At 59.5% G+C, this 55665-nt stretch carries 58 protein-coding genes and 1 pseudogene (2 of these 59 only partly in view); 26 read left to right on the top strand and 33 right to left on the bottom strand.

Annotation, left to right across the window (positions count from 1 at the left end; all coding sequences use genetic code 11):
• The 5 genes from folE to ACYZT6_RS02265 form a co-directional block, all read left to right on the top strand.
• Positions 1 to 110: the 3' portion of a GTP cyclohydrolase I FolE gene (gene folE, locus ACYZT6_RS02285; RefSeq protein ID WP_462025537.1), read on the top strand. The gene continues 466 nt to the left of window position 1, outside the view; 110 of the gene's 576 nt are visible here — the last part of the coding sequence; its start codon lies beyond the left edge, outside the window; the stop codon is at positions 108 to 110.
• Between the two features lie 2 nt (positions 111 to 112).
• Positions 113 to 484, top strand: a complete 372-nt coding sequence (folX, locus tag ACYZT6_RS02280) for a dihydroneopterin triphosphate 2'-epimerase (protein ID WP_007970304.1) — start codon at positions 113 to 115, stop codon at positions 482 to 484.
• 97 nt (positions 485 to 581) lie between these two features.
• Positions 582 to 878 carry a DUF1244 domain-containing protein gene (locus tag ACYZT6_RS02275; RefSeq protein ID WP_095129425.1) on the top strand — a complete coding sequence of 99 codons (297 nt, stop codon included), beginning with the start codon at positions 582 to 584 and terminating at the stop codon, positions 876 to 878.
• The gene (locus tag ACYZT6_RS02270; protein WP_462025536.1) at positions 871 to 1209 is read left to right on the top strand and encodes a HopJ type III effector protein; all 339 of its coding nucleotides are present in this window, start codon (positions 871 to 873) and stop codon (positions 1207 to 1209) included. The genes ACYZT6_RS02275 and ACYZT6_RS02270 overlap by 8 nt, the downstream gene beginning before the upstream one ends.
• 243 nt (positions 1210 to 1452) lie before the next feature.
• Entirely contained in the window at positions 1453 to 2703 is a 1251-nt protein-coding gene (locus ACYZT6_RS02265) for a 2-aminoadipate transaminase (protein WP_462025535.1), read from the top strand.
• A gap of 176 nt (positions 2704 to 2879) precedes the next feature.
• On the opposite strand, the gene trxB is transcribed toward ACYZT6_RS02265, so the two are convergent.
• Entirely contained in the window at positions 2880 to 3842 is a 963-nt protein-coding gene (gene trxB, locus ACYZT6_RS02260; protein ID WP_462025534.1) for a thioredoxin-disulfide reductase, read from the bottom strand.
• 314 nt (positions 3843 to 4156) lie between these two features.
• Here trxB and cysZ point away from each other — a divergent pair, with 314 nt between their 5' ends.
• Positions 4157 to 4912: a sulfate transporter CysZ gene (cysZ, locus tag ACYZT6_RS02255; protein WP_462025533.1), complete on the top strand. Its 756-nt coding sequence runs from the start codon at positions 4157 to 4159 to the stop codon at positions 4910 to 4912.
• A gap of 27 nt (positions 4913 to 4939) precedes the next feature.
• On the opposite strand, the gene ACYZT6_RS02250 is transcribed toward cysZ, so the two are convergent.
• On the bottom strand, positions 4940 to 5515 hold the full coding sequence (locus ACYZT6_RS02250) for a hypothetical protein (protein ID WP_462025532.1): 576 nt from the start codon (positions 5513 to 5515) through the stop codon (positions 4940 to 4942).
• Positions 5516 to 5632: 117 nt separating this feature from the next.
• Between ACYZT6_RS02250 and ACYZT6_RS02245 the strand changes: the two genes are divergently transcribed.
• Positions 5633 to 6838, top strand: a complete 1206-nt coding sequence (locus ACYZT6_RS02245) for a glycosyltransferase family 4 protein (RefSeq protein ID WP_462029901.1) — start codon at positions 5633 to 5635, stop codon at positions 6836 to 6838.
• A 110-nt stretch (positions 6839 to 6948) separates the two neighbouring features.
• Here the strand turns inward: ACYZT6_RS02245 and ACYZT6_RS02240 are convergent, their stop codons facing one another.
• From ACYZT6_RS02240 to ACYZT6_RS02230, 3 genes are all read right to left on the bottom strand, one after another.
• Positions 6949 to 8052 carry an NADH:flavin oxidoreductase gene (locus tag ACYZT6_RS02240; protein WP_462025531.1) on the bottom strand — a complete coding sequence of 368 codons (1104 nt, stop codon included), beginning with the start codon at positions 8050 to 8052 and terminating at the stop codon, positions 6949 to 6951.
• 209 nt (positions 8053 to 8261) lie between these two features.
• Positions 8262 to 8744, bottom strand: a complete 483-nt coding sequence (locus ACYZT6_RS02235; RefSeq protein ID WP_462025530.1) for a glutathione peroxidase — start codon at positions 8742 to 8744, stop codon at positions 8262 to 8264.
• Positions 8745 to 8867: 123 nt separating this feature from the next.
• Positions 8868 to 9353 carry an FKBP-type peptidyl-prolyl cis-trans isomerase gene (locus ACYZT6_RS02230; protein WP_045061434.1) on the bottom strand — a complete coding sequence of 162 codons (486 nt, stop codon included), beginning with the start codon at positions 9351 to 9353 and terminating at the stop codon, positions 8868 to 8870.
• On the opposite strand from ACYZT6_RS02230, the gene ACYZT6_RS02225 reads away from it, so the two are divergent.
• Genes ACYZT6_RS02225 through ACYZT6_RS02215 form a run of 3 tightly spaced genes read left to right on the top strand, consistent with a single transcriptional unit; the run spans position 9322 to position 12726 of the window.
• Positions 9322 to 9660 carry a DUF3565 domain-containing protein gene (locus ACYZT6_RS02225; RefSeq protein WP_462025529.1) on the top strand — a complete coding sequence of 113 codons (339 nt, stop codon included), beginning with the start codon at positions 9322 to 9324 and terminating at the stop codon, positions 9658 to 9660. The genes ACYZT6_RS02230 and ACYZT6_RS02225 overlap by 32 nt on opposite strands.
• A gap of 60 nt (positions 9661 to 9720) precedes the next feature.
• Positions 9721 to 11820, top strand: coding sequence for a phosphate acetyltransferase (pta, locus tag ACYZT6_RS02220; RefSeq protein WP_438658248.1), 2100 nt, complete (start codon positions 9721 to 9723; stop codon positions 11818 to 11820).
• Positions 11821 to 12726: an acyltransferase gene (locus ACYZT6_RS02215; RefSeq protein WP_462025528.1), complete on the top strand. Its 906-nt coding sequence runs from the start codon at positions 11821 to 11823 to the stop codon at positions 12724 to 12726. It abuts the gene before it with no gap.
• 178 nt (positions 12727 to 12904) lie between these two features.
• Here ACYZT6_RS02215 and cysN read toward each other — a convergent pair whose 3' ends face one another.
• From cysN to ACYZT6_RS02195, 4 genes and pseudogenes are all read right to left on the bottom strand, one after another.
• Positions 12905 to 14803, bottom strand: coding sequence for a sulfate adenylyltransferase subunit CysN (gene cysN / locus ACYZT6_RS02210; RefSeq protein WP_462025527.1), 1899 nt, complete (start codon positions 14801 to 14803; stop codon positions 12905 to 12907).
• A 53-nt stretch (positions 14804 to 14856) separates the two neighbouring features.
• Positions 14857 to 15198 (bottom strand): annotated as a pseudogene (locus ACYZT6_RS02205) (four helix bundle protein).
• A 104-nt stretch (positions 15199 to 15302) separates the two neighbouring features.
• Positions 15303 to 16220 carry a sulfate adenylyltransferase subunit CysD gene (gene cysD / locus ACYZT6_RS02200; RefSeq protein ID WP_090175435.1) on the bottom strand — a complete coding sequence of 306 codons (918 nt, stop codon included), beginning with the start codon at positions 16218 to 16220 and terminating at the stop codon, positions 15303 to 15305.
• 266 nt (positions 16221 to 16486) lie between these two features.
• Positions 16487 to 17245, bottom strand: a complete 759-nt coding sequence (locus ACYZT6_RS02195) for a Nif3-like dinuclear metal center hexameric protein (RefSeq protein WP_462025526.1) — start codon at positions 17243 to 17245, stop codon at positions 16487 to 16489.
• A gap of 102 nt (positions 17246 to 17347) precedes the next feature.
• Here ACYZT6_RS02195 and algW point away from each other — a divergent pair, with 102 nt between their 5' ends.
• The 4 genes from algW to ACYZT6_RS02175 all read left to right on the top strand — a co-directional run bounded on the left by algW (position 17348) and on the right by ACYZT6_RS02175 (position 22075).
• On the top strand, positions 17348 to 18508 hold the full coding sequence (gene algW / locus ACYZT6_RS02190; protein WP_131061192.1) for a Do family serine endopeptidase AlgW: 1161 nt from the start codon (positions 17348 to 17350) through the stop codon (positions 18506 to 18508).
• An 86-nt stretch (positions 18509 to 18594) separates the two neighbouring features.
• The gene (locus ACYZT6_RS02185) at positions 18595 to 20700 is read left to right on the top strand and encodes a TonB-dependent siderophore receptor (protein ID WP_462025525.1); all 2106 of its coding nucleotides are present in this window, start codon (positions 18595 to 18597) and stop codon (positions 20698 to 20700) included.
• A gap of 12 nt (positions 20701 to 20712) precedes the next feature.
• A complete protein-coding gene (locus ACYZT6_RS02180; RefSeq protein ID WP_462025524.1) occupies positions 20713 to 21441 on the top strand; it encodes a DUF4198 domain-containing protein in 729 nt (242 codons plus the stop codon).
• A gap of 223 nt (positions 21442 to 21664) precedes the next feature.
• Positions 21665 to 22075, top strand: coding sequence for a hypothetical protein (locus ACYZT6_RS02175; RefSeq protein WP_462025523.1), 411 nt, complete (start codon positions 21665 to 21667; stop codon positions 22073 to 22075).
• A gap of 169 nt (positions 22076 to 22244) precedes the next feature.
• On the opposite strand, the gene hisC is transcribed toward ACYZT6_RS02175, so the two are convergent.
• The 10 genes from hisC to ACYZT6_RS02125 form a co-directional block, all read right to left on the bottom strand.
• A complete protein-coding gene (gene hisC, locus ACYZT6_RS02170) occupies positions 22245 to 23297 on the bottom strand; it encodes a histidinol-phosphate transaminase (RefSeq protein ID WP_462025522.1) in 1053 nt (350 codons plus the stop codon).
• 2 nt (positions 23298 to 23299) lie between these two features.
• Positions 23300 to 24637, bottom strand: a complete 1338-nt coding sequence (hisD, locus tag ACYZT6_RS02165; protein WP_462025521.1) for a histidinol dehydrogenase — start codon at positions 24635 to 24637, stop codon at positions 23300 to 23302.
• Positions 24638 to 24763: 126 nt separating this feature from the next.
• Positions 24764 to 25399 (bottom strand): ATP phosphoribosyltransferase, encoded by a 636-nt coding sequence (gene hisG, locus ACYZT6_RS02160; protein ID WP_007901570.1) that lies wholly within the window; start codon positions 25397 to 25399, stop codon positions 24764 to 24766.
• Positions 25400 to 25527: 128 nt separating this feature from the next.
• Entirely contained in the window at positions 25528 to 26793 is a 1266-nt protein-coding gene (gene murA, locus ACYZT6_RS02155) for a UDP-N-acetylglucosamine 1-carboxyvinyltransferase (protein WP_131061197.1), read from the bottom strand.
• Positions 26794 to 26815: 22 nt separating this feature from the next.
• Positions 26816 to 27055: a BolA family protein gene (locus tag ACYZT6_RS02150; protein WP_007912386.1), complete on the bottom strand. Its 240-nt coding sequence runs from the start codon at positions 27053 to 27055 to the stop codon at positions 26816 to 26818.
• Positions 27056 to 27168: 113 nt separating this feature from the next.
• On the bottom strand, positions 27169 to 27474 hold the full coding sequence (locus tag ACYZT6_RS02145; protein WP_462025520.1) for an STAS domain-containing protein: 306 nt from the start codon (positions 27472 to 27474) through the stop codon (positions 27169 to 27171).
• Entirely contained in the window at positions 27471 to 28127 is a 657-nt protein-coding gene (locus ACYZT6_RS02140; RefSeq protein WP_461957248.1) for an MlaC/ttg2D family ABC transporter substrate-binding protein, read from the bottom strand. Before ACYZT6_RS02140 ends, ACYZT6_RS02145 begins: the two co-directional genes overlap by 4 nt.
• An 11-nt stretch (positions 28128 to 28138) precedes the next feature.
• A complete protein-coding gene (gene mlaD / locus ACYZT6_RS02135) occupies positions 28139 to 28606 on the bottom strand; it encodes an outer membrane lipid asymmetry maintenance protein MlaD (RefSeq protein WP_131061201.1) in 468 nt (155 codons plus the stop codon).
• Positions 28606 to 29403 carry a lipid asymmetry maintenance ABC transporter permease subunit MlaE gene (gene mlaE, locus ACYZT6_RS02130; RefSeq protein WP_010463310.1) on the bottom strand — a complete coding sequence of 266 codons (798 nt, stop codon included), beginning with the start codon at positions 29401 to 29403 and terminating at the stop codon, positions 28606 to 28608. Before mlaE ends, mlaD begins: the two co-directional genes overlap by 1 nt.
• Entirely contained in the window at positions 29403 to 30212 is an 810-nt protein-coding gene (locus tag ACYZT6_RS02125) for an ATP-binding cassette domain-containing protein (RefSeq protein ID WP_131061203.1), read from the bottom strand. Before ACYZT6_RS02125 ends, mlaE begins: the two co-directional genes overlap by 1 nt.
• 277 nt (positions 30213 to 30489) lie before the next feature.
• Between ACYZT6_RS02125 and ACYZT6_RS02120 the strand changes: the two genes are divergently transcribed.
• From ACYZT6_RS02120 to ACYZT6_RS02075, 10 genes are all read left to right on the top strand, one after another.
• The gene (locus ACYZT6_RS02120) at positions 30490 to 31464 is read left to right on the top strand and encodes a KpsF/GutQ family sugar-phosphate isomerase (protein WP_462025519.1); all 975 of its coding nucleotides are present in this window, start codon (positions 30490 to 30492) and stop codon (positions 31462 to 31464) included.
• Positions 31464 to 31988, top strand: coding sequence for a KdsC family phosphatase (locus tag ACYZT6_RS02115; RefSeq protein WP_461957246.1), 525 nt, complete (start codon positions 31464 to 31466; stop codon positions 31986 to 31988). Before ACYZT6_RS02120 ends, ACYZT6_RS02115 begins: the two co-directional genes overlap by 1 nt.
• 7 nt (positions 31989 to 31995) lie before the next feature.
• On the top strand, positions 31996 to 32568 hold the full coding sequence (lptC, locus tag ACYZT6_RS02110; RefSeq protein ID WP_131061206.1) for an LPS export ABC transporter periplasmic protein LptC: 573 nt from the start codon (positions 31996 to 31998) through the stop codon (positions 32566 to 32568).
• A complete protein-coding gene (lptA, locus tag ACYZT6_RS02105) occupies positions 32555 to 33103 on the top strand; it encodes a lipopolysaccharide transport periplasmic protein LptA (protein WP_461979519.1) in 549 nt (182 codons plus the stop codon). The genes lptC and lptA overlap by 14 nt, the downstream gene beginning before the upstream one ends.
• A complete protein-coding gene (lptB, locus tag ACYZT6_RS02100) occupies positions 33103 to 33828 on the top strand; it encodes an LPS export ABC transporter ATP-binding protein (protein ID WP_109627985.1) in 726 nt (241 codons plus the stop codon). The genes lptA and lptB overlap by 1 nt, the downstream gene beginning before the upstream one ends.
• A gap of 270 nt (positions 33829 to 34098) precedes the next feature.
• Entirely contained in the window at positions 34099 to 35592 is a 1494-nt protein-coding gene (locus ACYZT6_RS02095) for an RNA polymerase factor sigma-54 (protein WP_131061208.1), read from the top strand.
• Between the two features lie 74 nt (positions 35593 to 35666).
• Positions 35667 to 35975, top strand: a complete 309-nt coding sequence (hpf, locus tag ACYZT6_RS02090; protein WP_007941242.1) for a ribosome hibernation-promoting factor, HPF/YfiA family — start codon at positions 35667 to 35669, stop codon at positions 35973 to 35975.
• A gap of 12 nt (positions 35976 to 35987) precedes the next feature.
• Positions 35988 to 36452: a PTS IIA-like nitrogen regulatory protein PtsN gene (ptsN, locus tag ACYZT6_RS02085; protein ID WP_462025518.1), complete on the top strand. Its 465-nt coding sequence runs from the start codon at positions 35988 to 35990 to the stop codon at positions 36450 to 36452.
• Between the two features lie 2 nt (positions 36453 to 36454).
• Positions 36455 to 37312, top strand: coding sequence for an RNase adapter RapZ (gene rapZ / locus ACYZT6_RS02080; protein ID WP_131061211.1), 858 nt, complete (start codon positions 36455 to 36457; stop codon positions 37310 to 37312).
• Between the two features lie 15 nt (positions 37313 to 37327).
• Positions 37328 to 37603, top strand: a complete 276-nt coding sequence (locus ACYZT6_RS02075; protein WP_462025517.1) for an HPr family phosphocarrier protein — start codon at positions 37328 to 37330, stop codon at positions 37601 to 37603.
• 169 nt (positions 37604 to 37772) lie between these two features.
• Here the strand turns inward: ACYZT6_RS02075 and ACYZT6_RS02070 are convergent, their stop codons facing one another.
• The 6 genes from ACYZT6_RS02070 to pmbA form a co-directional block, all read right to left on the bottom strand.
• Entirely contained in the window at positions 37773 to 38666 is an 894-nt protein-coding gene (locus ACYZT6_RS02070; RefSeq protein WP_462025516.1) for a ZIP family metal transporter, read from the bottom strand.
• Between the two features lie 30 nt (positions 38667 to 38696).
• The gene (locus ACYZT6_RS02065) at positions 38697 to 39308 is read right to left on the bottom strand and encodes a superoxide dismutase (protein WP_462025515.1); all 612 of its coding nucleotides are present in this window, start codon (positions 39306 to 39308) and stop codon (positions 38697 to 38699) included.
• A gap of 1 nt (position 39309) precedes the next feature.
• On the bottom strand, positions 39310 to 39738 hold the full coding sequence (locus tag ACYZT6_RS02060; RefSeq protein ID WP_462025514.1) for a hypothetical protein: 429 nt from the start codon (positions 39736 to 39738) through the stop codon (positions 39310 to 39312).
• 27 nt (positions 39739 to 39765) lie between these two features.
• Positions 39766 to 41142: a class II fumarate hydratase gene (locus ACYZT6_RS02055; protein WP_462025513.1), complete on the bottom strand. Its 1377-nt coding sequence runs from the start codon at positions 41140 to 41142 to the stop codon at positions 39766 to 39768.
• Positions 41123 to 41530, bottom strand: a complete 408-nt coding sequence (locus tag ACYZT6_RS02050) for a FagA protein (protein ID WP_462025512.1) — start codon at positions 41528 to 41530, stop codon at positions 41123 to 41125. Before ACYZT6_RS02050 ends, ACYZT6_RS02055 begins: the two co-directional genes overlap by 20 nt.
• Positions 41531 to 41768: 238 nt before the next feature.
• Positions 41769 to 43115 (bottom strand): metalloprotease PmbA, encoded by a 1347-nt coding sequence (pmbA, locus tag ACYZT6_RS02045; RefSeq protein WP_462025511.1) that lies wholly within the window; start codon positions 43113 to 43115, stop codon positions 41769 to 41771.
• Between the two features lie 108 nt (positions 43116 to 43223).
• Here pmbA and yjgA point away from each other — a divergent pair, with 108 nt between their 5' ends.
• Entirely contained in the window at positions 43224 to 43748 is a 525-nt protein-coding gene (gene yjgA, locus ACYZT6_RS02040; RefSeq protein ID WP_007901505.1) for a ribosome biogenesis factor YjgA, read from the top strand.
• A gap of 49 nt (positions 43749 to 43797) precedes the next feature.
• On the opposite strand, the gene tldD is transcribed toward yjgA, so the two are convergent.
• From tldD to mreB, 8 genes are all read right to left on the bottom strand, one after another.
• A complete protein-coding gene (tldD, locus tag ACYZT6_RS02035; RefSeq protein WP_462025510.1) occupies positions 43798 to 45240 on the bottom strand; it encodes a metalloprotease TldD in 1443 nt (480 codons plus the stop codon).
• A 4-nt stretch (positions 45241 to 45244) separates the two neighbouring features.
• Complete coding sequence (locus ACYZT6_RS02030; protein ID WP_462025509.1) at positions 45245 to 46105, bottom strand: carbon-nitrogen hydrolase family protein; 861 nt, start codon at positions 46103 to 46105, stop codon at positions 45245 to 45247.
• A gap of 206 nt (positions 46106 to 46311) precedes the next feature.
• Positions 46312 to 50115 (bottom strand): YhdP family protein, encoded by a 3804-nt coding sequence (locus ACYZT6_RS02025; protein ID WP_462025508.1) that lies wholly within the window; start codon positions 50113 to 50115, stop codon positions 46312 to 46314.
• A gap of 75 nt (positions 50116 to 50190) precedes the next feature.
• On the bottom strand, positions 50191 to 51648 hold the full coding sequence (gene rng, locus ACYZT6_RS02020) for a ribonuclease G (protein WP_462025507.1): 1458 nt from the start codon (positions 51646 to 51648) through the stop codon (positions 50191 to 50193).
• Positions 51649 to 51705: 57 nt separating this feature from the next.
• On the bottom strand, positions 51706 to 52302 hold the full coding sequence (locus tag ACYZT6_RS02015) for a Maf family protein (protein WP_462025506.1): 597 nt from the start codon (positions 52300 to 52302) through the stop codon (positions 51706 to 51708).
• Between the two features lie 42 nt (positions 52303 to 52344).
• Positions 52345 to 52836, bottom strand: a complete 492-nt coding sequence (gene mreD, locus ACYZT6_RS02010) for a rod shape-determining protein MreD (RefSeq protein WP_462025505.1) — start codon at positions 52834 to 52836, stop codon at positions 52345 to 52347.
• Entirely contained in the window at positions 52836 to 53942 is a 1107-nt protein-coding gene (gene mreC, locus ACYZT6_RS02005; protein WP_462029900.1) for a rod shape-determining protein MreC, read from the bottom strand. The genes mreD and mreC overlap by 1 nt, the downstream gene beginning before the upstream one ends.
• Before the next feature lie 188 nt (positions 53943 to 54130).
• Positions 54131 to 55168, bottom strand: coding sequence for a rod shape-determining protein MreB (gene mreB / locus ACYZT6_RS02000; RefSeq protein WP_002555108.1), 1038 nt, complete (start codon positions 55166 to 55168; stop codon positions 54131 to 54133).
• A gap of 214 nt (positions 55169 to 55382) precedes the next feature.
• Here mreB and gatC point away from each other — a divergent pair, with 214 nt between their 5' ends.
• On the top strand, positions 55383 to 55665 hold the 5' portion of the coding sequence (gene gatC / locus ACYZT6_RS01995) for an Asp-tRNA(Asn)/Glu-tRNA(Gln) amidotransferase subunit GatC (protein ID WP_008026876.1). 5 nt of this gene lie beyond the right edge of the window; only the first 283 of its 288 coding nucleotides appear in the window; the start codon lies at positions 55383 to 55385; the stop codon falls past the right edge of the window.

The raw sequence follows: 55665 nt of genomic DNA, 5'->3' as shown, positions 1-55665 counted from the left end.
GCGTCGAGAAACAGAATTCGACCATGAACACCTCGGTGATGCTCGGCGCCTTCCGCGAGTCAAGCAACACCCGCCAGGAGTTCCTGCAATTGATTGGACGGAGCAAGTAGCAATGCCACAACTTCAACCAGGAATGGCACGCATCCGGGTCAAGGACCTGTGCCTGCGGACCTTCATCGGGATCAACGAGGATGAAATCCTCAACAAGCAGGATGTGCTGATCAACCTGACCATCCTGTATGCCGCTCAAGAAGCGGTGCGTGACAACGACATCGATCACGCGCTGAATTACCGAACCATCACCAAGGCGATCATCGCCCACGTGGAGGGCAATCGTTTCGCCCTGCTCGAACGCCTGACCCAGGAAATCCTCGATCTGGTCATGGCCAACGCATCGGTGCTGTATGCCGAGGTTGAAGTCGACAAGCCGCACGCCCTGCGATTCGCCGAGTCGGTGTCGATTACGCTAGCGGCGAGCCGCTAAGCTTCAAGCTTCAAGCTTCAGGCGGTAAGCTAAAGGCCACCGCAACCCACCCCACAGCTTCAAGCTTGCCGCTTGAAGCTGTCTCGCAGAGACATCCATGAACGATCAACAACGCCTGGAACTTGAAGCCGCCGCCTTTCGCCGGCTGGTCGCCCACCTGGACAGCCGCAAGGACGTGCAGAACATCGACCTGATGAACCTCTCCGGTTTCTGCCGAAACTGCCTGTCCAAGTGGTACAAGGCCGCCGCCGACGAACGCCAGATCGAGGTCAGCCTCGATGACGCCCGCGAAGTGGTTTACGGCATGCCGTACGCCGAGTGGAAAGCCCAATACCAGCAAGAAGCCAACGCCGAACAACAAGCGGCGTTCGCCAAAGGAAAGCCCAATGAGTGATTTGAACACCCTGCGCGCCAGCCTCAAGAGTGGCGAACACCTATTCGCCGACACCCTGGCGTTCATCGCTGCGGGTTACGATTACCAGCCCCAGGCTTTCAACAACGGTGGCGTGGAAAACGCCGCCGGGCAGAACGAAGGTTCGTGCAAGACCCTGGGTCTGGCGCTGCTGGAAGGTCTGAGCGATGAAGAAGCGCTGTTGGCATTTGGCGAGCATTACCGCTCTGTTGTGGCGACGCCTGAAGGCAGTGACCACGGCAATATTCGAGCGTTGATTGCACAGGGTCTGGCCGGTGTGAAATTCACCCAACAGCCACTGACTCGCCGCTAAACGCTTTTTGTAGGAGCGAGGCTTGCCCGCGAAGGCGTCCTTGAATCTTGCATCGCTTTTGAAGACGCCTTCGCTGGCAAGCCATGCTCCTACAGATTCTGCGTTGTTGCTGCTGACTTTTACATACGCTCATACCACATCCCGACTTTTAAGATTGACCCGGCCACTTTATTTCGTTTGCCCGAAACCACTGCTCACGGCTTAGATAAAAAGAAGCATCCCTTCTTCAGAGTCGGTCATCCCATGAGCAGCGAATCCATCAGCCGGTCGATCAACATCGTGCACCCCGTCACGCTCAGCCATGGCAAAAATGCCGAGGTCTGGGACACCGATGGCAAACGCTATATCGACTTTGTCGGCGGCATCGGCGTGCTGAACCTCGGCCATTGCCATCCGCGTATCGTCGAAGCCATTCGCGAACAAGCCACCCGGCTGACTCACTACGCGTTCAACGCCGCCCCGCATGTGCCCTACCTCGAACTGATGGATCGTCTCACCGCGTTCATGCCGGTGGACTACCCGGTCAGCGGCATGCTCACCAACAGCGGCGCGGAAGCAGCGGAAAACGCCCTGAAGATCGTGCGTGGCGCCACCGGTCGCACAGCGGTCATCGCTTTCGACGGCGCTTTCCACGGCCGCACCCTCGCCACACTCAACCTCAATGGCAAAGTCGCGCCTTACAAACAGAAAGTCGGTGTGCTGCCGGGGCCGGTGTTTCATTTGCCGTACCCGAGCAAGGACAGCGGCGTGACCTGCGCCGAAGCCTTGAAGGCCATGGATCGACTATTCAGTGTCGAGATCGACGTTGAAGATGTGGCGTGCTTTATCGTCGAACCGGTGCAAGGCGAAGCGGGATTCCTGGCGATGGATGTGGAGTTCGCTCAAGCGCTGCGACGGTTCTGTGATGAAAAAAATATTCTGTTGATTGCCGATGAAATCCAGTCCGGCTTCGGCCGCACCGGTCAGCGTTTTGCGTTTTCGCGGCTGGGCATTGAACCGGACCTGATCCTGCTGGGCAAAAGCATTGCCGGCGGCGTGCCGCTGGGCGCGGTGGTCGGGCGCAAGTCGCTGCTCGACACGTTGCCAAAGGGTGGGCTGGGCGGCACTTACTCGGGCAACCCCATCGCCTGCGCCGCCGCGTTGGCGACCCTGGACGAAATGACTGACGCGAACCTGCAAGCCTGGGGTGCACAACAGGAAGAAGCGATTGTCAGCCGCTACGAATCCTGGCGCGCCAGCAAACTTTCGCCGTACCTGGGCCGCTTGACCGGCGTCGGTGCGATGCGCGGTATCGAACTGATCAACGACGACGGCTCGCCGGCATCCGCACAGTTGACGCAACTGCTGAGCCTGGCGCGAGACGCGGGCTTGTTGCTGATGCCCAGCGGCAAATCGCGCCACATCATTCGGCTGCTGGCACCGTTGACCACCGAGTCAGCCGTGTTGGAGGAAGGCCTGGATATTCTTGAGGCGTGCCTGAAAAAACTGATCTGAATATAAAGTCCCTGCAGTCCCTGTGGGAGCTAGCCTGCTAGCGATGGTGTGTCAGCTACATCGATGTGACTGACACACCATCGCTAGCAGGCTAGCTCCCACAAGGGTTTGTGTTGACCGCACTTTCTGTGGGCACAAAAAAACCGGCCGAAGCCGGTTTTTTCATTTCAACAGACTCAGAACGAAGCGTTCTGCAGGTCGTCGAGGTAACGCTCGGCATCCAGTGCCGCCATGCAACCGGCGCCGGCCGAGGTGATGGCTTGACGGTAAACGTGGTCAGCCACGTCACCGGCCGCGAAGATGCCTTCGAGGTTGGTCGCGGTGGCGTTGCCTTCACGGCCGCCGTGGACAACCAGGTAACCGTCTTTCAACGTCAGCTGGCCTTCGAACAACGAAGTGTTCGGGGTGTGGCCGATGGCGATGAACACGCCGTCGACTGTCAGCTCGTCGAAGCTGCCGTCGTTGTTCTTCAGGCGAGCACCGGTCACGCCCATGTTGTCGCCCAGGACTTCGTCCAGGTTCGCGTTCAGCTTCAGGATGATCTTGCCTTCGGCAACGCGGGCATTGAGCTTGTCGATCAGGATCTTCTCGGCGCGGAAGGTTTCGCGACGGTGGACCAGGGTCACGGTGCTGGCGATGTTGGCCAGGTACAGCGCTTCTTCAACTGCGGTGTTGCCACCACCGACCACAGCCACTGGCTTGTTGCGGTAGAAGAAACCGTCGCAGGTTGCGCAGGCCGAAACGCCTTTGCCCATGAACGCTTCTTCCGACGGCAGACCGAGGTAACGCGCGCTGGCGCCGGTGGCGATGATCAGGGCGTCGCAGGTGTACGTCGCGCTGTCACCGATCAGGGTGTACGGCTTGGCAGCGAAGTCGACGGCATTGATGTGATCGAAAACGATCTCGGTTTCAAAGCGCTCGGCGTGCTCTTTCATGCGTTCCATCAGCGCCGGGCCGGTGAGGCCGTGGACGTCGCCCGGCCAGTTGTCGACTTCGGTGGTGGTGGTCAGTTGACCGCCGGCCTGCATGCCGGTGATCAGCAGTGGCTTGAGGTTGGCACGGGCGGCATAGACCGCGGCGCTGTAACCGGCAGGGCCGGAACCGAGAATAATCACTCGCGAATGACGGACTTCAGACATGACCTGCTCCTGTTGACCGGCCCGGAACACCTGGCGCGGAACGCCGGGTTGCCGGCGGGAATAAAAAAGGACCGTTGAGTGCCTTGGGGAAGGTTCGGGTTCGACAGTCCTGTAAAAAGAATGGGTGCAGCGTATCGAGGGGGCGAAGATTAAGGAAATACGGTTTAACAATCCAGCTCATAGGCGGTCTCTATCCGGTCACGATGGATTTATAGGCACCTTTGTTACAGTTAATGTCGATGTCGCTGCCGCGCTTTCGCCTGTCAGGCAAAGCCGGTAAGGTCGGCGCGTTTTCCCTCTGCTCGGAGCACGATATGCCCGCCCCCGTTCTGTCCGGCCCGCAATACCTGCGAGAAGGCCTCAAGCTGGTCCTGAGCCCCAGCCTGCGTTTGTTCGTGTTGTTGCCCTTGGTGATCAACCTCGTACTGTTCGTCGGATTGATCTACCTGGCCAGCCATCAATTCAGCTTGTGGGTCGATACGCTGATGCCATCCCTGCCCGACTGGCTGAGTTTTCTCAGTTACATCCTCTGGCCGATTTTCGTAGTGCTTGTGGTGCTGATGGTGTTTTTCACCTTCACCATGCTCGCTAACGTCATCGCCGCGCCGTTCAATGGATTCCTGGCGGAGAAGGTCGAAGTGGTAGTGCGCGGCACCGACGACTTTCCGGCGTTCAGCTGGGGCGAACTGATCGCCATGATCCCCCGCACCTTGTCTCGAGAAATGCGCAAGCTCGGCTACTTCCTGCCGCGGGCGATCGGGTTGTTCATTCTCTCGTTCATCCCCGTGGTGAACATCATTGCTGCGCCGCTGTGGCTGCTGTTCGGCGTGTGGATGATGGCAATTCAGTACATCGACTACCCGGCGGACAACCACAAACTGGGCTGGAACGAGATGCTCGCCTGGCTGCGGCAGAAGCGCTGGCAGAGCATGAGTTTCGGCGGGATCGTTTACCTGGTGCTGCTGATTCCGGTGGTCAACATTCTGATGATGCCAGCCGCCGTAGCCGGGGCGACGTTGTTCTGGGTGCGTGAGCGTGGGGCCGAGGCCTTCGCGTTGGAGAAGCGCTGAAAGGCGTCCTCCACCGCTGCGGTGACCTTAACGGTAAATAATCCACATGCCGAAAAGTGTCATCGCCCAAAGCACCACCCCCGGAACCATGAGCAAGAAGTTCAAAGCGGTGAAGCGTGAATTGCTCAGCCCCTCTGGATCATTGGCCGCGAAGTTGATCATCGGTTGGCTTTTGCACACCACAAAGGCCCTCAGCGGGATCATCAACAGCAGCCAACCGCCCAAAAATGCAAAGCCTTCGACACGCCTTGCCACCGCATCGAGCAGGTTGGCACCGACCGTCAGTACGACGAAGACGGTCGCCCACTGCTCGAAGTCCCAGTTAAAAGTACGACCGCTGCCAAGGATTTTTTCGTTAGCTCGGCGGTACAACTGGTGAATGAAAAAAATGCACAACAAGCCGCGTGCCCACGGCCAGATATCAGCCTGTGTGGCTTGTTTGTACAGACTCCAGTTTTTGTACGACCAGTAGTAGAAATACAGGCCAAAGGTAAGCGTGGCCAACGTCATGAGTTTTCGTGGCGATACGACATAAAACGCGTAAGGCTGCTCAGCGACAGGCTCCAATTGTGCCAACGGCGGGGCATAAATATTATCGGACACGGTGGCCTCCCTGATTAATGTGTACAGCCAAGGCTAACGACCTGCCGGCCAGAAAGTTGAGCCCATCGAGCCAAAGTCAGCGTCACAAATCCATCATCCCGCCGTCACAATGACGACATAGCCTCAGCCGACACTGTGGTCATGACGACAGCTCTGCATATCACCCTGATCACCGAAACCTTCCCTCCCGAAATCAACGGCGTGGCCAATACTCTCGGCCGCTTGTGCGATGGTTTGCGCGCGCGCGGGCATCAGGTCGAACTCGTGCGGCCACGTCAGGGCTGCGATCAGCAGTTGGGCAGCAACGATGAGTTACTGCTGTGTCGGGGCTGGCCGCTGCCGGGCTATCCCGGATTGCAATGGGGTCAGTCGTCGATGCACAAGCTGCTACGGCGCTGGAAGCGCAATCGCCCGGACGTGCTCTACATCGCCACGGAGGGACCGCTGGGGTTATCCGCCTTGCGTGCGGCGCGGCGTTTGGGGATTTCGGTGGTCAGCGGCTTTCATACTAATTTCCAGCAGTATTCCAGTCAGTATGGGCTCGGATTGCTGTCGCGCTTGCTGACCCATTACCTGCGCTGGTTCCACAATCGTTCTACGTTGACGCTGGTGCCCAGCATCAGCCAGCGACTTGAGCTGGAGCGGCGTCATTTCGAGCGACTGGCGCTGTTGTCCCGTGGGGTCGACAGCCAATTGTTTCATCCGGTCAAACGCCTGCAATCCCTACGTGAACAGTGGGGCCTGGCCGAGAAGGACATCGCGGTCATTCACGTAGGACGTTTGGCGCAGGAGAAAAATCTTGGATTGCTCAAGCGCTGTTTCGACGCGCTGAAAGCCACTTATCCCCAGCGCAACATGAAGCTGATTGTGGTTGGCGACGGTCCGCAGCGAGGCGCATTGGAGCAGGCACTCCCCGAAGCGATTTTCTGTGGCTCACAACGCGGCGAGGTGTTGGCCAGCCACTATGCGTCGGCGGATGTTTTTCTGTTTCCGAGTTTGACCGAAACCTTTGGCAATGTGGTGCTTGAGGCATTGGCGTCTGGTTTGGGCGTGGTGGCTTACGATCAGGCGGCAGCGGCCCAGCATATTCGCCATGGCTACAACGGCGTGCTGGCAATGCCTGGGGACGAAGAGGCGTTCTGCGATGCGGCAACGTGGCTGCTGGAGGAGCGCGAGACGTTGAGGTGCGTAAGGCTCAATGCGCGTCAGCATGCGAGCCGTCAGGGTTGGGCGGCGATTATCGAGCAGTTTGAGGGGCAGTTGCGGGGGGCTTGTGTGGGGGAGCAGGTGGTGCCGAATGCACCAACCTTGCCCCGAGCCTAAGGTGACATTAAGTCAGTCATCGCCAGCAGGCTGGCCCCCACAGGTTCCGTGTACATCGCAGAACCCCTGTGGGAGCCAGCCTGCTGGCGATGAGGCCTGCCAGTCGCCGATTAAACCAAGGTCATCAACGCCTCTCGGCTGAACGGCAGGATGTCTTCCTCACGACCATCGCGCACTTTCTGCGCCCAGTCCGGATCAACCAGCAGCGCGCGCCCTACCGCCACCAGATCGAACTCATCGTTGTTCAACCGCTCCAGCAGTTTTTCCAGACTGGCCGGCTGCGCGATCTTGTCGGTGTTGACCATGAACTGCAGGAACTCGCCGTCCAGGCCAACGCTGCCCACAGTGATGGTCGGCTTGCCAGTGAGCTTGCGGGCCCAGCCGGCCAGGTTGAGCTCGGAGCCGTCGAACTCCGGCTCCCAGAAACGCCGCGTCGAGCAGTGGAAAATGTCCACGCCTGCGTCGGACAGCGGCTTGAGGAATTCACCCAGCGCCTCCGGGGTTTGCACCAGGCGCGCGGTGTAATCCTGCTGCTTCCACTGCGAGAAACGGAAGATGATCGGGAAGCCTTCGCCGACCGCTGCGCGCACGGCTTGAATCAGTTCGATGGCGAAACGCGAACGATTGGCCAGGTCGCCACCGTATTCGTCGGTGCGCTGGTTGCTGCCTTCCCAGAAGAACTGGTCCACGAGATAGCCGTGGGCACCGTGGATTTCCACGCCGTCCATGCCGATGCTTTGGGCGTCTTTGGCGGCTTGGGCGAACGCGGCGATGACGTCCTGGATATCCTGCTGGGTCATGCCGTGAACGACGACCTGACCGTCCTTCAATTTCTCCGACGGACCGTAACCCGGCACGCTGGCATCGGGCTCGGTGCCGATACGGCGCACGCTGCCGACATGCCACAGCTGAGGAACGATCTTGCCGCCTTCAGCGTGCACCGCGTCGACCACTTTCTTCCAGCCGGCCAGCGCTGCATCACCGTAGAAATGCGGCACGTTCGGGTAGCCATTGGAGGCCTTGTGCCCGACGGTGGTGCCTTCGGTGATGATCAGGCCAACGCCTGCGGCGGCGCGGCGACGGTAGTACTCGATCACTTTGGAATTAGGAACGCCGCCCGGCGAAAACGAGCGGGTCATCGGCGCCATGACGACGCGGGTCGGCAGTTCGAGGGTGCCGAGGTGGAACGGTTTGAACAGGGCTTTGACTGGCATGGGACGCTCCACGGGAAAATGACTTTATGACGGCGATAATATGGAGAGTCGCAAGCCTTGAACAGTACTATTGATTTGGGTGATTAAGGATTAAAAGACAGATGGACCGTAGGAGCGAAGCTTGCTCGCGAAGGCGTTAGGTCAGTCGCTTTCAATGTTGAAGACATGACGCCTTCGCGGGCAAGCCTCGCTCCTACAGTTACCGGGGTTCAGCTCAGCGCTTTTTCAATCGCATGAATGACCGTCGGATCATCCGGCGCCGTACGCGGCGAAAACCGCGCCAGCACACGCCCGTCTTTGCCTAGCAGGAATTTCTCGAAGTTCCAGGTAATGTCCCCCGGAAACTCCGCGCCCTCGCCCGCCAGCAGCCGGTACAACTGATGACGATCGTGACCGTTGACTTCCAGCTTGCTGGACAACGGAAAGGTCACGCCATAGTTGAGGCTGCAGAAATCCTGGATCTCTTGCTCGGTGCCCGGTTCCTGCCCGGCAAACTGGTTGCACGGCAAGCCCAGCACGCTGAAGCCTTTGTCCTTGTATTGCTGGTAGAGGTTTTCCAGCGCAGCGTACTGTGGGGTCAAGCCACATTTGGAGGCGACGTTAACCACAAGCACGACGTGCCCCTTGAGGGGTGCCAGCGGTAGCTCCTGTCCATCCAGGGCTGTCAATTTAAGGTCGTGAAAAGCACTCATGACGAACTCCAGATTCCCGTGTTCTACTCGAAACAGCCACTTGGCGATGTCGCCAGGGACAGCCGCGGACTAAAAAGGCGCCCCGCGGGCGCCTCTCCAGTTCTCTGAGCTTAGCGCAGAAAATCAGTGGTGATGGCCACCTTCGCCATGGACGTGACCATGAGCGACTTCTTCCTGGCTGGCGTCACGGATGTCGATGATCTTGACCTGGAAATTCAGGCGCTGACCGGCCAACGGGTGGTTGCCGTCGACGGTGACATCATCGCCGTCCAGATCGCGGATGGTGACGATCTGCATTTGGCCGTCCGGCGCGGAAGCGTGGAACTGCATGCCCACTTCCAGTTCGTCGACGCCTTCGAACATGCTGCGGCTCAGGGTGCTGACCAGTTCGGCAGCGTATTCGCCGTAAGCATCTTCAGGTTCAACGGCCACGGTCAGCTCGTCGCCGACTGCTTTGCCTTCCAGTGCCTTTTCCAGGCCCGGGATGATGTTACCTGCGCCTTGCAGGTAGACCAGCGGCGCGCCGCCGGCGGAACTGTCGATGACCTCACCAGCGTCGTTGGTCAGGGTATAGTCGATGGAGACAGCCTTATTGGCGGCGATCAGCATGGGGCGAGACCTTTTGCATAAGAATGAAGAAAGGCCAAGTTTAGCGAAGCAATCGTCCGAAAGCGAACACAACCCGGACAGACGGATCGCGACGAAAGGCTCGACGGTCACAGGTTTCCATCAGGATGAGGACGGGCATTGGGTGGCCGAGCTTTCCTGCGGCCACACTCAGCACCTGCGTCATCAGCCACCGTGGCAATCGCGCGCCTGGGTCCTGGACCCCGCGCAACGTATCGAAAAAATAGGCCAGCCCTTTGATTGCGGTTGGTGCGCACAAGGCTCGGTTAGCGATAACCTTGGCGACTGAATTTCGGTAGACGGCCAGTCATAGGTCTTCACCATTGCCATGCTCCCTTAGAGAATCCGCATGCAAACTTTTTTTATCGCGCCCACCGATTTTGGTGTGGGTCTGACCTCCATCAGCCTCGGGCTGGTGCGCACCCTTGAGCGAGCCGGCCTCAAAGTCGGCTTTTTCAAACCGATTGCCCAGCCGCACCCAGGTGACACCGGCCCGGAACGCTCCACCGAACTGGTGGCGCGCACTCACGGTTTGAAACCGCCCCAGCCACTCGGCCTGGCTCACGTCGAGCGCATGCTCGGCGACGGTCAGCTGGATGAGCTGCTCGAAGAAATCATCACCCTTTATCAGCAAGCCGCCGTCGGCAAGGACGTGCTGATCGTCGAAGGCATGGTCCCGACCCGCAGCGCCAGTTACGCCGCACGGGTCAATCTGCATTTGGCCAAGAGCCTCGATGCCGAAGTGATCCTGGTCTCGGCTCCGGAAAACGAAGTGCTGACCGAACTGTCTGGCCGGGTGGAATTGCAGGCGCAATTGTTTGGCGGTCCGAAAGACCCGAAAGTCCTCGGCGTGATCCTCAACAAGGTCAAGACCGAAGAAAGCATGGAAGCCTTCGCCTCACGCCTGAAAGAGCATTCGCCGTTGCTGCGCAGCGGTGATTTCCGCTTGCTCGGCTGCATCCCGTTCCAGCCGGAGTTGAACGCGCCGCGCACCCGCGACGTGGCCGACCTGATGGGCGCGCAAATCCTCAATGCCGGCGATTACGAAACCCGGCGCATGACCAAAATCATCATCTGCGCCCGCACCATGCGCAACACCGTGGAGCTGCTCAAGCCCGGCGTGCTGGTGGTGACGCCCGGCGATCGCGACGACATCATCCTCGCCGTCAGCCTCGCCGCCATGAACGGCGTGCCGCTGGCCGGCCTGTTGCTGACCAGCGACACCCTGCCCGACCCGCGCATCATGGACCTGTGCCGCGGCGCGTTGCAGGCGGGCCTGCCGGTGTTGTCGGTGAGCACCGGCTCCTACGACACCGCCAACCAGTTGAACGGTTTGAACAAAGAAATCCCGATCGACGACCGCGAGCGTGCGGAAATCATCACCGACTTCGTCGCCAGCCATCTGGATGCCGACTGGCTGCACCAGCGTTGCGGCACCCCGCGTGAGATGCGCTTGTCGCCCGCGGTGTTCCGTTATCAATTGATCCAGCGCGCCCAGGCCGCCAACAAGCGCATCGTCCTGCCTGAAGGCAGCGAGCCGCTGACCGTGCAAGCGGCAGCGATCTGTCAGGCGCGCGGCATCGCCCGTTGCGTGTTGCTGGCGAAACCGGAAGACGTCGAAGCCGTGGCCCGCGCTCAAGGTATCGAGTTGCCGCCGGGGCTGGAGATTCTCGACCCTGACCTGATTCGCGAGCGCTACGTCGAACCGATGGTTGCACTGCGCAAAAGCAAAAGCCTCAACGCGCCGATGGCCGAGCAGCAATTGGAAGACACCGTGGTGATCGGCACCATGATGCTCGCGCTGGATGAGGTCGACGGCCTCGTGTCCGGGGTCATTCACTCCACCGCCAACACCATCCGCCCTGCCCTGCAGCTGATTAAAACGGCGCCGGGCTGCACACTGGTGTCTTCAGTGTTCTTCATGCTCTTTCCTGAAGAAGTGCTGGTCTACGGCGACTGCGTGATGAACCCGCACCCGAGCGCCAGCGAACTGGCCGAGATCGCCCTGCAAAGCGCTGACTCGGCGGCAGCGTTTGGCATTATCCCGCGCGTGGCGATGATCAGTTACTCCAGCGGAGAATCGGCCAGCGGCGAAGAAGTCGAGAAGGTTCGCGAAGCCACGCTGCTCGCCCACGAACAGCAGAACTCGCTGCTGATCGACGGCCCGTTGCAGTACGATGCCGCCGCCAACGAAACCGTGGCCCGGCAACTGGCGCCGAACAGCCAGGTCGCCGGTCGCGCGACGGTGTTTGTGTTCCCCGACCTGAACACCGGCAACACCACGCACAAAGCCGTGCAGCGCAGCGCCGATTGCGTCAGCCTCGGGCCGATGCTGCAAGGCCTGCGCAAACCGGTGAACGACCTGCCGCGCGGCGCGCAAGTTGATGACATCGTCTACACCATCGCGTTGACCGCGATTCAAGCTGCCAACCGACCTATGGATCTTTAAATGCTGGCTTTTCTACCTGCACCCGTGCGCGGCGTAATCGCCTCGCTGCTATTGGCGCTGAATACCATTCTGCTGTGCTCGTTCCTGTTCTGCGTGGCAATTTTCAAAGTGTTGCCCTTCGCCCTCGCCCAGCGTTTCACGCTTTGGCTGATGAGCCATACCCATGAAGCCTGGATCAGCAACAACAAGGCCTGGATGAACCTGGTCTGCCGCACCCGCTGGCACCTCAGCGGCCTGCAAGGGCTGGATTATCAACACTCCTACCTGATCACCAGCAACCATCAAAGCTGGGTCGACATCATGGTGTTGCAATACGTACTCAACCGGCGCATCCAGCCGCTGAAGTTCTTCCTCAAACAGGAACTGATCTGGGTGCCGGTGATTGGCCTGGCCTGGTGGGCGCTCGGCTTTCCGTTCATGAAGCGCTACTCCAAGGCCTATCTGGAAAAGCACCCGGAGAAGAAAGGCAAGGACCTGGAAACCACCCGCAAGACGTGCGACAAGTTCCGCAATAACCCGGTGGGGATTTTCAATTTTGTCGAAGGCACGCGCTTCACTGAAGGCAAGCATGCGCAGCAGAAATCACCGTTCAAGTACCTGCTCAAGCCCAAGGCCGGCGGCATTGCGTTTGTGCTGGATGCGATGGGTGAACAGCTTGAATCGATCGTCAATGTGACCATTCATTACCCGGCCGGGCGTCCTGGGTATTGGGATCTGCTGTGCGGGAACGTTGCGGACGTAGTGGTGCATTTTCAGGAGCTGAAGATTCCGCCGCAGTTCATTGGCAAGAACTACGACCAGGACGGGGAGTATCGATTGCAGTTTCAGGGCTGGATCAATCAACTGTGGGAAGACAAGGATGCGCTGTTGGCGCAGATGCACCGCGAATATCCCGATAAACACTGACCTACTGTGGGAGCCAGCCTGCTGGCGATAGCGGGTTCACATTCAGCAGATTTATTGCCTGAATCACCGCAATCGCTAGCAGGCTAGCAGGCTAGCTCCCACAGTTGACCGAGTTGACCCACAAAAAAACCCGCCGATGATCACTCATCGGCGGGTTTTTTATTGGAGCGGCTAACGCTTAGATCGCACCACGCGTACGCAGCAGATCCAGCACTTGCTTGACGCTTTCTTCCAGCGACAGCGACTGGGTGTCGACCACGAGGTCGGCGTCCAGCGGCACATCGTACGGGAAGGAATCGCCCGGGATGTTATCCCCGGCCGCCGCGTACAGACCTTGCGGATCACGCTCGGCACAGACCGTCGGCGAAGCCTGGACGTAGACCGTCAGCAGACGCTCCTTGCCGATCAGTTCCTTGGCCTGCTCACGCCCTTCAGCACTCGGCGCAACAAACGCCGCCAGGGTCACCAGGCCGGCTTCGTTGAACTGACGCGCAACGTGCGCGGCACGACGCCAGTTCTCGGTACGCCCGGCGCGATCCTGTGGCAGACCTTTGTTCAAGTCGTGACGCAGGTTCTGGCCATCGAGTACAAACACCGCACGGCCCATGTCGAACAGCTTGCGTTCAACCGCGTAGGCCAGGGTGCTTTTGCCCGCGCCCGACAAGCCGCTGAACAACACGGTGGCCGGTTGTTGGCCGAAACGCTGAGCGCGTTCTTCGGTGGCTACGTGCGCGAGTTTGCCGTGGTGCGTGCTGCCGCCATGCGCCAACGGCTGAGCGATGATCATGCCGGCGGCAACGGTGCCGTTGGTCAAACGATCAATGACGATGAACGAACCGGTGGTGCGGTTACTGGCGTAACCGTCCAGCGCGATCGCGGTGTCGAGGCTGACCTTGACCCGACCGATCTCGTTCAGTTGCAATGCGCTGGCAGGACCTTCTTCCAGGGTGTTCACGTCAACGCGATTAACGATGCTGGTGATCGAACCCGGCACGTAACTCGTGGCGCGTTTGATGTCGTATTTCTTGCCCGGCAGCATCGGCTCTTCGGCCATCCACACCAGCATGGCGTCGAAGGCGTCGGTCACTTGCGGCAGGTTGTCGGCGTGCACCAGCAAGTCGCCGCGAGAGATGTCGATCTCGTCTTCCATGGTCAGCGTTACAGCCTGACCTGGACCGGCGTGCTCCAGCTCACCTTCGAAGGTGACGATGGATTTCACACGGCTGCTCTTGCCCGACGGCAGCACAACGACTTCATCGCCCTTGTGCACGACGCCGCTGGCCAGGGTGCCGGCGAATCCACGAAAGTTCAGGTTCGGACGGTTGACGTACTGCACCGGGAAACGCAGGTCGGTGTAGTTGCGGTCGTTGGCGATCTCGACGGTCTCGAGAATTTCCATCAGCGACTGACCGGTGTACCACGGCGAGCGCTCGGACTTGTTCACCACGTTGTCGCCCTTGAGCGCCGACATCGGCACGAAGGCCATGGTGGTCGGCTTGAAGGCGATGCCCTCGGCGAACTTCAGGTAATCGGCCTTGATCGACTCGAAGACGGTTTCGTCGAAGCCGTTGAGGTCCATCTTGTTGATGGCGACAACGATGTGCTTGATGCCCAGCAACGAGGCGATGAAGCTGTGGCGACGGGTCTGGGTCTGCACGCCGTAACGGGCGTCGACCAGGATGATCGCCAGGTCACAGGTGGACGCACCGGTGGCCATGTTGCGGGTGTACTGCTCATGACCAGGGGTGTCGGCGATGATGAATTTGCGTTTGGCTGTAGAGAAATAGCGGTACGCGACATCGATGGTGATGCCTTGTTCACGCTCGGCCTGCAGGCCGTCGACCAGCAAAGCCAAGTCGATGTCTTCGCCGGTGGTGCCGACTTTTTTCGAATCGCGGGTAATGGCTTCCAGGTGATCTTCGTAGATCATCTTGGAGTCGTGCAGCAGGCGCCCGATCAGGGTGCTCTTGCCGTCGTCGACGTTGCCACAGGTCAGAAAGCGCAGCATTTCCTTGCGTTCGTGCTGGCCCAGGTAGGCGAGGATGTCCTCGCTGATCAAATCAGATACGTGACTCATTGCATTCGAGCTCCAAGCTGTAAGCTTCAAGCGGCAAGCTTGTCGGCGTACAGCTACTCAGAAATTTTGTTGATCAAGCCGCATAGCATTCTTGAAAGCTCGCGGGTTTCTGTAATCCAATCGTCAGCCAAAGGATCAGCGATGTAGGCAATTTCACGGCCGATGAGGATCTGAGTTCGTAACTCACCACACGAGGCTTTTGCCACCCAAAGAAAATGTGCTTTTTCCTTGGCGCCGCAACGCTCCATCCCTTCAGCAATATTGGAAGGCGCCTACAGTGCGGAGCGGGTAATTTGATCCTTGAAGCCAAAGTCCCCACACCGCGCAAACTCTCGATAGATCCTCACCGCCAAACACTTGCTTCTCTGCCAGACAATCAGCTTCCCGAAATCCATTGCGAGTCATCCGACAACGGCTCGCAGCAACCGGCCACAAGCACCAAACTACGACGTTACGCATACCGCCTTTAACTTGCAGCTTGCCGCTTGTAACTCAAAGCTTAAAAATACCCCTGACGTTTCTTTTCTTCCATCGAGCCTGCGCCATCGTGGTCGATGACCCGGCCCTGGCGTTCGGAAGTTCGCGTCAGGAGCATTTCCTGAATGATGTCGGTCAGGCTGGTGGCCTCGGACTCGACCGCACCGGTCAGCGGGTAGTCGCCGAGCGTACGGAAGCGGACCTTTTTCTTGACGATGCGCGCCTTGTCTTCATCGCTCAGGTGATTGAGCAGGCGTTCGTCATCGATCATGATCCAGGTGCCATTCATCTCGATGACGTCGCGCTCGGCGGCGAAATACAGCGGCACAATCGGGATGCCTTCGAGGTAGATGTATTGCCAGATGTCCAGTTCGGTCCAGTTCGACAATGGGAATACACGAATGGATTCGCCCTTGTTGACATTGCCGTTGTAGACGTTCCACAGCTCTGGACGCTGGTTTTTCGGGTCCCAGCGGTGCTTGGTGTCGCGGAAGGAATACACGCGCTCTTTGGCACGGGACTTCTCTTCGTCGCGGCGAGCGCCACCGAAAGCGGCGTCGAAACCGTACTTGTCGAGGGCTTGTTTCAGGCCCTCGGTTTTCATGATGTCGGTGTGCTTGGCACTGCCGTGGGTCAGCGGGTTGATGCCCTGCGCGACGCCATCGGGGTTCACGTGCACGATCAGGTCCAGGCCGAGCTCTTCGACCATGCGGTCGCGGAACGCGTACATTTCCTTGAACTTCCACCGGGTGTCGACGTGCATCACCGGGAACGGCAGTTTGCCCGGGAAGAATGCCTTGCGCGCAAGGTGCAGCATCACGGCGGAGTCTTTACCGACGGAGTACAGCATCACCGGGTTATCGAACTCGGCGGCGACCTCGCGGATGATGTGGATGCTTTCGGCCTCCAGCTGTTTCAGATGCGTCAGTTTGTCGACCATGGCTACTCACGAAAACGATCTTATGGACGGCCAGCGGGCCGTGTTCGAGCGGGGAATCCTAGCACAGCGACCTCTTCTAATCAGGACGCGGGCTAGATCGAAAGGGTATATGAATATACCCCCTCGTTTGGGCGCCGAGACCTTGTAGGAGCGAGGCTTGCCCGCGAAGAACGATAACGCGGAGTACCTGACACACCGCGTTATCGTTCTTCGCGGGCAAGTCGGATCGCCGCACCGCTCGCTCCTACAGGGAGCTGTGTTGAAATTCAGATCGGATTCGGGCAATCGATGAAGATGTGCTCGAGGGCAAACCGGCGGGCCAGGTAATCACCCAATGCCTGCACACCGTAACGCTCGGTCGCATGGTGGCCGGCGGCGATGAAGCTGATGTCGTTTTCCCGGGCACTGTGGAAGGTCTGCTCGGAGGCTTCACCGCTGAGGTACAGATCGACACCGGCCAGCACCGCCTGGTCGATATAACCCTGGCCGCCACCGGTGCACCAGCCCACGCGGCGAATCATCTCGCTGCCTTCAATCAACAGCGGCTCGCGGCCCATGACTTCCTGCACACGACGGGCGAAATCACGGGGCGTCATCGGTTCGTTCAACGAGCCGACCAGGCCGACCACTTTAAGGTTGTCCGGATCCAGCGGGCCTTCGACCGTGATGTCGAGCTGACGCGCCAGTTGCACGTTGTTGCCGACGTCCGGGTGCAGATCCAGCGGCAAATGATAGGACAGCAGGCTGATGTCGTGCTTGAGCAGGGTTTTCAGCCGACGCTGCTTCATGCCGGTGATGCACGGGTTCTCGCCCTTCCAGAAATAGCCATGATGCACCAGCACCAGATCGGCCTGGGCTTCAACGGCGGCGTCCAGCAATGCCTGGCTGGCGGTGACGCCACTGACGATGCGCATCACCTGCGGCCGGCCTTCGACCTGCAAGCCGTTGGGGCAGTAATCGGCAATCTTGGCACTGTTAAGGTAGCGGTCGGCTTCTTCGACCAGTGTGCTCAGGGCGACGGCCATAAAAGACTCCTAAATATCCCGTTCAGAGGCGAGCTGCGCCTCGTATAATGCGCGACATTATGGGCGGTCTCATACCGCCTGCAACCTTTCAGGACGTGCTTAATGCTCAAGGCGCTGCGTTTTTCCGGCTGGCCGTTGTTGGCCGGCGTGCTTATCGCTTTACTGATCATCCAGCGTTTTCCGGAGTGGGTCGGGCTGCCGAGTCTCGACGTCAACCTGCAGCAAGCGCCGCAAAGCACCACCGCGCAACAAGGTCCAGTGTCCTATGCCGACGCAGTGACCATAGCTGCGCCGTCGGTGGTGAACCTGTACACGACCAAAGTCATCAACAAACCAAACCATCCGTTGTTCGAAGATCCGCAGTTCCGCCGCTTCTTCGGCGACAACTCGCCGAAGCAGAAGCGCATGGAGTCGAGCCTGGGTTCGGGCGTGATCATGAGCCCGGAAGGTTATTTGCTGACCAACAACCACGTTACTAGCGGCGCCGACCAGATTGTGGTCGCGCTCAAGGATGGTCGCGAAACCCTGGCCCGCGTAATCGGCAGCGACCCGGAAACCGACCTCGCGGTCCTGAAGATCGATCTGAAAAACCTGCCGTCGATCACCGTCGGCCGCTCCGACAACATCCGCATCGGTGACGTCGCCCTCGCCATCGGCAACCCGTTCGGCGTCGGCCAGACCGTGACCATGGGCATCATCAGCGCCACAGGGCGTAACCAGTTGGGCTTGAACAACTACGAAGATTTCATCCAGACCGACGCCGCGATCAACCCCGGCAACTCCGGCGGTGCGCTGGTGGATGCCAACGGCAACCTGACCGGCATCAACACGGCGATCTTCTCCAAGTCCGGCGGCTCGCAAGGCATCGGTTTTGCGATCCCGGTCAAACTGGCCATGGAAGTGATGAAGTCGATCATCGAACACGGCCAGGTGATTCGCGGTTGGCTGGGCATTGAAGTGCAGCCGTTGACCCAGGAACTGGCGGAATCGTTTGGTCTGTCGGGGCGCCCGGGCATTGTGGTCGCGGGGATTTTCCGTGACGGCCCGGCGCAGAAGGCCGGCCTGCAACTGGGTGACGTGATTCTCAGCATCGACGGCGAACCGGCCGGCGATGGTCGTCGTTCGATGAACCAGGTCGCGCGGATCAAACCGACCGACAAGGTCACGATTCAGGTGATGCGCAACGGCAAGGAGCTGAAGCTCACCGCTGAAATCGGCCTGCGTCCGCCACCAGCGCCGGTCAAAGAAAAAGAAGAAAACTGAAGCCAGCCCGAGGATCTCGGGCTAACAGCAGACATTCTCATTAGGCATGTTATATTGTTTCAATATCTCTATTGGAACAAAATAACATGTCGTCTCGAACAATGGCCTCCGTGGCAAGTCTTGCCCTTGGCCTGCTGGGGGATCCGGTCTTCGCCGAAGAGCCCGGCACCCTCGAACTGGAGGCGATCAGCGTCACCTCCGACTACGAATCGCCCTCCGGCCCGGTCACGGGTTACCGCGCCACGCGTTCTTCCAGCGCGACCAAAACCGACACCGCGATCCGCGACATCCCGCAATCCATCAGCGTCATTCCTGTCAGTGTGCTCAACGACCTGGGCAGCACCAGCGTCGAGCGTGCCCTGGATTTTGCCGGCGGCGTGTCGAAGCAGAACAACTTCGGCGGCCTGACGCTTTACGAATACAGCGTGCGCGGTTTCACCACGTCGGAGTTCTACAAGGATGGCTTCAGCGCCAACCGTGGTTACCCGAGCACGCCGGACGTGGCCAACATCGAGCGCATCGAAGTGCTCAAAGGCCCCGCCGCCAGTCTCTATGGACGCGGCGATCCGGGCGGCACGGTCAATATCGTCACCAAGAAACCCCAGCCCGAAGCCTTCACCACCCTGCAAACCAGCGCCGGCAGTTGGGATCGCTATCGCACCGCCCTCGACGTCAACACGCCGCTGGATGACGACGGCAATGTGTTGTCCCGAGTGAACCTGGCCGTCGAGGACAACCACAGCTTCCGCGATCACGTAGACAGCCAGCGAGTGTTCGTCGCGCCCTCCTTCAGCTGGCAACTGAACCCGGACACCAGCCTGTTGGTGGAAAGTGAATTCGTCCGTCACAGCTCCACGTTCGATCGCGGCATCGTCGCGCCGAACAACACGTGGAGCGGCGTTTCTCGTTCGACCTTCCTCGGCGAACCCAATGACGGCAACATCGATAACCACAACAACCTGCTGCAAGCCGCGCTCGAACACCATCTCAACGACAACTGGAAACTGCGCCTGGCCAGCCATTACAAGGAGGGCAAACTCTGGGGCTACGCCTCGGAAAACCGCCCGCTGAACGCCGACGGCCACACTCTCAATCGACGTTATCGTGAGCGCGATACGAACTGGCACGACAGCATCACCCAACTCGAATTGCGCGGTCTGTTCGACCTCGGCAGCTGGCAGCACGAACTGCTGATGGGCACCGAGTACGAGAACTTCCGCAAAAACGAACGGGTCACCACCATTGCCGGCGGCCCCTACGCCATCGACATTTATCAGCCGGTCTACGGCCAGCCAAAACCCAACGGCACGCGCTCCGGCACTGACTTGTTTGAACACGTGGAAAGCCAGGCGCTGAACCTGCAGGATCAGATCGTCTTCACCGACAAACTGCGCGGCATGCTCGGTGCTCGCTTCGAACACTTCGAGCAAAGCATTCACGATCACAGCCGCGGCGCCACCAGCCGCCAGAGCCACGATGCGTTGACCCAGCGAGCGGGCCTGCTCTATCAGCTGACACCCGAAGTCGGGCTGTTCGCCAACGCGTCCACCTCGTTCAAACCGAACAACGGCCTGGACGCCGGTGGAAAATCCTTCGACCCGGAAGAAGGCGTTGGTTACGAAGTCGGGATCAAGAGCGAGCTGTTCGACGACCGCTTGAGCACCACCCTCGCCGCCTTCCATATCGAAAAGGAAAATGTCCTCGCACTCGACCCGCGCACGGACACCAGCCGCGCCATGGGCAAGGCTCGCAGCCAAGGATTCGACCTGCAAGTCACCGGGCAAGTGACCGACGCCGTGCGGGTGATCGGTGCCTTCGCCTACATCGACGCCGAGGCCACTCAAGGCGACAAGGTGATTCCCACCGGCAGCCGAATCCTCGGCGTCGCCAAACGCAGCGGCAGTCTGTTGGGCGTTTATGAGTTTCAGAATGGCCATCTGCGCGGCTCCGACGTGGGCGCGGCGTTCACTTACGTCGGCGATCGCTCGGGCGAATCCGGCAGCGATTTCGAGCTGCCGGCCTACCACACCGTCGACCTGCTGGCCCATTACAAGGCCAGCGAAAACGTCACTGTCGGCCTGAACCTGAACAACCTGTTCGACGAGAAATACTACGAGCGCTCGTACAGCAATTACTGGGTCAACCCCGGTGAACCGCGCAATTTCACCGTCAGCCTCACACTCAATCTGTAAAAGGAAGTTCCTATGCAACACCTCCAACCTGCACTGCTCAGCCTGCTGCTCGGCCTGTTGTTTACCGGCCAGGTCTCGGCCCATGGTCTCTGGACCGAACAACGTCGCGGCAACATCGAAGTGATTTACGGCCACGGCGCCGAAGACAACGCCTTCAAGGCACAGAAAATCAGCGGCGCCTGGGCCTATGACATCAACGGCAAAATGATCCCGGTGACCGTGCAGCGCCTGGCCGATCACGCACGCTTGCAACCGCTGAAGCCGCCCGCCGTGATGGCGGTGGCACTGGACAACGGCATGTGGTCGCAGACAGCGGATAAAAAATGGATCAACGAAGGACGCAGCAAAGTGCCGGGGGCGATCGAGTCGACACAGACCTTCAAATACAGCCTGGCGATTTATCAGCCCGGGGCGAAGTTGCCAAAACTTGATCAGATGAAGTTGCTGATTCTGCCCGAAGTTGATCCGCTGACGGTCGGGCCGGGCAAGTTGCTGCCCGTGCGGGTGCTACTGGATGGGAAACCGGCGGCGGGGGTGAAGTTGATTGGCGACTATCGAAGTGCGCCGAATACGTTGAGCACCGAGACGGATAAGGATGGCCGGGCGCAGGTGGTGGTTCGGAATGAGGGGTTGAATGTGATTTCGGCGCAGGTGGAGATTGTGCTGAAGGACAATCCGGATGTGGCGACACGCGGGGTGTTTAGTTCGTTGACGTTCTTGGGTGAACCGCATCACGAGTAAATTAGATAACACTCCGTCAGGGCCGAGACTGCTTAAATGCGCTCGGCACTATTGGTGAGCCATTACTGCAGGTATTGTTTACAGGGAACGCATATTCCGCACTGGAATAACCAACTTACAAAAATCATCTAAAAAACTGTCATACCTGACAGTATTAATCCAGATCTAAAAATATTACTTTCCTGACGTGAACTTTATATCCAACAAACAGAAGGAAGCGACAATGAAACAGGAAGGGATTTTCAAGTGCCTGGAAAAAGACACAGCTTCGGGAAAAATCACCGTACAACTCAACGAAGAAAAGCCAGTCACATTTGATAGCGTATCCCTGCACAGTTTCGGTGAGGGCAAAGGTGGCTATATGAGTGGTGGAGAGGACGGAATCTATCACTACATTGCGTTCGGGTATCCAGATGGGCTAAAAGATGGCTCATATGAAATAAAATATAAAGACGGCTTTTCGGGAGACTATATGAACTGGGCATATAACCTTAATAACGGAAAGCGTTATGAAGCGACTGAAGGCACATTAAACGTGACATTCACGAAAGGCCTCAGTGTTGCTGCAGGAAGCTATAGCTTTGTCACCGAAGACAACGACACCGTCAGAGGCACATTCGATCTCAAACGCTAGTTACGTGGGGTATTAGTTCGCGGATTTTCTGGGGCGAGTCGCATCACGAATAACACACCAATCTTTGTGGGAGTGAGCCTGCTCGCGATTAGGCATAACAGTCAGCATTCATGCTGAATGCCAAACCGCATCGCGAGCAGGCTCGCTCCCACAGGATCGGGAATGTTCCTTAAAGTTCGCCGAGCCCGTCAATCAGCGCCTGATTCTGTTCAGGTGTGCCGATAGAGATCCGCAAGAACTGCGCAATCCGCTCCTGCTTGAAGTGCCGAACGATCACACCCTGCTCGCGCAACTTCGCCGCTAGTCCAGCCGCGTCGTGCTTCGGATGACGCACGAAGATGAAGTTCGCCGCCGACGGCAGCACTTCAAAACCCTTCCCTTCCAGTTGCGCAACGACCCATTCACGATGCTCGATGACCAGGCGGCAGGTCTTGTCGAAGTACTCGCGATCCTCGAACGCCGCCGCAGCCCCTACATTCGCCATACGATCCAGCGGATAAGAGTTGAAGCTGTTCTTGATCCGCTCCAGCGCCTCGATCAAATCGGGGTGCCCAACCGCCAACCCTACCCGCAGGCCGGCCAGCGAGCGGGACTTGGACAAGGTCTGAGTCACCAGCAGGTTCGGATAACGGTCCACCAGGCTGATCGCCGTCTCGCCCCCGAAGTCGATGTAAGCCTCATCCACCACGACCACCGAATCCGGGCTGGCCTTGAGGATTTGCTCCACCGCGTCCAGCGCCAACAGGCAACCAGTCGGCGCGTTCGGGTTCGGGAAGATGACTCCGCCGTTTGGCTTGGCGTAGTCCGCCGGGTTGATCTGGAACTGCTCGTCCAGCGGCACCGCATCGAACTTGATGCCGTACAACCCGCAGTAGACCGGATAAAAGCTGTAGCTGATGTCCGGGAACAGCACCGCTTTGTCGTGTTGCAGCAAGCCGTGGAAGATGTGCGCCAGAACTTCATCGGAACCGTTGCCGAGGAACACCTGATTGGCCTTCACGCCGTAATACGTCGCCACGGTGTTTTTCAGCAGATCGCTGTTCGGGTCCGGGTACAGACGCAAGTTGTCGTTCAGTTCGGTTTGCATCGCCGCCAAGGCTTTTGGCGATGGGCCGTACGGGTTTTCGTTGGTGTTGAGCTTTACCAGCTTCGCCAGTTTCGGCTGCTCGCCCGGCACGTAAGGCACCAGATCCTTGACGAACGGGCTCCAGAATTTACTCATGTTCAGTTCCCCTGCCCTTGTGAAGAGTCTTCGTTAAGGATGCGGTATTCGGCACTGCGGGCGTGGGCGGTCAACGACTCGCCACGGGCCAGCACGGAAGCGGTCTTGCCCAGTTCGGACGCACCCTGCTCGGAGCAGAAGATGATCGACGAGCGTTTCTGGAAGTCGTACACACCCAGCGGCGAGGAAAAGCGCGCAGTGCCGGACGTCGGCAAAACGTGGTTCGGACCTGCGCAGTAATCGCCCAAGGCTTCGGAGGTGTGGCGGCCCATGAAGATCGCGCCCGCGTGACGGATCAGCGGCAGCCAGGCTTGCGGATCGGCGACCGACAATTCCAGGTGCTCCGGCGCAATGCGGTTGGCCACTTCGATGGCTTGCTCCATGTCGCGAACCTTGATCAGCGCGCCACGGCCATTGATCGAGGTTTCGATGATCTCGGCGCGCTCCATGGTCGGCAGCAATTTGGCGATGCTGGCGGCGACCTTGTCGAGGAACTCGGCGTCCGGGCTGACCAGAATCGCCTGGGCGTCTTCGTCGTGCTCGGCCTGGGAGAACAGGTCCATGGCGATCCAGTCCGGATCGGTGTGGCCGTCGCACACCACGAGGATCTCGGACGGGCCCGCGATCATGTCGATGCCAACCTGGCCGAACACGTGGCGCTTGGCCGTGGCGACATAGATGTTGCCCGGACCGACTACCTTGTCGACCTTCGGCACGCTTTCGGTGCCGTAAGCCAACGCGGCAACCGCTTGCGCGCCGCCAATGGTGAAGACGCGGTCGACACCGGCGATGCAGGCCGCGGCCAGCACCAGCTCATTGATTTCACCGCGCGGGGTCGGTACCACCATGACCACTTCGGTCACGCCGGCGACCTTGGCCGGAATCGCGTTCATCAGCACCGAGGACGGGTATGACGCCTTGCCGCCCGGGACGTACAGGCCGGCGCGATCCAGCGGCGTGACCTTCTGGCCCAGCACCGTGCCGTCGGCTTCGGTGTAGCTCCAGGAATCCTGTTTCTGTTTTTCGTGGTAGCTGCGGACTCGGGTCGCGGCTTTTTCCAGCGCTTCGCGCTGAGGCACGGTGATCCGGGTCAGGGCCAGCTCCAGGCGTTCGCGCGGCAGGATCAGATCGGCCATCGACGCAACGTCCAGGCCGTCGAACTGCCGGGTGAAGTCCACCAGCGCCGCATCGCCACGCTCACGCACGGCTTTGATGATGTCCAGCACTCGCTGATTGACCGAGTCGTCAGACACACTTTCCCAGCTCAGCAGATGATCCAGATGATGCGCGAAATCCGGGTCAGCAGCGTTGAGTCGGCGAATTGCAGTCGGTGCGGTCATAGCGAGAGCCTCATAGGATTGGCAAAAACTCAGGCGCCCTAACTTAGCAGTCGTTTCCGCTTGGGCACCTGAGAATTCTGGCTATGAGGCGGATAGACGGGCGCGACTTAACGTCGCGCGGGTGAATCAGCCGCGGTGTCGAGACTCCACTGCCTTGCGCAGGGTGTCGATCAACGCCTGGATACGGGCGTGCTGCATTTTCATCGAAGCTTTGTTGACGATCAGCCGGGAGCTGATGTCGGCAATGAAATCCTGGGGTTCCAGGCCATTGGCGCGCAAGGTGTTGCCGGTGTCGACCACGTCGATGATCTTGTCCGCCAGCCCGATCAGCGGCGCCAGCTCCATCGAGCCGTAAAGCTTGATGATGTCGACCTGACGACCCTGCTCGGCGTAGTAACGCTTGGCAACGTTGACGAACTTGGTCGCTACTCGCAGGCGGCCCTTGGGCTCGACGTCGCCGACACGGCCGGCGGTCATCAGCTTACACAGGGCAATTCGCAGGTCCAGAGGCTCGTACAAACCCTGGCCACCATATTCCATCAGCACATCTTTACCGGCGACGCCCAGGTCCGCGGCACCATGCTCGACGTAGGTCGGCACATCGGTGGCGCGCACGATCAGCAGACGCACATCGGCCTGAGTCGTGGGGATGATCAGCTTGCGGCTCTTGTCCGGATTCTCGGTCGGCACGATGCCCGCTTCAGCCAGAAGCGGCAGGGTGTCGTCAAGGATGCGGCCCTTGGACAGTGCGATGGTCAACATGGGAAACGTCAGTCCTTATCAGGCTACTGATGCCCGGTCGCAAATGGCGCCGGACACACATCGAGCCTGAAACAGGCTCGACTTGAAACAAATTCAACGGGCGCATCCGTGTGCCCATGCAGCAGAAACTAGCCCGGTACGCGGCGGATCTTGGCGCCGAGCATCTGCAGTTTCTCTTCGATGCACTCGTAACCACGGTCGATGTGGTAGATGCGATCGATCAGGGTGTCACCTTCAGCGATCAGCGCCGAGATCACCAGGCTGGCCGAGGCACGCAGGTCGGTGGCCATGACTGGCGCGCCCTTGAGTTTCTCGATGCCGGTGACGATGGCGGTGTTGCCTTCGACTTGAATGTGCGCGCCCATGCGGTGCAGTTCGTAAACGTGCATGAAGCGGTTTTCGAAGATCGTCTCGATCACTGCGCCCGTGCCTTCGGCAATGGCGTTGAGGGAGATGAACTGCGCTTGCATGTCGGTCGGGAACGCCGGGTACGGAGCGGTCCGCACGTTGACGGCTTTTGGCCGCTTGCCGTGCATGTTCAGCTCGATCCAGTCTTCGCCGCAGGTGATTTCAGCACCCGACTCGCGAAGCTTTTCCAGAACGGCTTCGAGGATCGTCGGATCGGTGTCCTTGACCTTCACACGACCGCCGGTCACGGCAGCGGCGACCAGGTAAGTCCCGGTTTCGATACGGTCCGGCATCACTTTGTAAGTGGTCGGGTGCAGACGCTCGACGCCATCGATGGTGATGGTGTCGGTGCCGGCGCCAGTGATCTTGGCACCCATGGCGATCAGGAAGTTCGCCAGGTCGACGACTTCAGGCTCGCGCGCGGCGTTGGCCAGAACGCTGCGGCCCTTGGCCAGAGCGGCGGCCATCATGATGTTTTCGGTACCGGTTACGCTGACGGTATCGAAGAAGAAGTGCGCACCGCGCAAGCCGCCTTCTGGCGCCTTGGCCTTGATGTAGCCGCCTTCGACGTCAATGACCGCGCCCATGGCTTCGAGACCACGGATGTGCAGGTCAACCGGACGCGAGCCGATGGCGCAACCGCCAGGCAGGGCGACTTCGGCTTCACCGAAACGGGCAACCATCGGACCCAGCACCAGGATCGACGCGCGCATGGTTTTCACCAGTTCGTACGGTGCGATCAGGGTCTTGATGGTGCGCGGGTCGATTTCGACGCTGAGCTTCTCGTCGATCACCGGCTCGATGCCCATGCGACCGAACAGCTCGATCATGGTGGTGATGTCATGCAGGTGCGGCAGGTTGGCAACGGTTACCGGGCCATCGCACAGCAGGGTTGCAGCCAGGATCGGCAGGGCAGAGTTCTTTGCCCCGGAGATGCGGATTTCGCCATCAAGACGAACGCCGCCAGTAATAATCAATTTATCCATAAGAATCTCGACGCCCTTGGGCTCAGGTGCGCTCGGCCCAGGCCGCGCTGCTGAAAAATTTCATAGTGACCGCATGGATGCTGCCATCGGTGATCCATGGGTTCAAATGGGCATAGATCTGCTGCTGACGCTTCACCGGGCTCAACGCCGCCAGTTCATCGCTAATCACGTTCAGCTGGAAATTGCAGCCTTCGCCCTCAACTTCTACCAACGTTCCGGGCAGCTTTCCTTCAAGGAAGCTCTTCACTTCTACGGCCTGCATGCTCAACCTCAATCGGCGCCCTGTGCGCGCGGGTCGGACATCATACAAAAAAGCCCCGCGCCTGCGAACCCCGCGAAGCAGGACTCTGACGGGGGGCTTCTTTATAGATGCGGTTAGGGATGCGCCAACAGCTCGGTCAATTCACTGACCTGAGCGATTTCGCGCATGTCTTCTGGCATCCCGCGGATGGTCAGCGCCTTGCCGGCCGCCTCAGCATCGCGCATGAAGCACAGCAGCAGGGACAAGCCCACGCTGCTGGACTTCAACACCGCCGAACAATCGACCACCACTTCGGCAGCCTGGCTGGACTTGATCAACGCCTGCCCCTGCTTGCGCAGACCAGGGCCGGTGCGGTAATCCAGCATGCCACTGAGTCGCAGCTCGCCGGTTTCGCTCATGCGAATGGCCGACACACTCATTGAGCTTGCTTCTCAGGGGTTTGACTCTTGCTGGCTTCCTTGGCCTTGGCGACTTCCCCGGCCCAACCGTTGATGGTCTTGTCCAGGTCATTGCCATTGCGCTGCATCGCATCAGCGAACTGATCGCGGAACAGCTTGCCGATGTTGATACCGTTGATGATCACGTTGCGCAGTTTCCACTCGCCATTGATCTTCTCAAGTGTGTACGACACGGGATAGATCGAGCCGTTGGTGCCTTTGACCGTCATGGCGACGCTGGTACGGTCTCCCGACTCATCCTTGGCAGGATCGACGGTGATGCCCTGATTGTTGTACTCGAGCAAGGCGTTGCCATAGAACTGGAACAGACCCTTTTTGAAGTTTTCTTCAAAGGTTTTCATCTGCGCAGGCGTGGCTTTGCGTGAGTACTTGACCGTCATGATGCTTTTGGAAATGCCCTCGGCATCCACGACCGGCCCGACGATGGTGTTCAGCGCCGTGTAAAAGTCTTGCGGGTCCTGCTTGTACTTCTCTTTGTTGGCCGCCAGGTCGGCCAGCAACCGAGTGGTGGTGTCCTGCACGATTTCGTGCGCTGAGGGCGCTGCCACGGCGTTAGCCATCAGCGGCAGGGCCGAGAGTAATACCAACAGGCCACGTCGCAAGGTAGAGATCATTCAAAAGCTCCTCATTTGGCGTCTTTGCTAACGGTATTGAGCAGAAATTTACCGATCAGGTCCTCGAGCACCAGCGACGACTGGGTGTCGTGGATGGTTGAACCATCCTTGAGCAAGGTTTCTTCCCCGCCCACGCTGATACCGATGTACTTCTCGCCCAACAGGCCAGCGGTCAGGATAGATGCAGTGGAGTCAGTCGGCAGGTTATCTACGCGCTTTTCCAGCTGCATGGTCACTCGACCGGTGAAACTGTCGCGGTCCAGATCGATCGCCGTGACCTTGCCGATGGTCACACCGGCCATGGTCACTTTAGCTCTGACAGTCAAACCAGCGATATTGTCGAAATACGCATAAGTTTTATAAGTATCGGTGGTGGCACTCGGGGACAGGCCACTCACCCGCAACGCCAGCAACAGCAAAGCCAGGATGCCAGCCAGCAAGAAAAGGCCGACACCGATTTCCAGGGTGCGGTTTTGCATCAGAAATCTCCAAACATCAAGGCGGTCAGAATAAAGTCCAGGCCGAGTACAGCCAATGAGGCATACACCACGGTCTTGGTAGTGGCACGACTGATCCCCTCGGAAGTGGGCTCGCAGTCATAGCCTTGGAATACGGCGATCCAGGTCACGACGAAGGCGAAGACGATGCTTTTGATGATGCCGTTGAGCACATCATCAGTGAACGTCACGCTGTTCTGCATGTTGGACCAGTAGGAACCTTCATAGACACCCAGCCAGTCGACGGCCACCCACGAACCGCCCCAGATGCCCACCACGCTGAAAATCATCGCCAGCACCGGCAGGGAAATGAAGCCGGCCCACAGGCGTGGGGCAATGATGTACTTGAGCGGGTCGACGCCAATCATTTCCAGACTGGACAACTGTTCGGTGGACTTCATGTTGCCGATTTCGGCGGTCAACGCCGAACCTGCGCGCCCGGCAAATAGCAATGCCGTGACCACGGGGCCGAGTTCACGCAACAGTGTCAATGCAACCATCTGCCCGACCGCCTGCTCCGAACCGTAGCTGGACAGAATGTTGAAGCCTTGCAGCGCCAGCACCATGCCGATGAACACCCCGGAGACCACAATGATCACCAGGGACATCACGCCCACCGAGTGCAGTTGCTTGATCAGCAGGCCAAAACCACCGCCGATACCGCCGCGGCCGAGCAAGGCATGAAACAGGAAAATCGCCGAACGCCCGAACACCGCCAGCACATCGATGCCGGCATGGCCGAAACGACGCACGCGTTCCAATAGTGAAATCTTGCGCATCAACGCTTCCCCAGAAGATCTGCGCGGTAATCCGTCGCTGGAAAGTGGTATGCGACCGGACCGTCGGGATCGCCGGTCATGAATTGACGAATACGCGGCTCCTGCGAGTTCATCAGCTCCTCGGGAGTGCCCTGCCCCAATACTTGCCCGTCTCCCACCACATAAATGTAATCGGCAATGCTGGCGGTCTCGGCCAGATCGTGGGAGACCACAATACTGGTGATGCCCAGCGCATCGTTGAGCAAGCGGATCAGGCGCACCAGCACGCCCATGGCGATAGGGTCCTGGCCGACAAAGGGTTCGTCATACATGAGGATCTGCGGATCGAGGGCAATCGCCCGCGCCAGCGCGACACGGCGCTTCATGCCACCGGACAGTTCGTCGGGCATCAGGTCGATAGCGCCACGCAACCCCACGGCCTGCAATTTAAGCAGGACGATGTCACGGATCATTTCTTCCGGCAGCTCGGTATGAACGCGCAGCGGAAAGGCGACGTTCTCGAACACATCGAGGTCGGTAAACAGCGCGCCGCTCTGAAACAGCACGCCCATGTGCTTGCGCGCATCGAACAGATCGCTGCGCGACAGCTTCGGCAGGTTCTGGCCATTGACCCAGACCTCGCCCTTGGTGGGCCGCAACTGTGCGCCCATCAATCGCAACAGCGTGGTCTTGCCACACCCGGAAGGCCCCATGATGCCGGTGACCTTGCCGCGCGGGATACGGATATCGACGTTATTGAAAATGCTGCGCGCACCGCGCTTGAAGGACAGTCCCTTCAGCTCGACCGCGTAGGCGTTATCGGCACTCATCTAAACTCCTTGCGATGCAGCCTCACACTCGGACGCCTGGCTTCCTGACGAAAGCACATACCTCCCCGGGCAGGCCGAACTGGCGGCGAACTATATCACTGCAAAGGCCAAGCGCCCAAGGCCAAAGCCGCCCCATGTTCAGCAACATGACAGGCAAAAAGCCTCGTTTAGAGGGGATTCGGTAACAGGGAATGACAAAGCATGACGAACTTGCGTGAGGGTTTTGATCATTACCGCTATAATCGCCGCCTTTTCATCAGGCTATACGATTTCTGACATGAGCCAATCCAGCGACCTGATTCAATCTGCGCAACGCACCATCCGCCTCGAACTGGAAGCCGTACAAGGCTTGCTGCCCCATATCGACGCAGATTTCGTACGCGCTTGCGAGATGATTCTGGACAGCAAAGGCCGCGTGGTCGTGGTCGGCATGGGCAAATCGGGGCACATCGGCAACAAGATCGCCGCCACCCTGGCCAGTACCGGCACCACGGCGTTTTTCGTGCATCCGGCCGAAGCCAGTCACGGCGACATGGGCATGATCACTCGCGACGACATCATCCTGGCCCTGTCGAATTCCGGCTCCACCAACGAAATCGTCACCCTGCTGCCCCTGATCAAGCGTCTGGGCATCAAATTGATCAGCGTAACCGGTAACCCGGATTCGGCGCTGGCCAAGGCCGCCGAGGTCAACCTCAACGTTCACGTCGAGCACGAAGCCTGCCCGCTGAACCTGGCACCGACTTCGTCGACCACCGCCGCGCTGGTCATGGGCGATGCCCTGGCCGTTGCACTGCTGGAAGCCCGCGGCTTTACCGCTGAAGACTTCGCGTTTTCCCACCCGGGTGGCGCGCTGGGCCGACGCCTGCTGCTGAAAGTCGAAAACGTCATGCACGCAGGTCAAGAGCTGCCGCAGGTCCAGCGCGGCACGCTACTCAAGGACGCGCTGATGGAAATGACCCGCAAGGGCCTGGGCATGACCGTGATCCTGGAAGCCGATGGCAAACTGGCCGGAATCTTCACCGACGGTGATTTGCGCCGCACACTGGACCGCAGCATCGACATCCACAGCGCCACTATCGATCAGGTCATGACCGCGCACGGCAAAACCGCTCGCGCCGAGATGCTCGCCGCCGAAGCCCTGAAAATCATGGAAGACCACAAGATCAACGCACTGGTCGTGGTCGACAGCGAAGACCGCCCGGTCGGCGCCTTGAACATGCACGACTTGCTGCGTGCGGGAGTAATGTAATGAGCACGGACCTGCTGCAACGCGGCAAACAGATCAAACTCGCGGTGTTCGACGTCGATGGCGTGCTGACCGACGGGCGCCTGTACTTCCTCGAAGACGGCAGCGAATTCAAGACGTTCAGCACCCTCGACGGCCAAGGCATCAAGATGTTGATGGCAGCCGGCGTGCAGACAGCTATCATCAGCGGCCGCAAGACCCCTGTGGTCGAACGTCGAGCGAAGAATCTCGGCATTCCTCACCTTTACCAGGGGCGCGAAGACAAACTGGTGGTGCTCGACGAGCTTCTGGCCCAGCTCAACTTAAGCTATGAGCAGGTCGCCTATCTGGGCGACGACTTGCCGGACCTGCCGGTGATTCGCCGCGTTGGCCTGGGCATGGCTGTAGCAAACGCAGCCAGCTTCGTGCGTGAACACGCCCATGGCATCACCCAGGCCCGTGGTGGCGAAGGTGCTGCTCGCGAATTCTGTGAATTGATCCTGCGCGCCCAGGGCCGCCTCGATGCGGCCAACGCTGCGTACCTGTGAGCCCATTATGCTGAGCAAAAAGATTCGTAACATCCTGGTGTTCGGTTGCATCGCGGCGTTGTTCGCCGCGGTCGGCTACTGGAACATCAGCCCGGAACGCTTCCTCGACAAACCGGTGGTCAAGGTCGATGAAAGCGCGATCGACTATTACGCCCTCAACGCCCACAGCGTGCAGTATCTGCCGGACGGCAAATTGCAGTACGAAATGACGTCCGACAAGGTCGAACACCTGAAAGTGAGCGAGGTGACGTTGCTGACCAACCCTGACCTGAACATGTTCCGCGGCACCGAGTTCCCGTGGCACGTCCAGAGTGAGCACGGCGAAGTCAACCCGGACGGCACTCAGGTCGAGCTGATCGACTCGGTACGCATCACGCGTTTTGACGAGAAAAACCGCAAAACCCTGATTACCACCACCCGAATGACAGTGTTCCCGCAGCAGCAATATGCGCAGACCGATCAACCCGTTAGAATCGACGGCGCTGGCGGTGTATCGACAGGCAACGGAATGAAAGCGTATTTGAAAGAAAGCAGGATACACCTGCTATCGAACGTAAGAGGACAGTATGAGGCTCGTTAAAACTCTCCCTATTTTGCTCAGTCTGGGCGCAGCACTGGGAAGCGTGAGCGCCTGGGCTCTGCCGAACGATCAAGAGCAGCCTATCCGCATTCAGGCCGACGACGCCCAACTGGACGACAAGAATGGCATTGCCACCTATAAAGGTGACGTGATCATTACTCAGGGTTCGATGAAGGTTACCGGCAATACCGTGACCATCACCCGCACCGCGGCTGGTGACATCGACGTGGTGACTTCGGTGGGCAACCTCGCCTACTTCGAGCAACTGCAAACTGCCGGTGACACCAAGCCTGTTCAGGGTTGGGGTGTGACTATCCAGTACCACGCCTCGCAAAATCGCGTTGTGCTGATCGATAAGGCAAAAGTTGTCGACAAGGACAACAACGTCACCCAAGGCGAAAAAATCGTCTACGACACCGCGAAAAAGCTTGCGAGCGCCGGGCGTGCGACGGGTAGTAAGGTCACCGAGTCGCGTCCGCGAATCGACATGGTGATCCAGCCCAAGCCGAAAACCGACGAGAAAAAGGCCCAGTAATGGCAACTCTGAAAGCTCAGCATCTGGCCAAGAGCTACAAGAGCCGTCAGGTCGTGCGTGACGTCAGCCTGTCCATCGACAGCGGTCAAATCGTCGGCCTGCTGGGTCCTAACGGCGCCGGCAAGACCACCTGCTTCTACATGATCGTTGGCCTGGTGCAGGCCGATCAGGGTCGCGTATTGATCGACGACCTGGACGTCAGCCACCAGCCGATGCACGGTCGTGCAAAGGCCGGTATCGGCTATCTTCCGCAAGAAGCGTCGATCTTCCGCAAACTGTCGGTGGCGGACAACATCATGGCCATCCTCGAGACCCGTAAGGAACTCGACAAAGCCGATCGTCGCAAGGAGCTGGAAAGCCTGCTGCAGGAATTCCACATCAGCCACATCCGCGACAACCTCGGCATGAGCCTGTCCGGTGGTGAACGCCGCCGCGTGGAAATCGCCCGGGCACTGGCCACCAACCCGAAATTCATCCTGCTCGACGAACCTTTCGCCGGCGTGGACCCGATTTCGGTGGGCGACATCAAACAGATCATCTACCACCTCAAGGCCAAAGGCATTGGCGTGCTGATCACTGACCACAACGTCCGTGAAACCCTGGACATCTGCGAAACCGCCTACATCGTCAACGATGGCCAGCTGATCGCCGAAGGTGACTCCGCCACCATCCTGGCCAACGAACTGGTCAAGGAAGTGTATCTGGGCCATGAGTTCCGCCTGTAAGCGCTGACGTGTCTGGCTGTGTCCGGGCGCTTGTCTCGATAAAAAATCAATACTTTTTTATTGTTACAGCGCTCTAGGCAAACGCCGGCCTCAAAGATGTTCAGCTATCGGCAAGGGCAGCTCGTCAACAAGACTTTAAAAGTTTTTATTGTTACAGCGCTCTAGGCAAACGCTGCAGTTTCGGGCATATAATTTGCTTATGTTTGGCGCTTCGGCGCCCTGTAGTGGATGGCGCATGTGCGCCGGCGAATAAGGTGTTAAGCCCCTGCCATGAAACCATCGCTAGTCTTGAGAATGGGCCAGCAGCTGACGATGACACCGCAGCTGCAACAGGCCATCCGCCTGCTCCAATTGTCGACCCTGGACCTGCAACAGGAAATCCAGGAGGCCCTGGAGTCCAATCCGATGCTCGAACGCCAGGAAGAAGGCGACGACTTCGATAACGCCGACCCTTTGGCCGACAAAGCCGAACAACTCCCCAACGCCGATGTTTCGGAACCCTCCTACCAGGAAACCGCCCCGACGGTGGATAACCTCGAGGAAGGTGACTGGAACGAGCGCATTCCCAACGAGCTGCCCGTCGATACCGCGTGGGAAGACGTCTACCAGACCAGCGCCAGCAGCCTGCCGAGCAACGATGACGACGAGTGGGATTTCACCACCCGCACATCAGCCGGTGAAAGCCTGCAAAGCCATTTGTTGTGGCAACTGAACCTGGCACCGATGTCCGACACCGATCGCCTGATCGCCGTGACCCTGATCGATTGCATCAACAATCAGGGCTACCTGGACGAAACCCTCGAAGAAATTCTCGAGGCCTTCGATCCGGAGCTGGACATCGAGCTGGACGAGATCGAAGCCGTCCTGCACCGCATCCAGCAATTCGAACCGGCCGGCATTGGCGCCCGCAACCTGGGCGAATGCCTGCTGCTGCAACTGCGCCAACTGCCTGCCAAGACGCCTTGGCTGGCCGAAGCCAAGCGTCTGGTCACTGATTACATCGACCTGCTAGGCAGCCGCGACTACAGCCAGCTGATGCGCCGCATGAAGCTCAAGGAAGATGAACTGCGCCAGGTGATCGAGCTGGTGCAGAGCCTCAACCCTCGTCCGGGCTCGCAGATCGAGTCCAGTGAAGCCGAGTACGTTGTTCCTGACGTGATCGTGCGCAAGGACAATGAGCGCTGGCTGGTCGAGCTGAACCAGGAATCGGTGCCACGGCTGCGGGTCAACGCCCAGTACGCCGGCTTTGTGCGCCGCGCCGACACCAGCGCCGACAACACTTTCATGCGCAATCAGTTGCAAGAGGCTCGCTGGTTCATCAAGAGCCTGCAAAGCCGCAACGAAACCCTGATGAAAGTGGCCACCCAGATTGTCGAGCATCAGCGCGGCTTCCTGGAGTACGGCGACGAAGCGATGAAACCACTGGTGCTGCATGACATCGCCGAAGCGGTGGGGATGCACGAATCGACGATTTCACGGGTGACCACGCAGAAATTCATGCATACCCCTCGGGGCATATATGAACTGAAATACTTTTTCTCCAGCCACGTCAGCACCTCCGAAGGCGGTGAATGCTCGTCCACAGCGATCCGCGCGATCATCAAAAAACTGGTTGCCGCGGAAAATCAGAAAAAGCCGTTGAGTGACAGCAAGATCGCTGGTTTACTGGAGGCACAAGGCATTCAGGTGGCTCGCCGCACCGTCGCCAAGTACCGCGAATCCCTCGGGATCGCGCCTTCGAGCGAACGCAAGCGGTTGATGTAGAGCCACGCCACAGCGTTCCAGTGGCAGGCATTTCTGCCTGCCGCTTTATGCACTGGCAACGAAGGAGAAGCTGTATGCAAGTCAACATCAGTGGACACCAACTGGAAGTGACCGAACCTCTTCGCACCTACATCGGCGAAAAACTCGAACGATTGGAGAGGCATTTCGACAAGATCACCAACGTGCAGGTCACGATGACGGTCGAAAAGCTCAAGCAGAAAATCGAAGCCACGCTGCATATTCCCGGGAATGAAGTGGTCGCCAACGCGGAACATACCGATATGTACGCGGCGATCGACGCACTCACCGACAAGCTCGATAAACAACTCAAAAAGCATAAGGAAAAGACCCAAAGCCTCCTCCAGGGCGCGACCGGTCGTTAACACTCCCAACCCATGATCCGACTTGAAAGCATCCTGACCCCCGGCCGTTCCCTCGTGAACGTGCCGGGCGGCAGCAAAAAGAAAGCCCTCGAGCAAATTGCCAACCTTATCCATAAAGAAGTACCGGATCTGGAGATGCAAGATGTCTTTGAGGCTCTGATCGCCCGTGAAAAACTTGGCTCGACTGGTTTTGGAAACGGCATCGCCATCCCCCACTGTCGTCTCAAGGGTTGCACCTCACCCATCAGTGCCTTGATGCACCTCGATGCACCCATCGATTTCGACGCCATCGACGGCGCCCCGGTTGACCTGCTGTTCGTTCTGCTGGTCCCGGAAGCCGCCACCGATGCGCACCTGGAGCTACTGCGCCAGATCGCCAGCATGCTCGATCGCAAGGAAGTGCGCGAAAAACTGCGCAGCGCCTCGAGCAATGAAGCCTTGTATCAGGTTGTTCTGAGCGAGCAAAACGGTCACTAATCATGCGCTTGATCATTGTCAGCGGCCGTTCCGGCTCAGGTAAAAGTACCGCACTCGATGTTCTCGAGGACAACGGCTACTACTGCATCGACAACCTGCCCGCCGGATTGCTGCCGGAACTGGCCGAGCGCGCGTTGATTCATACCGAGCTGGCACAACCGCTGGTTGCCGTATCCATCGATGCGCGCAACCTGCCGAGTCATCTATCGCGGTTTCCGGAGCTGCTGGAAGAAGTCCGCAGCCGGCATATCAAATGTGATGTGCTGTATCTGGACGCCGATGAAGAAACGTTGCTCAAACGCTTTTCGGAAACCCGTCGTCGCCACCCTCTGAGCAACGCCAATCGCTCGCTGGCCGAGGCGATTCAAGACGAGACCCAGTTGCTGGGCCCGATCGCCGACCTGGCCGACCTTAAGGTCAACACCACCAACCTGAACCTGTATCAGCTGCGCGATACCATTAAGCTGCGTCTGCTGAACCAGCCGGAAGCCGGCACTGCGTTCCTGGTGGAGTCATTCGGGTTCAAGCGTGGCATGCCGGTGGATGCGGACCTAGTGTTCGATGTGCGCTGCCTGCCCAACCCTTACTGGAAGCCGGAACTGCGCGATCAGTCCGGGCTTGATCAACCGGTGGCCGAGTATCTGGCGGCACAACCGGACGTCGAAGAGATGTTCCAGGACATTTCCACGTACCTGCTCAAGTGGTTGCCGCGCTTTGCCGCCAGCAACCGCGCTTATGTCACCATTGCCATTGGCTGCACCGGCGGGCATCACCGCTCCGTCTACCTGACCGAACGTCTGGGCCAGGTCCTGCAACAATCCCTGAAGAACGTCCAGGTTCGCCACCGCGACCTCAGCTAAAGGATTCACATCGCGATGCCTGCTCTGGAAATCGAAATCATCAACAAACTGGGTTTGCATGCCCGCGCTTCGGCAAAATTCGTCGGTGTCGCCGGTCAGTTCAAGGATTGCACGATCAGAGTCGGACGCACGCCGGAATCCACGGTCGATGGCAAAAGCATCATGGCGATGATGATGCTCGCTGCTGGCAAGGGCACCAAAATCTACCTGAGTACTGAAGGTCATCAGGAACAGGAAGCGCTGGATGCGCTGGTCGCATTGATCAACAACTTCTTCGACGAAGGCGAGTAACACCGCGGTTTCGGGTGCTTTTGTGGCGAGGGGGCTTGCCCCCGTCCGGCTGCGCAGCAGTCGTAAAACATCCAGAACGACTCTCCAGCGCAGTACGTTCGTTAAACCCCAGGGCCGCTTCGCGACCCAACGGGGGCAAGCCCCCTCGCCACAAAGACATCGACGCCGCTCAGGCCAGTGCAGTATCCATCACCATCATCAAACAAAACCCGATCAGCAGCCCAAGGCTGGCCAGCTTGTCGTGACCATTGCGCCGCGACTCGGGGATGATTTCATGGGTGACCACTAGCAGCATCGCCCCTGCCGCGAGAGCCAACCCCAACGGCAACAGCAATTCGGCCAGGCTCACCAGCCAGGCGCACAACAGGGCGAAGACCGGCTCGACCAGACCTGATGCAGCACCGATCAGGAACGCCCTTACCCGCGACATCCCCGCCCCTGCCAACACCAGCGCGATCACCAGCCCTTCCGGCACATCCTGCAACGCGATGCCCATGGCCAGGCTGTCAGCATCCGGCATTCCACCACCGGCCGAGACACCAACGGCCATGCCTTCAGGAATGTTGTGGGCAATGATGGCAAACACAAACAACCAGATCCGTGGCGGGATGACCGGCCGCTCCATCGTTCCGACGAGCATTTCCGGTGAGGCGCCCGACACCTTTCGATCCACCAGAAACAGGCCGAACGCGCCGAGCATGATGCCGAAGCTGATCAGGCCGCTGGCGGCCCAGGGTGTCAGCCCCAGGCTTTCAGCGGCGGAGATACCCGGGACGATCAGCGAAAACGCCGTCGCCGCGAGCATTACCCCGGCACCGAAACCGAGCAGCGTATCGCTCACCGCCTGCGGCATCCGCCGAATCACCAGCACCGGAACCGCCCCCAACGCAGTACCCAAGGCGCAAATCGCCCCGCCCTGCAGTGCGCGCAGCAGTTTGGGTTCGAGGTCCAGCCACGCCAGACCATGGGCGACCAACAACGTCATGCCCGCCAGCAGCAACAGCGATCCCAGCGCGTAACGAAACATTCGCCCGCTTCCGATCGCCAGTGTTTCAGTGCCCATAGTCAGCCTTGGATTGTTTTTATAGAGGACTTAAACCAGCGCAGCCTGATAACGCGCAGCGACTTCAGGCCAATTGATGACGTTGTAGAACGCGTTGATGTATTCCGGACGGCGGTTCTGGTATTGCAGGTAGTAGGCGTGCTCCCAGACATCCAGGCCGAGGATCGGCGTATTGCCGTTCATCAACGGGCTGTCCTGGTTACCGCTACTTTCCACGATCAGGGTCTTTTGCGGCGTGACACTCAGCCAGGCCCAGCCACTGCCAAAGCGGGTCAGCGCGGCCTTGGTAAACACGTCCTTGAAACTGTCCAGACCGCCCAATTGCTCATCAATCGCTGCGGCCAGCGCACCTTCTGGTTTGCCGCCGCCATGAGGCGCCATCACTTCCCAGAACAACGAATGGTTGGCATGGCCACCGCCCTGATTGATCACTGCAGCGCGGAGTTTTTCCGGCAACTGCTGGACGCTGGCGACCAGTTTTTCCACCGACCACTCGGCAAACTCGGTGCCTTCGACCGCGGCGTTCAGATTATTGATGTAGTTCTGGTGGTGCTTGGTGTAGTGGATCTCCATGGTCTGCGCATCGATATGCGGTTCCAGGGCATCGTAAGCGTAAGGCAAGGCAGGCAAGGTAAAAGCCATTTCAATGGACTCCATGATGTAGAGGCGCAGGCGATGCGGTATCGGTGTGCAGCAAACGGTGTGTGCGCGGGTATTCGCCATGCTCGCTGATGAAATTCAGCAGCTCGACATAGGTTTTGCTGCTTTGACGCAACGCGGCTTCGCGCAGGGCCGGGGCCAGGCGCGGGTCCTGCAGGGTCTGCAACAACCGCTGATGGATCGCGCACAAATACTCGGCGCTCTCCTCCGGCTGGTTAAGACGCAAATGCAGGTCTGCCAGGTTGTGGTGGGAAATCACACAGGCTGCTACCGCTTCGTCGGCATCCGCCCAGCGCTCGAACAACACTTGGGCCAGGGCCAGGGCCTGCAAGTAAGCCTCGCGGGCATCGATGAGTTCGCCCAGCATGAAATGGCGATTAGCCCTTTCGATCGTGCGTTTCCAGTGCTCCATGGTGAGCCTCCAAAGCGGTAGCAGTGATTACACGCCGCCTGCGGTGAGCTTCTCTGGGTTGAGTAATTCTTCCAGTTGGCTGCGCGTCAGGTCGGTGTGCTCCAGGGCGACATCAATCACCGGTCGGCCCTGCTGATAGGCCTTCTTGGCGATTTCAGCGGCTTTTTGGTAACCGATGATCGGGTTGAGTGCCGTCACCAGAATCGGATTGCGCGACAGCGCCTCTTTAATCCGCGTCTCATTGACCTTGAAGCTGGCGATGGCCTTCTCACCCAGCAGATGGCTGGAGTTGGCCAGCAATTCGATGCTGCTCAGCAGGTTCTGCGCGATGATCGGCAGCATCACGTTCAATTCGAAATTGCCCGACTGACCGGCGATGGTGATGACGGTGTCATTGCCGATCACCTGGGCGGCGACCATGGCGGTGGCTTCCGGGATGACCGGGTTGACCTTGCCGGGCATGATCGAAGAACCCGGCTGCAAGGCTTCGAGTTCGATTTCGCCGAGGCCGGCCAGCGGGCCGGAGTTCATCCAGCGCAGATCGTTGGCGATTTTCATCAACGAAACCGCTGTCGCTTTAAGCTGTCCGGAGACCGCAACTGCGGTGTCCTGGGAGCCGATCAGCGCAAACAGATCCTTGCCCGGTGTGAATTGAACGTGGGTCAGTTCGCTCAACTGTTGGCTGAACCGCGCAGCGAATTGCGGATGCGCATTGATCCCGGTACCTACCGCCGTGCCACCCTGAGCCAGGGATTGCAGGCTCGGCAACAAGTCCTGCAAATGGCCGATGTTGGCCTTGAGCTGCTGCGCCCAACCATTGAGCACCTGACTCATGCGCACCGGCATGGCGTCCATCAGGTGAGTGCGACCGGTTTTGACGTGGTGATGAACCTCTTCAGCCTTGCGCTCGATCACCTGCACCAGGCGCACCAGCGCCGGCAGCAGTTGCTCATGCAACGCCAGTGCAGCGCTGACATGGATGGTGGTCGGGATGATGTCGTTGCTGCTTTGGCCACAATTCACGTGGTCGTTCGGGTTCACCGGCTCGCCGAGCAGGCGGCTGGCCAGGGTGGCGATCACTTCATTGGCGTTCATGTTGGAACTGGTGCCGGAACCGGTCTGAAAGATGTCCACCGGGAAATGCTGCATGAAGTCGCCCTGAAGCAGACCCAATGATGCATCGACGATGGCTTTGCCCTGGGATTCACTGAGTTGCTTGAGCTCGACGTTGGCACGGGCAGCGGCGGCTTTGGCCAGAATCAGCGAGCGGATGAACTGCACAGGCATCGGCTTGCCGCTGATCGGGAAGTTATCCACTGCCCGTTGAGTCTGTGCGCCATAGAGCGCGTCCACCGGGACTTGAAGCTCGCCCATGCTGTCACGCTCAATACGAGTCTTGTTCATCAGAAAATCCTTGCACCAGTTCTATGAGAGGAATCGAGGGCTGCAACTCGCAGATCGCCAGTTGCCAGGTGTAGCTTTGCCAGCGTTTGAGGCGGCATTTGCACAGAGAGAGGCGTTCCAGATCGCGCAGCGGGCGCCAGGCCTGGTCCAGGCAGTAAGTGCGCCAATGCCAGGGCAGCGCGACATCGGCGGCGGTGTCGAGCAACAAACGGAAAGATGTTTCGGCGATGGTCCAGGCAGAAGTGGCCGTGCAGCACGCCAGATACCGGCCTTCAGCCAGGTAATGTTCGATCAGGCGCGGTTCATCGGGGTCCATCGCGCAACGGATCTGGCGACTCATCCAGCGCCAGCTTTCGAGGTAAGGCATCTCGTGCAAGGCAGAACTCATGATCCGGGCTCATTCGGTAATGAGATTTATTATTAGATGATAATGAGAACCAACACAAGAGACGAGTATGGTCCCCTGTTAGGAGCCGGCTTGCAGGCGATTGCGATCTGGCATTCATCATCGATGTCGACTGATTCACCGCAATCGCCAGCAAGCCGGCTCCCACATGCGTGTTGTGCAGGTATAAAAAAGGCGCGCCACCCAATGGGGGGCGCGCCTTTTGTGTAACGGTGAGGGTTTAGCTACCCGCCACGGTCATCCGCTCAATCAACACCGAACCGGTGCGAATGTTGCTGCGCAGCTCCAGATCATTACCCACCGCAACAATCTGCTTGAACATGTCGCGCATGTTGCCGGCGATGGTCACTTCCTGAACCGCGAACTGGATTTCACCGTTCTCGACCCAGTAACCCGCCGCACCACGGGAGTAGTCGCCAGTGACCATGTTCAGGCCCTGGCCCATCAGCTCGGTGACCAGCAAGCCGCGACCCATGCGGCGCAGCAAGGCGGCCTGATCTTCATCGCCATGGGTGACGAACAGGTTGTGCACGCCACCGGCGTTGGCGGTGCTCGGCATGCCGAGTTTGCGACCGGAATAGGTGCCGAGAATGTAGGACACCAACTCGCCTTTTTCGACGAACGGTTTGGCGTAAGTCGCCAGGCCATCGCCATCGAACGCCGAACTGCCCATGGCGCGCATCAAGTGCGGACGCTCATCGATGGTCAGCCATTCCGGGAACAGTTTCTGACCCAGTGTGCCTTCAAGGAACGACGATTTGCGATACAGGCTGCCGCCGGAAATCGCTGAAAGGAAACTGCCGAACAAGCCACCGGCCAGCTCCGCCGAGAACAGCACCGGCACTTCGCAGGTCGGCACCGGACGCGCTCCCAGCCGGCTCGCGGCCCGTTGCGCGGCACGCTGGCCGATGCTCACCGGATCGGCCAACAAGTTGCCCTGACGGTTCACGTCGTACCAGTAATCGCGCTGCATCTGGCCGTCGGCCTCGGCGATCATCACGCAGCTCAAGCTGTGACGGGTCGACGCATAACCGCCGATAAAACCGTGGCTGTTGCCATAAACGCGGCAGCCTTGATGGGTGCTGAGGGTAGTGCCGTCCGCGTTCTTGATCCGGCTGTCGGCCGCAAATGCCGCGGCTTCGCAGGCCAGGGCCTGCTCGATGGCTTGCTCCGGGGTGATGTCCCATTCATGGAACAGGTCGAAATCCTGCAGATCCCTGGCCATCAACGCGGCATCTGCCAGGCCGGAAGCTTCGTCTTCGGAGGTGTGTTTGGCGATGGCCAATGCAGCAGCGACGGTTTCACGAATCGCCTCCGGACCGCTGGCAGACGTGCTGGCCGAGCCTTTGCGCTGACCGACATACAAAGTGATGCCAAAGCCCTGGTCGCGGTTGAATTCGACGGTTTCGACTTCACGCTGGCGCACCGAGGTGGACAGGCCCTGCTCCAGGGACACGGCCACTTCACAGGCACTGGCACCCTGACGCTTGGCTTCAGCGATGATCTGCTCGACTTGTTCTTGCAGTGCCGGCAACGCTTGTGGGCCGACGCTTTCAACTGCACTCATGCTGTTCTCCACTCAAATTCTGCTTTCGGCTAGGGCCTTCGAGCGACCGGGCCGGACAAGCGGCCCCCGACTGGTTATCATGGCGGCGTTTCTTTGCGGACGGCCACCATGGTTGATTCTTACGACGACTCCCTCGATACGGGAGAAAAAAGCAAATCCCAGGTTAAACGCGAGCTTCATGCTCTGGTTGACCTCGGCGAGCGCCTTACAACGCTCAAGCCTGACTTGCTGGCAAAACTGCCGTTGACCGACGCTATGCGCCGGGCACTGGCCGATGCGCCCAAGCACACCGCGAATATCGCGCGTAAACGGCACCTCATGTTCATCGGCAAACTGATGCGCGATCAGGACACTGACGCCATTCTGACTCTGCTCGATCAACTCGATGCCTCCACCCGGCAGTACAACGAACGTTTCCATGGCCTGGAACGCTGGCGCGATCGCTTGATCGCGGGCGACGATGCGGTCCTGGAGAAGTTCGTGCTCGACTACCCGGAGGCTGATCGTCAGCAGTTGCGCTCCCTGATCCGTCAGGCCCAGCACGAACTGGCGACCAACAAGCCACCGGCATCGAGCCGTAAAATCTTCAAGTACATCCGTGAGCTGGACGAGACTCAACGCGGTCTGCGTTAAGTCCCGAATCGGGTGAATCGCCAAGCGATTCACCCGAAGCTCCATCCTTTTACGATCCTGTGCCACCCACAGTGATCGCATCAATTTTCAGCGTTGGCTGGCCGACACCCACCGGCACCGACTGCCCATCCTTGCCGCATGTCCCCACGCCGCTATCCAGCGCCAAGTCGTTACCGACCATCGACACCTTGCTCATGGCTTCCGGGCCGTTGCCGATCAACGTCGCGCCTTTGACCGGGGCCGTGATTTTGCCGTCTTCGATCAGGTACGCCTCGCTGGTGGAGAACACGAATTTGCCGCTGGTGATGTCCACCTGCCCGCCGCCGAGGTTGGCGCAGTAGATGCCGCGCTTCACCGAGGCGATGATTTCCGCCGGGTCGCTTTCGCCGGCCAGCATGTAGGTGTTGGTCATCCGTGGCATCGGCAGGTGCGCGTAGGATTCACGACGACCGTTGCCGGTGCGAGCCACACCCATCAGGCGCGCGTTGAGCTTGTCCTGCATGTAGCCTTTGAGTACGCCGTTTTCGATCAGCGTGGTGCACTCGGTCGGGGTGCCTTCGTCATCGACGCTCAGGGAACCGCGACGACCAGCCAGCGTGCCGTCATCGACGATGGTGCACAACTTGGAGGCAACCATCTCGCCCATGCGCCCGCTGTAGGCCGAACTGCCCTTGCGGTTGAAGTCGCCTTCCAGACCATGGCCGACCGCTTCGTGCAGCAGCACGCCGGACCAGCCCGAACCGAGCACCACCGGCAACGTACCGGCCGGCGCAGGAATGGCTTCAAGGTTGACCAGCGCCTGGCGTAGCGCTTCACGGGCGTAGCCCATGGCGCGGTCATCGCCGAGGAAATAGCGGTAATCGGTACGCCCGCCGCCGCCATGACCACCGCGCTCGCGGCGGCCGTTTTGTTCAACGATCACGCTGACATTGAAGCGCACCAGCGGCCGCACATCGGCGGCCAGGCTGCCGTCGGTCGAAGCGACAAGAATGCGTTCCCAGACGCCGGCCATGCTCACGGTGACTTGCTGGATACGTGGGTCGAGGGCGCGAGTGGCGACGTCGATGCGTTTGAGCAGCTCGACTTTTTCGGCGCGGCTCATCACTTCCAGCGGGTTGTCCGGCCCGTACAACTGGGCGACATCCTGAGTGGTGAAGGCCTGCACCGTGCCGTTCTGCCCGGCGCGGGAGATCGAACGGGCCGCGCGGGCGGCTGCGCCGAGGGCTTCGAGGGTGATGGCATTGCTGTAGGCGAAACCGGTTTTTTCACCCGATTGCGCACGCACGCCCACACCTTGGTCGAGGTTGAAGCTGCCTTCCTTGACGATCCCGTCTTCCAGCGCCCACGACTCGGAAATCTGCCCCTGGAAATACAGGTCCGCGGCATCGATGCCCGGGCCGGCCAGATCGCCGAGCACACCTTGCAGGCTCTCGATCGTTACGCCACCGGGCGCCAGGAGGTGTTCACTGACGGAGGACAACAACTCGCTCATATTTTTACGCCTTAAATTCGTCGTTCCGGGCAGGTCGCTGTGCGCCCTGCGAGAAAAAGCGCCGGTGACTGGACACCGGCATCCGCGCCCTGATGGACGCCTGTTCGCTGCTATCGCGTTCGGCCAGCAGCACGGCCTCGCCTTGATCCTGTTGTGCCATCACCCGTCCCCAAGGGTCGACAATCGCGGCATGCCCCCAGGTTTCCCGAGGTCCCGGATGCGTCCCACCCTGGGCGGCTGCGAGCACATAACACTGAGTCTCGATGGCCCGCGCGCGAATCAGCACATCCCAATGCGCCGCGCCGGTCACCGCGGTAAACGCCGACGGTGCGGTAATCAATTGCGCGCCCGCAGCACGCAACTCGCTGTACAACTCCGGGAAACGCAGGTCGTAACACACCGTCAGGCCAACCCGGCCGACGGGCGTATCCGCCACCACGACCCCACTGCCATAAGCATAGTCATCGGACTCGCGATAACGCCCGCGATTGTCCGCCACGTCCACGTCGAACAGGTGCAGCTTGTCGTAGCGCGCCACCGTTTCGCCCTGATCATTGACCAGCAACGAGCAGGCATGAGCCTTGGACGTCGGATGGTCCACCGGCGGCAACGGCAACGTGCCGGCCACTATCCATAACTTGAGGTCGCGGGCGGTCTGTTTCAACCACGGCAGGATCGGACCTTCACCCACCGCCTCGGCGCGGCCGATGTCGGCAATGTCACGACGGCCCATCGCGGCGAAGTTTTCCGGCAGCACAGCAAGCTGCGCGCCACCGGCCGCCGCCTCTTCGAGCAGACGCCGGGCCTGGGTCAGGTTGGCCAGCACGTCGCTCTGGCTGACCATTTGAATCACCGCAAAAGACATGGCCCCTCCTTACTTGAGATGTCTACACCGACCTGTGTAGCAGCTGCCGAAGGCTGCGTCCGGCTGCGCAGCAGTCGTAAATCCGGATTGCACGGTTTGTCTGAATGACCGCGCTGGCTGATTTTACGACTGCTTCGCAGCCGAACGCAGGCTTCGCCAGCTGCTACAAGGGGCCTGCGTAGGACCATGCTACTCCATCGGCGTGGTCAAAAAGGCTTGTCGAAGGTGATTTTCGGCTCTTTCCAAGGGCCTTTGACCGTGTATTTGACGCTGGCGAAACGAGCCACGCGGTCACCGATCAGCTTGTCGATCAGGAACAGCGCGCCGCCGATGGCCGGTGCGCCGACAATCAACGCGGCAATCGGCAGGTTGTTGGTCACCGGCAAAGTCACCAGCAGTTTCGCGTCAATCTGATCGCCCACCAGATTCAGGGTACCGTTCAGTTCAATGTTGCTCGATGGGCCGGTCAGCAGAATCGGCTCTTTCGTCACATAAACCCCGTTGGTCGCGACTAGCAGTCCCTTGACCCGGTCATAACTCAAGCCTTTGCCGAACAGGTCGGAGAAGTCCAGGCGCAGACGGCGACCGATGGAATTGAAGTTGAGCAGGCCGAATACCCGCAGTGCCTGGGCGCTGCCTTCGACCTCAACGAATTGGCCCTTATTCAGCGAAGCATCGAGCGTACCCGAGAAACGTTTGGTGGCCAGCCACGCGGGTGAACCCGGCCAGCGACCGTCGACGTCCATATGAAACTCTTCACTGGTGACGCTCGGCGCAAAACCCCAGCCCTTCAGCACATCAGCGAGATTCTTGCCGCTGATCCGTCCCTTGAACCAACTGCTGGAGCTGCCGGGCATGCCTTCCCAGCCGCCAGTGCCCTGCAACAGAATGCCCTTGAGGCCCAGGTCCAGCGTATTGAGCGCAATGCCCTTGGCGGTCGGACGGATTTTCAGATACCAGGCGCCGACGAGATCCTGCCCCTGGAACAGCTGATTGATGGTGATATCCAACGCCGGGATCTTGGTCGGGTCCACCGAGGCCAGCGGATCCGGTGAGTTCTCGTCGGCCAGTACCGTAGGGTCCGGCGCGGGCAACCGCACCGTTTGCAGATTGATCGCAATCGGCGCGCCTTTCGCATCAGGGATGCTCGCGCTGCCCTTTACCTGCTGACTGTCGAGTTGCATGGCCCATGCCGCGGCTTTGCGGTTCAATTGCACCGACGCCTTATCGAGCGTCGTGCCGATACCGCTGAGCTTGCCGACCTTGAAGTCCGCGCTGCTGAGCAACTGCTTGGCATTGCCGCCCGGATCCTGGCCGGCGTACTTGTCCACCAGATCCTTCCACGGTCCAACGTCCAGTTCCGACAGCACGCCGCGCACTCGCAGCCCCTTGGCGCCGGGCAGCACGGCATTGCCGCCACCCAGGAACAACTCGCCACGACCGTCGGCAAAATTGCCGGGCGGCGCCGCAAACGTGAAGTCTGCCAGCTCACCATAGTTGACCCAGTAGCGTCGTTCCGGCCCTTGCAGGGTCATGCGGAACGTGGTGTCGCGGCCGGCATCGGCGGCCATGCCGAACGGCGCCGGCAAATCGATTGCCACGCCTTTGAGGCTGGAATTGACCATCAGCTGGCTGTCGGGGCCATCAAGGCTCAGTTGCAGCTGATAGGGGACCACGCCGGACACGGGCAACGGCTGGGTGACGCTCAACCAATCCGTGAGTTTCTTGACCTCGACCTGACCGGATGCAGTGACGCGGGTCTTGAGGTTGCCTGCGCTGCCATCGGCAAAAATCTGCGCGGTGACCGGTTTATCGAAGGCGCGCGCGGTGATGTTCTGTCCGCTCAAACCCTTGGCGCTGTCGAAGCGGAAATCGCCCTTGAGCTGCGTCAGTTCCAGGGAGGGCTCGGCCAGCTTCAATCGAGCCTTGGCGGTCTTGAAGTCGACGAGAATCTTCGGCTGCTCGCCTTTGACCAGCGGAATATCCAACTTCAGCTTGCCCTGCAGATCGCCATCGCCTTCCCATCCGGCGAAGGTTTCAGCGGTGCCGATCGGCGCTTCCTGGAGAATCTTCAGGCCATCACCCAACCCACCGGAGAACCCGCCGTCGAGCAGCAGGTGAACGCTTTGCCCTTCCGGCGCATGGGGAATATTGACGTAAATGTCGCGAACCTGAGTGTCGAGTAACTGGCCCTTGCTCGCCAGAATCCGCACGCCACTGTCTTCAACAAACACGTCACCGGTAACTTTGCTGACATGCGGCCAACCCGGCTGGAACGCCAGTTCGGCATCGTGCACCTTGAAGAACAGGCTGATGCTGCGCGCAGTATCGGCGGCGCCGTGGTTCAGCGAGCCCTGATACTGGAAGAAGCCCTGGTCTACCGCGCCTTTTAGAATCGCCGTGCGCAGCCATTCGTCGAGCGCCGGGCTAAGCATGGTCGGCAGGTACTTGGCGGTGTAGCGACCGTCGCCGTCCACCAGGCCGACCCGCAGGTCCATGTAGTCTTCCTGGGTGTGATCGAAATGCAGGCGGATCAGGAAGTCACCGGCAATCTTGCCCTCCTCGCCCAGCACCTTCAGGTACGGCGCGATCAGGGTGAAGCGTTCTTTGTCGAGCTTCCAGGTCAACCGGGCGTTGGCCTGGATGTATTGCCATGGCTTGGCAAAAATCGGGTCCAGGTGCAGGGCAAAGTCCTTGCTGTCCATCCGCAGTTCGCCCTGACCGAGGTCGCCGCTGATGCTGCCGCTGACGTTCCGTGCTGCCGGAGCGCCGTGATAGGCGTCGAAGCCGACCTGATCGAGGTTGGCGGCGAAGCTGAACTTGCTGTCATCGGTGGCATTGGGCCGCAGATCGATCAGCACGTTGCGTAGTCCACCGGTTACCTTGAGTCGCTCGACCGCCGTGGCAACGCCTTCGGGCAACGGCCCCAAGGCATTTATCAGCGGGGTGAGCGGGGTGAGATCGAGGCGGTCGGCTTGCAAGTGCCAGAGTTCTTCCGACTTGTCAGTGGCGGCGGTCTGCCGAAGTTGCAGGTGCGATTCCCAGCGGGTCTCGCCGAAGTTCATGGCCAGGGAATCCAGGGTCACCAGCATGCCTTCGGTGCTGCGCTGGAAATAGCCGTTGAGCGCCAGGTTGTTGATCTGGATTGGCTTGCGCTCGGCGTAGGCACCCTTGAGTTGCGGTGCGTTCAAGCGAATCGCGCCGCTTTGCAGCGCGCCCTTGCCCCAGTTCACCCAGAGTTCGCCACCGGCCTTGAGCTCAGAGAAATTCCACTGCCGGGTCACGCGCTCGGGCAGCCATTTCGACCAGTCGCTTTGCGGCAGGCTCAGGTAGGCCTCGGCCTCACCGTCCTTCCACTGGCTGGCGCGCAGACGGGTGCGCAGGGTCATGGCCACTGGCTGGCCGTCGGGCAGGGTCAGACGAGCATCAAGGCGCTGGCGAGAGACACCGGTTTTCAGATTCAGGCCGACGTAGGTCAGGGTCAGCGGCGGGTGGTCCAGTGGCTGCAAGGTCACCTGGCTGTCGATCACCGACAGCTGCTGGACCATTTGCATGCGATTGAGCAACTGCTCCGGATCAAGCGGCTGGTCCTGTTGCACCGGCAACCCTTCCAGCGCCCAATGACCGTCCGCGCCTTCCTTGAGGCTGATCTTCAGGCCGTTGAGTTCCAGATGGGCAATGCGAACGTCGCGAGCCAGCAGGCTTTCCCAAACGTCCGGCACCGCTCGCACCTGATCCAGGTGCAGGGCGTTGGCACCCTCGCCGACCGTCACATCGTGCGCCAGCAAAATCGGCGCGAAACCGCTCCAGTTACCTTCCAGCTTGCCGATCTGCAGCGGCATGCCCAAGGCGGCGCTGGCTTTGGTTTCGACGTCGGCACGGTATTCGGCCACCAGAGGCGTCAGCTCTCGGCCGAGGCTGACGTACAACGCCATCAACACCAAGACCAACGCGCACAGGCCAAGACCCCAGCGGGTCAGTGCGGCCAAAATGCGTGTCAGACGTTCCATGTCAGTTGGCTCCCATGGCAAAAATACTGCAAAAAGCTGAGGCCAGCCGTTCTAGTAAGGATGAAACACAGCGATTCAGAGCAGCACCACGTCGTATTGTTCCTGGGAATACATGGTTTCCACCTGGAACCGAATGGTACGTCCGATAAACCCTTCCAGCTCAGCGACATTTCCCGACTCTTCATCGAGCAAACGGTCGACGACCTTCTGGTTCGCCAATACACGATAGCCTTCCGCTTGATAGGCACGCGCCTCGCGAAGGATTTCGCGGAAAATTTCGTAGCAGACCGTTTCCGGCGTCTTCAGCTTGCCGCGGCCCTGACAGCTGCTGCAGGGTTCGCACAGCACTTGTTCGAGGCTTTCGCGGGTGCGCTTGCGCGTCATCTGCACCAGGCCCAGCTCGGTGATGCCGATGATGTTGGTCTTGGCGTGATCGCGCTCCAGTTGTTTCTCCAGCGTGCGCAGGACCTGGCGCTGGTGCTCTTCGTCTTCCATGTCGATGAAGTCGATGATGATGATCCCGCCCAGATTGCGCAGGCGCAGCTGGCGGGCGATGGCGGTCGCGGCTTCGAGGTTGGTCTTGAAGATGGTTTCTTCGAGGTTGCGATGGCCGACAAACGCCCCGGTGTTGACGTCGATGGTGCTCATGGCTTCCGCCGGATCAACCACCAGATAACCGCCGGACTTGAGCGGCACTTTGCGCTCGAGGGCTTTCTGGATTTCGTCTTCGACGCCGTACAGGTCGAAAATCGGCCGCTCGCCCGGGTAATGCTCAAGACGATCGGCGATTTCCGGCATCAGTTCGGCGACGAACTGCGTGGTTTTCTGGAAGGTTTCCCGGGAGTCGATGCGGATCTTCTCGATCTTCGGGCTCACCAGGTCGCGCAAGGTGCGCAGGGCCAGGCCGAGGTCTTCGTAGATGACGCTTGGTGCACCGATGGTTTTGATCTGTTCGTTGATCTGGTCCCAGAGACGACGCAGGTAGCGGATATCCATGAGGATTTCATCGGCACCGGCCCCTTCGGCAGCGGTACGCAGAATGAAACCGCCCGCCTCTTTGATGCCTTCTTTGGCCACACAATCGGTGACCACTTGCTTGAGTCGATCGCGCTCGGCTTCGTCTTCAATCTTCAGCGAAATGCCGACGTGGGCCGTGCGCGGCATGTACACCAGATAGCGCGACGGAATCGACAGCTGAGTGGTCAGGCGTGCACCCTTGGAGCCGATCGGGTCCTTGGTGACCTGGACGACCAGGCTCTGGCCTTCGTGAACCAGCGCGCTGATGCTCTCCACCGTAGGGCCTTCACGCAGGGAAATTTCCGAAGCATGAATGAACGCGGCGCGGTCCAGACCGATATCGACGAAGGCCGCCTGCATGCCCGGCAATACCCGCACGACCTTGCCTTTATAGATGTTGCCGACAATCCCGCGTTTTTGCGTGCGCTCGACGTGGACCTCTTGCAGGACACCGTTTTCGACCACCGCCACGCGCGATTCCATCGGCGTGATGTTGATCAGGATCTCTTCACTCATGGCAGGGTCTCGTTCAGGCATGTTCACGATAATGGCCGCATCTTGTCAGTACGACGCTCAGCGCGCGTTAAGGGTTTGCCAACAGGGTATGCCGAAATGGCCGAGCAGCTCAGCGGTTTCGCACAGCGGCAGTCCGACCACCGCCGAGTAGCTTCCAATCAGCTGGGCGACAAACACCGCGCCCAGCCCTTGAATGCCATAGCCACCTGCCTTGTCTCGCGGTTCGCCACTGGCCCAGTAAGCCGCCGCTTCATCGCGAGCGATGTTGCGAAAACGCACCAGACTGCGCACCACCCGGGACTCACAACGCTCACCGTCAAGCACTGCAATGGCGGTCAGCACTTCATGCTCTTGCCCCGCCAACATCATAAGCATGGCGCACGCGTCAGCTTCGTCCACCGGTTTACCGAGAATTTTCCCGTTGAGCACCACGGCGGTGTCGGCGCCCAGCACGCAAAAGTCGGCGTCGGACACGACCGTGCCGCGCCCGGCCTCGGCTTTGCCGCGCGCCAGGCGCTCGACATAGGCCGACGGGGATTCATGAGCTAAAGGGGTTTCATCGATGTCCGCGCTGATGGCGGAGAATGGCACGCCGATCTGCGTGAGCAGTTCACGCCGACGCGGCGAGCCTGAGGCGAGGTAAAGCTGTGTCATCAAGACATCTCCCTGTCTGTTGCGGGCCAATGCCTGACCGAATTAATTGATCTTGTAGCGTCGACGCAAACCGCGCAAACCGTAGCTGATCCATGGCCAGAGCAATGCGCTGACAAGTGCCGGCAGCACCAGCGCCAGGGTTGGCTGACGGTTGCCGGTCAGGGCACTCAGCCAAAGCTGAACAAGCTGAGCGAGGCCGAAGATCACCAGGATCACCAGGCTCTGTTGCCACATCGGGAACATGCGCAGGCGCTGTTGCAACGACAGCACCAGGAAGGTGATCAAGGTCAGGATCAACGCGTTCTGGCCCAGCAATGTGCCGTAGAGCACGTCTTCGGCCAGGCCCAGGCACCATGCGGTGACCATGCCGACTTTCTGCGGCAAGTACAACGCCCAGAAAGCCAGCAGCAAGGCGAGCCAGAGCGGACGGAGGATTTCCATGAATTGCGGCAGCGGCGAAACGCTGAGCAGCAGGCCAATGGCAAACGTCAGCCAGATCATCCAGTCATTTCGGGATGCGGTAGCACCGACCATTATTCTCGTCCCCCAGTGGAAGCCGGCGCGGAGACAGGCGGTTTGGCGGCAGGCTTCACCGCAGCCGGTTGAGCGGCTGGTGGTTTAGCTGCGGCAGGTTGCGATGCCGGCGGCTTGGCCGCGGCGGGATGCGCAGGTTTGGCCGGGGGTGCCGCCGGTGCTGGTGCCGGTGCTGGTGCCGCCGGAGTTGCAGCAGGCGCAGCGGCTGCGGCGGGAACCATTACGGTGGCAGGCACGGGTTTTGGCACGGTCGCCGGAATGATCGGCCCACCACCGTGCTGGTCTAGCGCTTCTTGTGCCTGGGCCGCTTCGTTGGCGCGCTCTTCAGCGGTGCGGCCGTCGGTAAATACCAGCAGCAGGTAACGGCTGCGGTTCAACGCGGCGGTCGGCACGGCACGCACGATGGCAAACGGCTGGCCGGAATCGTGGATCACTTCCTTGACCGTCGCCACCGGGTAACCGGCCGGGAACCGCTGACCGAGGCCGGAACTGACCAGCAGATCGCCTTCCTTGATATCAGCCGTGTCGGCAACGTGACGCAGTTCCAGGCGTTCCGGATTGCCGGTACCGCTGGCAATTGCCCGCAGACCGTTACGGTTCACTTGCACCGGAATGCTGTGGGTGGTGTCGGTCAGCAGCAACACGCGAGAGGTGTAAGGCATCAACTCGACCACCTGGCCCATCAGGCCGCGGGCATCGAGCACCGGCTGACCGAGGACCACGCCGTCGCGCTCACCTTTGTTGATGATGATGCGATGGGTGAACGGGTTGGGGTCCATGCCGATCAACTCGGCCACTTCGACCTTCTCGTTGACCAGCGCAGAGGAATTGAGCAACTCGCGCAGCCGAACGTTCTGCTCGGTGAGGGCGGCAAGCTTTTGCATGCGTCCCTGCAACAGCAGGTTTTCTGTCTTGAGTTTTTCGTTTTCGGCAACCAGCTCGGTACGGCTGCCGAATTGGCTGGCCACACCCTGCCATAGCCGCTGCGGCAGGTCGGTGATCCAGTAAGACTGCATCAGCACCAGCGACATTTGGCTACGCACTGGCTTGAGCAGTGTGAAGCGGGCATCGACCACCATCAGCGCGACCGATAGCACGACCAGCACCAACAAGCGCACGCCCAGTGAAGGCCCTTTGGTGAAAAGCGGTTTAATAAGCCGCTCCTCCCAGGCAAATTTTTTGTTTATTCATACGACAGACCGGCCTGGATACAGACTGACAGAAGATAAACGCCAACAGGCAGCACTGCAAAGTGCCGCCTGCGCGCTCAACAGCATAGAAGCGATCCGGCGACTTATTCGCTGGAAAGCAGATCCATGGTGTGTTTATCCATCATTTCCAATGCACGGCCACCGCCGCGAGCAACGCAGGTCAGCGGATCTTCGGCAACGATCACCGGCAGACCTGTTTCCTGGGCCAGCAACTTGTCGAGGTCACGCAGCAACGCGCCACCACCGGTCAGCACCAGGCCACGCTCGGCGATATCGGAAGCCAGTTCCGGAGGCGATTGCTCCAGCGCACTTTTCACTGCCTGAACGATAGTGGCCAGGGACTCTTGCAGAGCTTCCAGCACTTCATTGGAGTTCAGGGTGAAGGCACGTGGAACGCCTTCCGCCAGGTTACGGCCACGAACGTCGACTTCACGAACTTCGCCGCCCGGGTAGGCCGTACCGATTTCCTGCTTGATGCGCTCAGCGGTGGATTCACCGATCAGGCTGCCGTAGTTGCGACGCACGTAGGTGATGATCGCTTCGTCGAAGCGGTCGCCGCCAACCCGTACGGATTCGGCGTAAACCACACCGTTCAGGGAGATCAGCGCGATTTCAGTGGTACCACCACCGATATCGACGACCATCGAACCGCGCGCTTCTTCAACCGGCAGGCCGGCACCGATCGCAGCAGCCATTGGCTCTTCGATCAGGAACACTTCGCGAGCACCGGCACCAAGGGCCGATTCACGGATGGCACGGCGCTCAACCTGGGTGGATTTGCACGGAACGCAGATCAGCACCCGCGGGCTTGGCTGCAGGAAGCTGTTTTCGTGAACCTTGTTGATAAAGTATTGCAGCATCTTTTCGCAGACGCTGAAGTCGGCAATGACGCCGTCCTTCATCGGACGAATGGCAGCAATATTGCCCGGCGTACGGCCGAGCATGCGCTTCGCCTCGGTGCCGACAGCAACGACACTTTTCTGGTTACCGTGTGTCCGAATAGCCACAACCGATGGCTCATTCAGGACGATACCGCGCTCGCGCACGTAAATAAGGGTGTTGGCAGTGCCCAGGTCAATGGAGAGATCGCTGGAAAACATGCCACGCAGTTTCTTGAACATGGGAAAGGGACCCTAGGCAACGCGTGGGTAAAAAAGTGCGGCAAACTCTAACAACGACAGGGATTTTGGGCAAGGCGCCAATATGTTAAATTGGCCGCTTTTCTGTGCACCAACCCCCACAATCGCGGCCTTATGACCGTAGAAATGCGGTAGTGTTCCGACAATCTAACACACGGATAGCATCCGTTCTGTTTTCCTTCCACTGGAGAATCCCATGACGCTTGAACGCTCCGACGTGGAAAAAATCGCTCATCTGGCCTGTCTGGGCCTCAATGATGCCGATCTTCCACACATCACTTCGGCCCTGAACAGCATTCTGGGACTGGTCGACGAAATGCAGGCGGTCAATACCGACGGTATCGAGCCGCTCGCCCACCCACTGGAAGCCAGCCAGCGCCTGCGTGCAGACGTCGTGACCGAGACTAATCATCGCGAGGCCTACCAGTCCATCGCACCAGCGGTCGAAAACGGCCTGTACCTGGTTCCGAAAGTCATCG

It is taken from the genome of Pseudomonas sp. RT6P73, from assembly GCF_054897715.1.
This window is presented reverse-complemented; position numbering and strand designations above follow the sequence as displayed.

Excerpts from the sequence above, each read along its gene's own strand:
- folX (WP_007970304.1), top strand. The coding sequence starts at position 113 with ATGCCACAACTTCAACCAGGAATGGCACGCATCCGGGTCAAGGACCTG.
- ACYZT6_RS02275 (WP_095129425.1), top strand. The coding sequence starts at position 582 with ATGAACGATCAACAACGCCTGGAACTTGAAGCCGCCGCCTTTCGCCGG.
- ACYZT6_RS02270 (WP_462025536.1), top strand. The coding sequence starts at position 871 with ATGAGTGATTTGAACACCCTGCGCGCCAGCCTCAAGAGTGGCGAACAC.
- ACYZT6_RS02265 (WP_462025535.1), top strand. The coding sequence starts at position 1,453 with ATGAGCAGCGAATCCATCAGCCGGTCGATCAACATCGTGCACCCCGTC.
- trxB (WP_462025534.1), bottom strand. The coding sequence starts at position 3,842 with ATGTCTGAAGTCCGTCATTCGCGAGTGATTATTCTCGGTTCCGGCCCT.
- cysZ (WP_462025533.1), top strand. The coding sequence starts at position 4,157 with ATGCCCGCCCCCGTTCTGTCCGGCCCGCAATACCTGCGAGAAGGCCTC.
- ACYZT6_RS02240 (WP_462025531.1), bottom strand. The coding sequence starts at position 8,052 with ATGCCAGTCAAAGCCCTGTTCAAACCGTTCCACCTCGGCACCCTCGAA.
- ACYZT6_RS02235 (WP_462025530.1), bottom strand. The coding sequence starts at position 8,744 with ATGAGTGCTTTTCACGACCTTAAATTGACAGCCCTGGATGGACAGGAG.
- ACYZT6_RS02225 (WP_462025529.1), top strand. The coding sequence starts at position 9,322 with ATGGAGACAGCCTTATTGGCGGCGATCAGCATGGGGCGAGACCTTTTG.
- ACYZT6_RS02230 (WP_045061434.1), bottom strand. The coding sequence starts at position 9,353 with ATGCTGATCGCCGCCAATAAGGCTGTCTCCATCGACTATACCCTGACC.
- pta (WP_438658248.1), top strand. The coding sequence starts at position 9,721 with ATGCAAACTTTTTTTATCGCGCCCACCGATTTTGGTGTGGGTCTGACC.
- ACYZT6_RS02215 (WP_462025528.1), top strand. The coding sequence starts at position 11,821 with ATGCTGGCTTTTCTACCTGCACCCGTGCGCGGCGTAATCGCCTCGCTG.
- cysN (WP_462025527.1), bottom strand. The coding sequence starts at position 14,803 with ATGAGTCACGTATCTGATTTGATCAGCGAGGACATCCTCGCCTACCTG.
- cysD (WP_090175435.1), bottom strand. The coding sequence starts at position 16,220 with ATGGTCGACAAACTGACGCATCTGAAACAGCTGGAGGCCGAAAGCATC.
- ACYZT6_RS02195 (WP_462025526.1), bottom strand. The coding sequence starts at position 17,245 with ATGGCCGTCGCCCTGAGCACACTGGTCGAAGAAGCCGACCGCTACCTT.
- algW (WP_131061192.1), top strand. The coding sequence starts at position 17,348 with ATGCTCAAGGCGCTGCGTTTTTCCGGCTGGCCGTTGTTGGCCGGCGTG.
- ACYZT6_RS02185 (WP_462025525.1), top strand. The coding sequence starts at position 18,595 with ATGTCGTCTCGAACAATGGCCTCCGTGGCAAGTCTTGCCCTTGGCCTG.
- ACYZT6_RS02180 (WP_462025524.1), top strand. The coding sequence starts at position 20,713 with ATGCAACACCTCCAACCTGCACTGCTCAGCCTGCTGCTCGGCCTGTTG.
- ACYZT6_RS02175 (WP_462025523.1), top strand. The coding sequence starts at position 21,665 with ATGAAACAGGAAGGGATTTTCAAGTGCCTGGAAAAAGACACAGCTTCG.
- hisC (WP_462025522.1), bottom strand. The coding sequence starts at position 23,297 with ATGAGTAAATTCTGGAGCCCGTTCGTCAAGGATCTGGTGCCTTACGTG.
- hisD (WP_462025521.1), bottom strand. The coding sequence starts at position 24,637 with ATGACCGCACCGACTGCAATTCGCCGACTCAACGCTGCTGACCCGGAT.
- hisG (WP_007901570.1), bottom strand. The coding sequence starts at position 25,399 with ATGTTGACCATCGCACTGTCCAAGGGCCGCATCCTTGACGACACCCTG.
- murA (WP_131061197.1), bottom strand. The coding sequence starts at position 26,793 with ATGGATAAATTGATTATTACTGGCGGCGTTCGTCTTGATGGCGAAATC.
- ACYZT6_RS02150 (WP_007912386.1), bottom strand. The coding sequence starts at position 27,055 with ATGCAGGCCGTAGAAGTGAAGAGCTTCCTTGAAGGAAAGCTGCCCGGA.
- ACYZT6_RS02145 (WP_462025520.1), bottom strand. The coding sequence starts at position 27,474 with ATGAGTGTGTCGGCCATTCGCATGAGCGAAACCGGCGAGCTGCGACTC.
- ACYZT6_RS02140 (WP_461957248.1), bottom strand. The coding sequence starts at position 28,127 with ATGATCTCTACCTTGCGACGTGGCCTGTTGGTATTACTCTCGGCCCTG.
- mlaD (WP_131061201.1), bottom strand. The coding sequence starts at position 28,606 with ATGCAAAACCGCACCCTGGAAATCGGTGTCGGCCTTTTCTTGCTGGCT.
- mlaE (WP_010463310.1), bottom strand. The coding sequence starts at position 29,403 with ATGCGCAAGATTTCACTATTGGAACGCGTGCGTCGTTTCGGCCATGCC.
- ACYZT6_RS02125 (WP_131061203.1), bottom strand. The coding sequence starts at position 30,212 with ATGAGTGCCGATAACGCCTACGCGGTCGAGCTGAAGGGACTGTCCTTC.
- ACYZT6_RS02120 (WP_462025519.1), top strand. The coding sequence starts at position 30,490 with ATGAGCCAATCCAGCGACCTGATTCAATCTGCGCAACGCACCATCCGC.
- ACYZT6_RS02115 (WP_461957246.1), top strand. The coding sequence starts at position 31,464 with ATGAGCACGGACCTGCTGCAACGCGGCAAACAGATCAAACTCGCGGTG.
- lptC (WP_131061206.1), top strand. The coding sequence starts at position 31,996 with ATGCTGAGCAAAAAGATTCGTAACATCCTGGTGTTCGGTTGCATCGCG.
- lptA (WP_461979519.1), top strand. The coding sequence starts at position 32,555 with ATGAGGCTCGTTAAAACTCTCCCTATTTTGCTCAGTCTGGGCGCAGCA.
- lptB (WP_109627985.1), top strand. The coding sequence starts at position 33,103 with ATGGCAACTCTGAAAGCTCAGCATCTGGCCAAGAGCTACAAGAGCCGT.
- ACYZT6_RS02095 (WP_131061208.1), top strand. The coding sequence starts at position 34,099 with ATGAAACCATCGCTAGTCTTGAGAATGGGCCAGCAGCTGACGATGACA.
- hpf (WP_007941242.1), top strand. The coding sequence starts at position 35,667 with ATGCAAGTCAACATCAGTGGACACCAACTGGAAGTGACCGAACCTCTT.
- ptsN (WP_462025518.1), top strand. The coding sequence starts at position 35,988 with ATGATCCGACTTGAAAGCATCCTGACCCCCGGCCGTTCCCTCGTGAAC.
- rapZ (WP_131061211.1), top strand. The coding sequence starts at position 36,455 with ATGCGCTTGATCATTGTCAGCGGCCGTTCCGGCTCAGGTAAAAGTACC.
- ACYZT6_RS02075 (WP_462025517.1), top strand. The coding sequence starts at position 37,328 with ATGCCTGCTCTGGAAATCGAAATCATCAACAAACTGGGTTTGCATGCC.
- ACYZT6_RS02070 (WP_462025516.1), bottom strand. The coding sequence starts at position 38,666 with ATGGGCACTGAAACACTGGCGATCGGAAGCGGGCGAATGTTTCGTTAC.
- ACYZT6_RS02065 (WP_462025515.1), bottom strand. The coding sequence starts at position 39,308 with ATGGCTTTTACCTTGCCTGCCTTGCCTTACGCTTACGATGCCCTGGAA.
- ACYZT6_RS02060 (WP_462025514.1), bottom strand. The coding sequence starts at position 39,738 with ATGGAGCACTGGAAACGCACGATCGAAAGGGCTAATCGCCATTTCATG.
- ACYZT6_RS02055 (WP_462025513.1), bottom strand. The coding sequence starts at position 41,142 with ATGAACAAGACTCGTATTGAGCGTGACAGCATGGGCGAGCTTCAAGTC.
- ACYZT6_RS02050 (WP_462025512.1), bottom strand. The coding sequence starts at position 41,530 with ATGAGTTCTGCCTTGCACGAGATGCCTTACCTCGAAAGCTGGCGCTGG.
- pmbA (WP_462025511.1), bottom strand. The coding sequence starts at position 43,115 with ATGAGTGCAGTTGAAAGCGTCGGCCCACAAGCGTTGCCGGCACTGCAA.
- yjgA (WP_007901505.1), top strand. The coding sequence starts at position 43,224 with ATGGTTGATTCTTACGACGACTCCCTCGATACGGGAGAAAAAAGCAAA.
- tldD (WP_462025510.1), bottom strand. The coding sequence starts at position 45,240 with ATGAGCGAGTTGTTGTCCTCCGTCAGTGAACACCTCCTGGCGCCCGGT.
- ACYZT6_RS02030 (WP_462025509.1), bottom strand. The coding sequence starts at position 46,105 with ATGTCTTTTGCGGTGATTCAAATGGTCAGCCAGAGCGACGTGCTGGCC.
- ACYZT6_RS02025 (WP_462025508.1), bottom strand. The coding sequence starts at position 50,115 with ATGGAACGTCTGACACGCATTTTGGCCGCACTGACCCGCTGGGGTCTT.
- rng (WP_462025507.1), bottom strand. The coding sequence starts at position 51,648 with ATGAGTGAAGAGATCCTGATCAACATCACGCCGATGGAATCGCGCGTG.
- ACYZT6_RS02015 (WP_462025506.1), bottom strand. The coding sequence starts at position 52,302 with ATGACACAGCTTTACCTCGCCTCAGGCTCGCCGCGTCGGCGTGAACTG.
- mreD (WP_462025505.1), bottom strand. The coding sequence starts at position 52,836 with ATGGTCGGTGCTACCGCATCCCGAAATGACTGGATGATCTGGCTGACG.
- mreB (WP_002555108.1), bottom strand. The coding sequence starts at position 55,168 with ATGTTCAAGAAACTGCGTGGCATGTTTTCCAGCGATCTCTCCATTGAC.